At 37.2% G+C, this 57671-nt stretch carries 57 protein-coding genes and 1 tRNA gene (2 of these 58 cut by a window edge); 30 read left to right on the top strand and 28 right to left on the bottom strand.

Annotated elements, in window-relative coordinates; translation table 11 throughout:
- Both BMW39_RS00810 and BMW39_RS00805 read left to right on the top strand, forming a co-directional pair.
- Nucleotides 1-930, top strand: the 3' portion of a protein-coding gene (locus tag BMW39_RS00810) for a hypothetical protein (RefSeq protein WP_034976445.1). The gene continues 150 nt to the left of window position 1, outside the view; 930 of the gene's 1080 nt are visible here — the last part of the coding sequence; its start codon lies beyond the left edge, outside the window; the stop codon is at nt 928-930.
- Entirely contained in the window at nt 914-1510 is a 597-nt protein-coding gene (locus tag BMW39_RS00805) for a hypothetical protein (RefSeq protein ID WP_034976444.1), read from the top strand. Before BMW39_RS00810 ends, BMW39_RS00805 begins: the two co-directional genes overlap by 17 nt.
- A 32-nt stretch (nt 1511-1542) precedes the next feature.
- Here BMW39_RS00805 and BMW39_RS00800 read toward each other — a convergent pair whose 3' ends face one another.
- The 3 genes from BMW39_RS00800 to trhO form a co-directional block, all read right to left on the bottom strand.
- Complete coding sequence (locus BMW39_RS00800; RefSeq protein WP_051879961.1) at nt 1543-1779, bottom strand: hypothetical protein; 237 nt, start codon at nt 1777-1779, stop codon at nt 1543-1545.
- A gap of 167 nt (nt 1780-1946) precedes the next feature.
- Complete coding sequence (locus BMW39_RS00795; RefSeq protein WP_034976442.1) at nt 1947-2516, bottom strand: 5-formyltetrahydrofolate cyclo-ligase; 570 nt, start codon at nt 2514-2516, stop codon at nt 1947-1949.
- 7 nt (nt 2517-2523) lie between these two features.
- Complete coding sequence (trhO, locus tag BMW39_RS00790) at nt 2524-3867, bottom strand: oxygen-dependent tRNA uridine(34) hydroxylase TrhO (protein ID WP_034976441.1); 1344 nt, start codon at nt 3865-3867, stop codon at nt 2524-2526.
- A gap of 344 nt (nt 3868-4211) precedes the next feature.
- On the opposite strand from trhO, the gene BMW39_RS00785 reads away from it, so the two are divergent.
- Nucleotides 4212-6347: a S9 family peptidase gene (locus BMW39_RS00785; protein WP_034976439.1), complete on the top strand. Its 2136-nt coding sequence runs from the start codon at nt 4212-4214 to the stop codon at nt 6345-6347.
- A 74-nt stretch (nt 6348-6421) separates the two neighbouring features.
- On the opposite strand, the gene BMW39_RS00780 is transcribed toward BMW39_RS00785, so the two are convergent.
- Nucleotides 6422-6703 (bottom strand): hypothetical protein, encoded by a 282-nt coding sequence (locus tag BMW39_RS00780; RefSeq protein WP_131474326.1) that lies wholly within the window; start codon nt 6701-6703, stop codon nt 6422-6424.
- On the bottom strand, nt 6700-6957 hold the full coding sequence (locus BMW39_RS00775; protein ID WP_034976436.1) for a DUF2281 domain-containing protein: 258 nt from the start codon (nt 6955-6957) through the stop codon (nt 6700-6702). Before BMW39_RS00775 ends, BMW39_RS00780 begins: the two co-directional genes overlap by 4 nt.
- Before the next feature lie 106 nt (nt 6958-7063).
- Here BMW39_RS00775 and BMW39_RS00770 point away from each other — a divergent pair, with 106 nt between their 5' ends.
- Complete coding sequence (locus BMW39_RS00770) at nt 7064-7774, top strand: hypothetical protein (RefSeq protein WP_034976434.1); 711 nt, start codon at nt 7064-7066, stop codon at nt 7772-7774.
- An 86-nt stretch (nt 7775-7860) separates the two neighbouring features.
- The gene (locus BMW39_RS00765; RefSeq protein WP_034976432.1) at nt 7861-9537 is read left to right on the top strand and encodes a peptide MFS transporter; all 1677 of its coding nucleotides are present in this window, start codon (nt 7861-7863) and stop codon (nt 9535-9537) included.
- A gap of 124 nt (nt 9538-9661) precedes the next feature.
- On the opposite strand, the gene BMW39_RS00760 is transcribed toward BMW39_RS00765, so the two are convergent.
- Nucleotides 9662-10144, bottom strand: coding sequence for a GNAT family N-acetyltransferase (locus tag BMW39_RS00760; protein ID WP_221406042.1), 483 nt, complete (start codon nt 10142-10144; stop codon nt 9662-9664).
- 107 nt (nt 10145-10251) lie between these two features.
- Here BMW39_RS00760 and BMW39_RS00755 point away from each other — a divergent pair, with 107 nt between their 5' ends.
- The 6 genes from BMW39_RS00755 (at nt 10252) to BMW39_RS00730 (ending at nt 17558) form a co-directional block, all read left to right on the top strand.
- Nucleotides 10252-11967: a peptide MFS transporter gene (locus BMW39_RS00755; RefSeq protein ID WP_034976428.1), complete on the top strand. Its 1716-nt coding sequence runs from the start codon at nt 10252-10254 to the stop codon at nt 11965-11967.
- 141 nt (nt 11968-12108) lie between these two features.
- A complete protein-coding gene (locus BMW39_RS00750) occupies nt 12109-13620 on the top strand; it encodes a peptide MFS transporter (protein WP_034976427.1) in 1512 nt (503 codons plus the stop codon).
- A 38-nt stretch (nt 13621-13658) separates the two neighbouring features.
- Complete coding sequence (locus BMW39_RS00745) at nt 13659-14195, top strand: thioredoxin family protein (RefSeq protein WP_034976425.1); 537 nt, start codon at nt 13659-13661, stop codon at nt 14193-14195.
- Between the two features lie 22 nt (nt 14196-14217).
- A complete protein-coding gene (locus BMW39_RS00740) occupies nt 14218-15177 on the top strand; it encodes a tetratricopeptide repeat protein (RefSeq protein WP_034976423.1) in 960 nt (319 codons plus the stop codon).
- Nucleotides 15178-15246: 69 nt separating this feature from the next.
- The gene (recG, locus tag BMW39_RS00735) at nt 15247-17334 is read left to right on the top strand and encodes an ATP-dependent DNA helicase RecG (RefSeq protein ID WP_034976421.1); all 2088 of its coding nucleotides are present in this window, start codon (nt 15247-15249) and stop codon (nt 17332-17334) included.
- Between the two features lie 23 nt (nt 17335-17357).
- Complete coding sequence (locus tag BMW39_RS00730; protein WP_034976419.1) at nt 17358-17558, top strand: Imm27 family immunity protein; 201 nt, start codon at nt 17358-17360, stop codon at nt 17556-17558.
- Between the two features lie 413 nt (nt 17559-17971).
- On the opposite strand, the gene BMW39_RS00725 is transcribed toward BMW39_RS00730, so the two are convergent.
- From BMW39_RS00725 to BMW39_RS00705, 5 genes are all read right to left on the bottom strand, one after another.
- Nucleotides 17972-18466 carry a GNAT family N-acetyltransferase gene (locus BMW39_RS00725; RefSeq protein ID WP_051879960.1) on the bottom strand — a complete coding sequence of 165 codons (495 nt, stop codon included), beginning with the start codon at nt 18464-18466 and terminating at the stop codon, nt 17972-17974.
- Nucleotides 18467-18601: 135 nt separating this feature from the next.
- A complete protein-coding gene (recO, locus tag BMW39_RS00720; RefSeq protein ID WP_034976417.1) occupies nt 18602-19279 on the bottom strand; it encodes a DNA repair protein RecO in 678 nt (225 codons plus the stop codon).
- A 3-nt stretch (nt 19280-19282) separates the two neighbouring features.
- Nucleotides 19283-21529 (bottom strand): type IX secretion system anionic LPS delivery protein PorZ, encoded by a 2247-nt coding sequence (gene porZ, locus BMW39_RS00715; RefSeq protein ID WP_034976415.1) that lies wholly within the window; start codon nt 21527-21529, stop codon nt 19283-19285.
- Between the two features lie 2 nt (nt 21530-21531).
- Complete coding sequence (locus BMW39_RS00710; RefSeq protein ID WP_034976413.1) at nt 21532-22482, bottom strand: bifunctional metallophosphatase/5'-nucleotidase; 951 nt, start codon at nt 22480-22482, stop codon at nt 21532-21534.
- Nucleotides 22482-23243 carry a 5'-nucleotidase C-terminal domain-containing protein gene (locus tag BMW39_RS00705; protein WP_034976411.1) on the bottom strand — a complete coding sequence of 254 codons (762 nt, stop codon included), beginning with the start codon at nt 23241-23243 and terminating at the stop codon, nt 22482-22484. The genes BMW39_RS00710 and BMW39_RS00705 overlap by 1 nt, the downstream gene beginning before the upstream one ends.
- A 193-nt stretch (nt 23244-23436) precedes the next feature.
- Between BMW39_RS00705 and dapA the strand changes: the two genes are divergently transcribed.
- From dapA to BMW39_RS00690, 3 genes are read left to right on the top strand one after another with little or no spacing between them, the layout of a single operon-like run.
- Complete coding sequence (dapA, locus tag BMW39_RS00700) at nt 23437-24309, top strand: 4-hydroxy-tetrahydrodipicolinate synthase (RefSeq protein WP_034976409.1); 873 nt, start codon at nt 23437-23439, stop codon at nt 24307-24309.
- Between the two features lie 31 nt (nt 24310-24340).
- Nucleotides 24341-25303 carry a YjgN family protein gene (locus tag BMW39_RS00695; RefSeq protein WP_034976407.1) on the top strand — a complete coding sequence of 321 codons (963 nt, stop codon included), beginning with the start codon at nt 24341-24343 and terminating at the stop codon, nt 25301-25303.
- On the top strand, nt 25304-26371 hold the full coding sequence (locus BMW39_RS00690; protein WP_034976405.1) for a M48 family metallopeptidase: 1068 nt from the start codon (nt 25304-25306) through the stop codon (nt 26369-26371). It abuts the gene before it with no gap.
- Nucleotides 26372-26410: 39 nt separating this feature from the next.
- Here the strand turns inward: BMW39_RS00690 and BMW39_RS00685 are convergent, their stop codons facing one another.
- Both BMW39_RS00685 and mqo read right to left on the bottom strand, forming a co-directional pair.
- Nucleotides 26411-26806 (bottom strand): hypothetical protein, encoded by a 396-nt coding sequence (locus tag BMW39_RS00685; protein ID WP_034976403.1) that lies wholly within the window; start codon nt 26804-26806, stop codon nt 26411-26413.
- Between the two features lie 9 nt (nt 26807-26815).
- Entirely contained in the window at nt 26816-28297 is a 1482-nt protein-coding gene (gene mqo / locus BMW39_RS00680) for a malate dehydrogenase (quinone) (protein ID WP_034976401.1), read from the bottom strand.
- 177 nt (nt 28298-28474) lie between these two features.
- Between mqo and BMW39_RS00675 the strand changes: the two genes are divergently transcribed.
- Together BMW39_RS00675 and BMW39_RS00670 are read left to right on the top strand one after the other, a co-directional pair.
- Entirely contained in the window at nt 28475-30163 is a 1689-nt protein-coding gene (locus tag BMW39_RS00675) for an ABC transporter ATP-binding protein (RefSeq protein ID WP_034976399.1), read from the top strand.
- A 140-nt stretch (nt 30164-30303) separates the two neighbouring features.
- Nucleotides 30304-30639 (top strand): DUF3276 family protein, encoded by a 336-nt coding sequence (locus BMW39_RS00670; protein ID WP_034976397.1) that lies wholly within the window; start codon nt 30304-30306, stop codon nt 30637-30639.
- A 24-nt stretch (nt 30640-30663) separates the two neighbouring features.
- Here BMW39_RS00670 and BMW39_RS00665 read toward each other — a convergent pair whose 3' ends face one another.
- From BMW39_RS00665 to BMW39_RS00615, 11 genes are all read right to left on the bottom strand, one after another.
- Nucleotides 30664-31842, bottom strand: a complete 1179-nt coding sequence (locus BMW39_RS00665) for a glycosyltransferase family 39 protein (protein WP_165569347.1) — start codon at nt 31840-31842, stop codon at nt 30664-30666.
- A gap of 130 nt (nt 31843-31972) precedes the next feature.
- Nucleotides 31973-32049, bottom strand: a tRNA-His gene (locus tag BMW39_RS00660).
- Between the two features lie 34 nt (nt 32050-32083).
- Nucleotides 32084-32806 (bottom strand): bacillithiol biosynthesis deacetylase BshB1, encoded by a 723-nt coding sequence (gene bshB1, locus BMW39_RS00655; protein ID WP_034976395.1) that lies wholly within the window; start codon nt 32804-32806, stop codon nt 32084-32086.
- A gap of 88 nt (nt 32807-32894) precedes the next feature.
- A complete protein-coding gene (locus tag BMW39_RS00650; protein WP_034977761.1) occupies nt 32895-34538 on the bottom strand; it encodes a tetratricopeptide repeat protein in 1644 nt (547 codons plus the stop codon).
- 114 nt (nt 34539-34652) lie between these two features.
- A complete protein-coding gene (locus BMW39_RS00645) occupies nt 34653-35525 on the bottom strand; it encodes a PstS family phosphate ABC transporter substrate-binding protein (RefSeq protein ID WP_034976394.1) in 873 nt (290 codons plus the stop codon).
- Nucleotide 35526: 1 nt separating this feature from the next.
- Nucleotides 35527-35712, bottom strand: a complete 186-nt coding sequence (locus BMW39_RS00640) for a hypothetical protein (RefSeq protein WP_034976393.1) — start codon at nt 35710-35712, stop codon at nt 35527-35529.
- 72 nt (nt 35713-35784) lie between these two features.
- Entirely contained in the window at nt 35785-36609 is an 825-nt protein-coding gene (locus BMW39_RS00635; protein ID WP_034976391.1) for an energy transducer TonB, read from the bottom strand.
- A gap of 34 nt (nt 36610-36643) precedes the next feature.
- Nucleotides 36644-37183, bottom strand: coding sequence for an ExbD/TolR family protein (locus BMW39_RS00630; RefSeq protein ID WP_034976389.1), 540 nt, complete (start codon nt 37181-37183; stop codon nt 36644-36646).
- 8 nt (nt 37184-37191) lie between these two features.
- Nucleotides 37192-37797, bottom strand: a complete 606-nt coding sequence (locus BMW39_RS00625) for an ExbD/TolR family protein (RefSeq protein WP_034976387.1) — start codon at nt 37795-37797, stop codon at nt 37192-37194.
- Nucleotides 37798-37865: 68 nt separating this feature from the next.
- Nucleotides 37866-38729, bottom strand: coding sequence for a MotA/TolQ/ExbB proton channel family protein (locus BMW39_RS00620; RefSeq protein WP_034976385.1), 864 nt, complete (start codon nt 38727-38729; stop codon nt 37866-37868).
- Nucleotides 38730-39023: 294 nt separating this feature from the next.
- Nucleotides 39024-42008, bottom strand: coding sequence for a leucine--tRNA ligase (locus BMW39_RS00615; RefSeq protein WP_034976383.1), 2985 nt, complete (start codon nt 42006-42008; stop codon nt 39024-39026).
- Between the two features lie 437 nt (nt 42009-42445).
- On the opposite strand from BMW39_RS00615, the gene BMW39_RS00610 reads away from it, so the two are divergent.
- On the top strand, nt 42446-43198 hold the full coding sequence (locus tag BMW39_RS00610; protein ID WP_034976382.1) for a glycosyltransferase family 2 protein: 753 nt from the start codon (nt 42446-42448) through the stop codon (nt 43196-43198).
- Entirely contained in the window at nt 43198-43824 is a 627-nt protein-coding gene (locus BMW39_RS00605) for a hypothetical protein (protein WP_034976380.1), read from the top strand. The genes BMW39_RS00610 and BMW39_RS00605 overlap by 1 nt, the downstream gene beginning before the upstream one ends.
- A gap of 103 nt (nt 43825-43927) precedes the next feature.
- Here BMW39_RS00605 and BMW39_RS00600 read toward each other — a convergent pair whose 3' ends face one another.
- Nucleotides 43928-45187, bottom strand: a complete 1260-nt coding sequence (locus tag BMW39_RS00600; protein WP_034976378.1) for a 3-deoxy-D-manno-octulosonic acid transferase — start codon at nt 45185-45187, stop codon at nt 43928-43930.
- Between the two features lie 425 nt (nt 45188-45612).
- Here BMW39_RS00600 and rpmH point away from each other — a divergent pair, with 425 nt between their 5' ends.
- Nucleotides 45613-45771, top strand: a complete 159-nt coding sequence (gene rpmH / locus BMW39_RS00590; RefSeq protein ID WP_039365072.1) for a 50S ribosomal protein L34 — start codon at nt 45613-45615, stop codon at nt 45769-45771.
- Between the two features lie 165 nt (nt 45772-45936).
- A complete protein-coding gene (locus BMW39_RS00585; protein ID WP_034969772.1) occupies nt 45937-46647 on the top strand; it encodes a cell division ATP-binding protein FtsE in 711 nt (236 codons plus the stop codon).
- Nucleotides 46648-46713: 66 nt separating this feature from the next.
- Here BMW39_RS00585 and BMW39_RS00580 read toward each other — a convergent pair whose 3' ends face one another.
- The 3 genes from BMW39_RS00580 to BMW39_RS00570 are packed head-to-tail and all read right to left on the bottom strand — an operon-like array spanning nt 46714 to nt 49462.
- Nucleotides 46714-47418: a tRNA1(Val) (adenine(37)-N6)-methyltransferase gene (locus tag BMW39_RS00580; protein WP_034976374.1), complete on the bottom strand. Its 705-nt coding sequence runs from the start codon at nt 47416-47418 to the stop codon at nt 46714-46716.
- A gap of 3 nt (nt 47419-47421) precedes the next feature.
- A complete protein-coding gene (locus BMW39_RS00575; RefSeq protein ID WP_034976372.1) occupies nt 47422-48876 on the bottom strand; it encodes a sensor histidine kinase in 1455 nt (484 codons plus the stop codon).
- Entirely contained in the window at nt 48863-49462 is a 600-nt protein-coding gene (locus BMW39_RS00570) for a riboflavin synthase (RefSeq protein WP_034976370.1), read from the bottom strand. The genes BMW39_RS00575 and BMW39_RS00570 overlap by 14 nt, the downstream gene beginning before the upstream one ends.
- Nucleotides 49463-49692: 230 nt before the next feature.
- On the opposite strand from BMW39_RS00570, the gene pdxA reads away from it, so the two are divergent.
- The 10 genes from pdxA to BMW39_RS00520 form a co-directional block, all read left to right on the top strand.
- Entirely contained in the window at nt 49693-50778 is a 1086-nt protein-coding gene (gene pdxA / locus BMW39_RS00565; RefSeq protein WP_034976368.1) for a 4-hydroxythreonine-4-phosphate dehydrogenase PdxA, read from the top strand.
- Nucleotides 50779-50900: 122 nt separating this feature from the next.
- Nucleotides 50901-51428 carry a YceD family protein gene (locus BMW39_RS00560; protein WP_034977757.1) on the top strand — a complete coding sequence of 176 codons (528 nt, stop codon included), beginning with the start codon at nt 50901-50903 and terminating at the stop codon, nt 51426-51428.
- Between the two features lie 46 nt (nt 51429-51474).
- Entirely contained in the window at nt 51475-51678 is a 204-nt protein-coding gene (rpmF, locus tag BMW39_RS00555) for a 50S ribosomal protein L32 (RefSeq protein WP_028121219.1), read from the top strand.
- Nucleotides 51679-51781: 103 nt separating this feature from the next.
- Nucleotides 51782-52258 (top strand): acetyl-CoA carboxylase biotin carboxyl carrier protein, encoded by a 477-nt coding sequence (gene accB / locus BMW39_RS00550; RefSeq protein ID WP_034976366.1) that lies wholly within the window; start codon nt 51782-51784, stop codon nt 52256-52258.
- An 81-nt stretch (nt 52259-52339) separates the two neighbouring features.
- Complete coding sequence (gene accC / locus BMW39_RS00545; RefSeq protein ID WP_034976364.1) at nt 52340-53698, top strand: acetyl-CoA carboxylase biotin carboxylase subunit; 1359 nt, start codon at nt 52340-52342, stop codon at nt 53696-53698.
- Between the two features lie 103 nt (nt 53699-53801).
- Complete coding sequence (rocD, locus tag BMW39_RS00540) at nt 53802-55046, top strand: ornithine--oxo-acid transaminase (protein ID WP_034976362.1); 1245 nt, start codon at nt 53802-53804, stop codon at nt 55044-55046.
- Entirely contained in the window at nt 55046-55795 is a 750-nt protein-coding gene (locus tag BMW39_RS00535; protein WP_245750431.1) for a glycosyltransferase family 2 protein, read from the top strand. The genes rocD and BMW39_RS00535 overlap by 1 nt, the downstream gene beginning before the upstream one ends.
- Complete coding sequence (locus BMW39_RS00530; protein ID WP_034976360.1) at nt 55792-56601, top strand: glycosyltransferase family 2 protein; 810 nt, start codon at nt 55792-55794, stop codon at nt 56599-56601. The genes BMW39_RS00535 and BMW39_RS00530 overlap by 4 nt, the downstream gene beginning before the upstream one ends.
- Complete coding sequence (locus BMW39_RS00525) at nt 56567-57568, top strand: glycosyltransferase family 2 protein (protein WP_083391857.1); 1002 nt, start codon at nt 56567-56569, stop codon at nt 57566-57568. Before BMW39_RS00530 ends, BMW39_RS00525 begins: the two co-directional genes overlap by 35 nt.
- On the top strand, nt 57565-57671 hold the beginning of the coding sequence (locus BMW39_RS00520; protein WP_034976358.1) for a glycosyltransferase family 2 protein. Its footprint extends 958 nt past the window's final position; the window shows 107 of its 1065 coding nt (coding positions 1-107); its start codon is at nt 57565-57567; its stop codon lies beyond the right edge, outside the window. Before BMW39_RS00525 ends, BMW39_RS00520 begins: the two co-directional genes overlap by 4 nt.

Below are 57671 nucleotides of genomic sequence, written 5' to 3'. Positions count from 1 at the left end.
AAAGGAAACATCAGCGAAAAAACATTCTATACCTATTTTAAGAATAACGCTCAGGAAAAAATCCCTAGAATTGACATGCTCAACATCCTTTCTGTGTATGTGGGTTTCAATTCCTGGTCAGAATTCAGAAAGAAAAATCCATTAGCAGAAGACAAACGAACAGTCACTTCGCCAGCACTCAATCCTGAAAATGAACCTGTCACAGTTCCAAAAATAGAATATAAAGAAGATATCAAACCAGCCATACCAGCAGAAAATCAAACTGTTGAGGAAATAAATCAAAATATCACCTTTTCTAACGAAAGCAAACCAAATTTCCTAAAAAGATATCTATGGTTAGGGATTTCTGTACTGTTATTTGCAACGGTCCTGATCTTGGTTTTTTATGATAATCTTTTTTATAAAAAATACACTTACGCCTTTACAGATGCAGACAGAAACTCAGCTATCAAAGGAGAATTGGACGTGAAGATCATCCGAGATAATGAGTCTCCAATCCTTTTCAAAGTAAAGCCAAACTCGCCGTTCGTCTATGAAACCAAGAGTAAGAAACTTAAGATGATCATCTCTTCTCCCTTTTATAAGACAGATGAAGTCACGAGAGACCTTACCAACGCTCCGGAAAAAGAAAATATAGAACTAAAACCGAATGATTATGCCATCCAGCTTTTTTACTATTCAAAATCCATCAAAGATTTTAAGAAAAAAACGGATCAACTCAACCGTCTGATAAGTGACAAAGCGCTTATCTATCAAGTGGTTGACAGTGACATATACGGCATAGAGACTTTGGATAAACAAAAATACATCTCGCTGGTTACACTTCCTACGACCTCTCTTGAGAACTTAGAAGTGATCGACTCTCAAATGGAAAATGGAAAAATCGTCATGATCAAATTCAAAATCACAGAAGATGAAAAAACAAAATAAACGTTATTGGTGGATCTTGTCTCTATCAATGATCATCGTGGGATTGATCTCCTGCAACAAAAAATATGAAGGAGAAGAAAACTCCTTGGAAACCATAAGAAATGCCAACAATAGAGTAACTTACAAGAAATCAAGTTTGGATAGTCTGCAGGCCATCAATCTTATCACCTCGCAAAAAGTGCAGGATCTACTCGATCTTTCAACACTTTACACTTCCGGAAACAAAGACACAGAGATAGATTCTGTGATATACACACAGATGCAGGCACATTTCATGACCAAGGATTCTAACAATCTGAAACCGTTGCTCAAAGAAATGGATAGTTTGAAAGTAAGATTTGCCAAAGTCAACAATCTGACGACGTCAAAAGCGGTGATTGAGAAAGATACTTTGGATTTCGCAAACTTCGATGTCGAGTACTATGATAAGAAAAGAACTTACATCACTACGGTCAATAGAAAGGCCCAATATTTTCTAAAAGCCTCACCGGTGAAGTTCCAGAAAGAATTCAAATTCTATTTCGCCAATTTCTATAAGAAAGAAATAGACAGTATAAAAACAACAAAACCCGCTAATTAGCGGGTTTTGTTTTAATTAAATCTGGGATCTAATTATTTTTTGATAGCATCTTTAGTTGCTTTCTCGTCAGCTTTAACTTCAGCTTTAGCAGAATCAGCAGTAGCTTTTACAGAATCAACAGTTGCAGTAGCAGTAGAGTCGATTGCAGCAACAGTAGAATCAGCAGTAGCGTCAACAGAATCAACAGCAGCAGCTTCTACGTTATCAGTTTTTTTACAAGCTACAAGAGAGATAGCAGCAATAGCAGCTACGAATAATGACTTTTTCATGTTCTTAAAATTTAAATTAATTATTATTATATTATTGTTGTCTTAATTATCGAGTTATAATTACAAGACAAAATTAGCACCGTATGTCAAAAATCATTAAAAAATAGCTTGTAATAACCTTGTAAAAACATTTTACAAATAAATACAACTGAATATCAATAATTTAATTAAAATTTAAATATTTTATCAGGCGCAATCAAAACGTCTAATTGAACATCTTTTTCATAAACATCGCTGATAATTTCATTAGGAGCAAAGAAATTTACTCCGATTTTTTTTTCAATTTTTGAATATTCGGAAAAGAACTGGTCGTAGAAACCTTTTCCGTATCCTACTCTATTTCCAAACTTATCGCAATAAAGCAAAGGTGTCAAAACATAGTCTAGCTCTACGTTTGAAGCAATGTTAGAAATTGGCTCTTTGATTCCCCAACTATTAATTTCAAATTCAGAATCCCGAAAAATCTCAACAGAAATTATTTTTTCGCCTTGGATTTTCGGAACAAAAACTCTGATTTTATTTTCAAAAAAATAATCTATAAAAATCTGAGTATTGACTTCATTAAACTTTTCAATCGACAAAAAAATATTAATTTTCTGATTTTCAGATATATTAAATTGTAAAATAAAGTTTTCAAGCAGTTTTTGGGATAAAAAATTGACCTCATCTTGCGATATGGCCATTCTTTTTGTTTTATAAAGTGTTCTAAGTTCGTTTTTTGTTCGACTTAAATTCATCTTAATTTTATAGGATTTTATATAATTTGTCAGACAATCTAACGCGGAATGAAAGTTCAAAAGTAATTTGGTCTCCAGCTTTTGCAGTTGTAACCGAATTTCCTTCAACAACCATTTCATTGATAACAATCTCTTGTTCACCAGTTGTCGGCCCTGAAATCAAAACTTTATCACCAACAGAAAGTTCATTTGACAGTAAGAACTGAGCAATTTTTGACTTTGTATAATAATGTTCTGCCTTTCCAATCAAGGTTTTCTTCACTTTTATCTTCTGACGAATATCTTTTGCCTTAGCCAAAGGTTTATCTGTTAAATCACCTGAATTTTTAAACTTCAAAGCTTCAGATTTACCTTTTCGGAAAACTTTATTGCCAACTTGAAGTCCTTTTCTCAAGGCCAATTGCTCTTCCACAGGCAAATGAATGATTTCTAAACATTCCGATGAACAAGTATTTTCCATCACCGCTTTACAATCATCACATTGGATAAACAACAAATGACAAGCATCATTCGCACAATTTGTATGATTATCACAGGGTTTTCCGCATTGGTGGCATTGCGCAATGATATCGTCCGTAATTCTTTCGCCCAGTCTGTGGTCGAACACAAAATTCTTCCCAACAAACTTACTTTCAAGACCTTCTTCCTTTACCTGACGCGCATATTCGATAATTCCGCCTTCCAATTGGTAAACATTTTTGAAACCCTGATGTTTAAAGTACGCACTAGCCTTCTCACAACGGATTCCGCCAGTACAGTACATCAAAAGGTTTTTATCTTCCTTGAAATCCTGCAATTGTTCATTGATAATCGGTAAACTTTCCCGGAAATTCTCTACATCAGGCGTAATCGCGCCTTCAAAATGACCGACTTCACTCTCATAATGATTCCTAAAATCCACCACAATCGTATCCGGATTCGCCAGCAAATCATTGAATTCCTGCGCCTTAAGATGAATTCCTTTATTCGTCACATCAAAAGTCTCGTCATTCAAACCATCCGCAACAATTTTGTTTCGAACCTTAATCGTCAATTTTAAAAATGAGTGATTATCCTGCTCCACAGCCACATTCAGACGAATGCCTTTCATAAAATCGTAAGCTTCCAACGTCTCACGGAAAGCCTCAAATTGGTCTGCAGGAACACTCATCTGAGCATTGATTCCTTCGTGCGCCACATAGATTCGGCCAAGCGCATCCAAGGCGTTCCAGGCTATAAAAAGGTCGTCGCGAAATTTCTTAGGATTTTCAATTTTGGCATACGCATAGAAAGACAATGTAAGGCGTTCCTTACCAGCTTCATCAATAAGTCTGGCTCTTTCTTCTGCGCTTAAGGTGTTGTACAGTTGCATGCTATAAACGTTTTAAGTGAGAAAAATAATGGCGCAAAGATACGGAATTTCGTTGATAGTTTTTGGTTGACAGTTGATAGAAAGAATTGATTCCTGATAAAAATTTGCTTTTCAAAAACCATCAACCAAAAACTATCAACCATCAACAATCTTTGGGCGTGACCCTCGCCAACCTTAAGGCCACCGCTCGGGTCGGGCTATCCGTTCCAATCTTTTCCCCTCACCAATTCCCCCGCAAAAAAAGGATTTCCACTACTATCCCTCACGCATTAGCAATTCTCTGTTTCAAGATTACATTCAAAACGATATATCTTTATTATATTTACGTCATTAAAATCTTAAAAATGAAGAAAGTCCTTTTTGCTGTTGTTACGATGACAGCAGTTTTCTCACAAAACACTTATGCTCAAGAAATTACACTCGATAAAATCTATTCTGGCTATTACCGCGGAAAAGGGATTGCAGGAATTGCATCCTTGAATGATGGCGAAAACTACGCTACCATCGAGAAAGACGGCATCGCAAAATACAATTACAAAACGTCTCAGAAATCCGGAAACATCGTGGATGGAACATTCGAATCATATATTTTCTCTGCCGACGAATCCAAAATCTTGTTGCAAAAAGAAAGTGAGTCGATTTACAGACATTCATTTTTGGGAAAATTTGATGTCAAAGATTTGAAATCAAATAAAGTAATGCCTCTTAATAATGGCAATTACATCCAAGAACCAAAATTCTCTCCGGACGGAAGCAAAGTCGCTTTCATCGTGGATAATAACTTATTCTATCAGGATTTGACATCAGGGAAAATAACGCAAATTACAAACGACGGAAAGAAAAATTCTATCATCAACGGCCTTGGCGACTGGGTTTATGAGGAGGAATTCGGTCACGCAGATTATTATCAATGGAACAAAGCCGGAGACGCAATCGTTTTCGTGAAATTCGACGAATCGAAAGTTCCTGAAATCTACATTCCAATCTACGGAAAGTCGCTTTATCCAACCGAAATGAGATACAAATATCCAAAAGCAGGAGAAACCAACTCAACTGTTTCTGCTCAATTATATCAATTAAATTCAGGAAAAACTACCGCTTTGAATATCACAGGTTTCGAAAATCATTATATTCCACAAATCTGGAAAACCAATGATGCAAACGAAATCGTCATCGCCACCAGCAATAGACATCACAGCAAAGTTGATTTGATAAAAGTGGACACAAAATCCGGAAACTTAACCAAACTGTTCTCAGAAACCGATAATGCCTGGATAGAAACCGACAATCTGACTTTGGAATTTTTGGACGACAATTCTTTCCTTTGGGCTTCGGAGCGTGATGGTTACAGACAATTGTATTGGTACGACAAATCCGGGAAACTGAAAAAACAAGTGGCAAAAGGCAATTGGGAAATCACAGATTACTATGGTTACAACCCAAAAACGAAAGAAGCTTACATCCAAACGACAGAAAAAGGAAGTTTGAACAAAGTCGTTTCCAAACTGAACATCAACTCTGGAAAAACCACATTGATTTCGTATCCTGAAGGAAATAACTCGGCAAGTTTCAGCAAGACTTTTAATTATTTCATTAATACAAATTCTACGGCTGGAACACCTTATAAATATGTCTTGAAAGATGCGTCTGGAAAAGAAATCAAGGAACTTCAGAATAATAATGAATTGCTTTCTAAACTTCAGAAAGACAGTTTTGTAACGAAGGAATTTCTAACAATCCCAAATTCTGCAGGCGACCAACTGAACGCTTGGATTATCAAACCAAAAAACTTTGACCCGAACAAAAAATATCCATTATTTATGTTCCAATATTCTGGTCCGGGTTCTCAGCAGGTTTCAAATTCTTGGGATGGCGGAAACGGAATCTGGTTCGAGATGCTGGCTCAAAAAGGTTACGTCGTCGCTTGTGTGGACGGTCGTGGAACAGGTTTCAAAGGTTCGAAATTCAAAAAAGTGATTTACAAACAATTGGGAAAATATGAAATCGAAGACCAGATTTCTTCCGCACAATGGTTTGGAAATCAATCCTATATCGACAAGTCAAGAATCGGAATCTTCGGTTGGAGCTATGGTGGCTATATGAGTTCGTTGGCAATGACAAAAGGTGCAGACGTTTTCAAATTGGGAATCGCAGTGGCGCCGGTGACAAACTGGAGATATTACGACAGTGTTTACACGGAAAAATTCCTGCAAACACCACAAGAAAACCCTGAAGGTTACGACCAAAACTCCCCAACGACCTTTGCGCAATTGTTGAAAGGAAAATTCTTGTTAATCCACGGAACAGCTGATGACAACGTTCATTTCCAGAACTCAATGGAGTTTTCCGAGGCATTGATTCAAAACAAAAAACAATTTGAATTTATGGCTTATCCAGACAAAAACCACGGCATTTACGGTGGACAAACCAGACCTCAGCTTTATGAGAAAATGACGAATTTTATTTTGGAGAATTTGTAAAAGGCTGGAAGTCGGAAGACCGAAGCTGGAAGATAAAAAAATCCGCAGAAGATGTTTCTTTTGCGGATTTTTATTTAATATTGATGAGAGCTTCTATTATCAATCAGAGAAATTAAAAATATTTTCCCATTAATTTCTTGATAAACTAAAGAGTTATTTTTATCAATCAAACATTTTCTAAAGTTCAGAATTTTTGACTTTGGACATATTTCCGAATTGTTCGTTATTCTAACGATTAAATCGTCAAAACTATTTTCGAAATTTTCAATTTCATTGGCTGACCAATTATCAAAAAGATAATCCAAAACTTTGAAATAATTTTTCAAAGTTTCATCAGACCAAACAATTTCCATCATTTTGATTTTTCCAAAAGATAATTTTTGATTCTTTGTTTAGCTTCGTCGTGAGAATAAACTCGCCCGTTTTCAATATCCGAAACACCACTGTCAATTGATTTTTTCTGATAATCAGACAAATTTTCTGACCAATCATCTGAGCTTATATTTTCATATTTAAACTTCAAAAAATCCACAAAATCATTCACCTCATCATACAAATCCTCCGGAAGTGTTTTGATATTTTCTTCTAATTTTTTTATTGTGATTGGCATTTGGACTACTTTTTATCAAAGTTATTAAAATTTTTTTATTCATTTTAAAATTCTATTTTTACGAATCGTTAAAGCAAAAATTAATAACACCGACTCTAAAATTCAAATGAAAAAAATCACGTTCCTCTTTCTAATATTCAATTATTCGTTTTTGACATCACAGATCAAAGCGCTCACAGAAGATGGACGAGAAGTTGTCTTACTGGAAAATAAAACTTGGAGATTTGTTAATGAAACAGATGAAAAAACATTATCTGATATACAAACGAACGAAACGCCTGTAATAAAATCAAGTGCTTCAACTTTTCTGATGAGGAGTAAAAAAGTAGATGCTGGAATTTATATTAATCCTAAAAAGTGGAAAACGATTAAAATGTCGGTTTTGCCAACAGCAGAATATACATTTCAAAGTTTAATAGACCCCAGCACGATGATTTTGGGTAGCTTGATGTCGGAGAATGCGCCAATACAGACTTTAAAAAATCTAAGAGATATATTGCTAGGTTCCATCCAATCAGAGGCTGATTATTTCAAATTGAACAAATCTGAATATCGCACTGTCAATGGAATCAAAGTTTTATTTATTGATTACTCACTCAATACATCAGGTATGGATTTTCATTATATCGGGAATTACTATTTGACCGAAGATGGTTACTGCAATGTGGTTGTGTTTAGCTACGAAAAAGATTTTGAAAAGAATCAATCAGAGATGCTACATCTCATCAATGGCTTAGTAAAAACAGATAAAGCACAGATAAAAGAAGCGATTGAGTATGCACCGCCACCTCCACCGATGGAAACAAAGAAAAAATAATATTGCAACCTTTTAAGTCTTCTTGAAAGGTTTTTTTAGAAATTCATTTTAAAATTCTATTTTTACGACGCAAGAAAATAAACTATATGAAAACTAAACATCCTAAAGGCCTACCCTATCTATTTTTCACAGAAATGTGGGAACGTTTCGGTTATTATTTGATTTTGGGGATTTTTGTCCTTTATGTCATAGAACCGAACGGCGACAAAGGCGGACTTGGATTGCCAGATAAAATGGCGGATGATGTTTTCGGAACCTATATTGCCTTGACTTACCTGACACCTTTTCTTGGTGGATTTTTGGCGGAAAGACTTTTTGGCTACATCAAATCGATTTACCTCGGTGGCGTTTTGATGGCTGCTGGGTATATTGGATTGGGACTCTTCAAAGAGTTGCCATTATTCTATGGTTCATTAGGATTAATTATCATTGGAAATGGTTTTTTCAAACCTACGATTTCTACAATTCTGGGCAATCTCTACTCAGAAGAACCTTATAAAAAGAACAAAGATACAGGCTACAATATTTTCTATATGGGAATCAATATTGGTGCATTCATCTGCAATATTATTGCCGCTTATATGCGGAATAGATTTGGCTGGGGTGAGGCATTCATCGCGGCTGGTGTTGGAATGTTGATAGGCTTGGTGATTTTCAGTTTTGGGTTGAAACATATCCGTCACGCTTGTGAAATGAAAGCTGCGAAAGAAGGCGACAGCAAGATTTCCGACGTTCTCTTGAAAGTATTTTTACCAGCGTTGATTGTTGGCGCCATTGGTTGGATTGTTCCCGGGAACATCTTTGGAAGTGACAGTACGGATGCTTTTATTTTTGCCTGTGTTCCTGTGATTTATTTTTACGTTTCACTTTACTTCAAAGCGCATCAGGATGAGAAAAGGTCGATTGGCGCGTTGCTAATGATATTCTTGGTTTGTATGTTTTTCTGGGCGATTTTCAAACAGAACGGAACAGCCCTGACACGTTGGGCCAATTACTACACAGACCGAAGTATTCCTGAGAAATTGGTGGAACCGATGCGTGGCATTTATATGCTTGACGGAAAAGATGGAACAACCGGAAAATCCTTTGAAGACAAAGAAGTTGCCGTTTACGACGACCAATTCCGTTCGCAAAAAAATGAAGCTGGTGAGACGATGAAAGTTTCCGGAAAAGATGTGTATTTCAAAAATATCAATCCAGAAGAACGCGCTCAGTTAGCCACAAATCCTAAGCAGGAAGTTTACCTTTTCAATACTGAACTCTTTCAATCTGTGAATCCGTTCTGGGTAATTGTCCTCACGCCCGTCATTGTCGGATTCTGGGCAATATTCCGAAAGCGAGGAAAAGAACCGACGACACCAACGAAAATTATGATTGGCCTTTTCATCACCGCTTTGTCCTGTCTTGTGATGGTGGGCGCCGTGTTTGCCGGAAATAATGGCGCTGTGAAAGTGTCTCCACTTTGGCTGGTTGCCAGTTATGGCGTTGTGACGATTGGTGAACTTTGTCTTTCGCCAATGGGATTATCCGTCGTTTCAAAATTGTCGCCTGCGAGGTTGACAGCCTTGATGATGGGTGGATTTTTCCTCGCCAACTCAGTTGGGAACAAGCTTTCCGGGATTCTTGCCAGCACTTGGTACAATTATGAAAATAAGGAATATTACTTCCTTGTGAACTTTGCCTTGTTGATTTTCGCTTTTATCTTAGGAATTTTTATGTTGAAGTTTCTGAATAAGGTGATGAAGGAAAATGGTGTGGATTAATATTTAAATACCGAATTGTCGCAGCCCGACTTGAACGGAGCTCATTTTTTTTGCGGCTGGAAAATGCGATGGCAAAAAATAGCGGGAGTGGAAGGCGGAAATAGCTGCCCAAATTATTATCAGTCTAAATTTTCTGAAACGCCAACCTCGGAGTTCCATCTGAAACATAGATGATTCCGCACTTTTCGTAACCGAGTTTTTCCAAGACTTTTTGCATCGCGATGTTGGTTTCGTGCGTATCGATTCTGATGTTCGGGAATTGGGAAAAACACCATTCGAAGCAAAATCTCGCGACGCCTTTTGCTTTTCCGTTGGATGCCAATCTGTGGATGACACCGTACTTTTCATTATTCAACCAAGTTCCGTTTACGATTTTTGCATAATTTGGGTCATCACCAATAATGAAATCGAAAGTCGCAACGATGTCATCATTTTCGATAATCAAAAAATTAAATCCATTCTTAATACTATCCAACATCAATTCTCTGGAAGGATAACCATTGGTCCACTGGATTAGGTTTCCACTTTCACGCATCAGCTGTCTGGCCGTGTCGATGCAGTTCATTATTTGGTTGATGTCTTCCGGATTTGATTTTCTGACTTCCATAATTTTAAGATTATCGGGTGCAATTTTGTTAATCGTCGCAATTTAGCTTTCCCGTTTATGAAAAAAAACTATATTTGTTACCTTTAAGAAAATTTAACAATTTAAAAATGGATACAATACAGACTAATTCTAGACATCCTAAAGGTCTATGGGTTCTATTCGGAACCGAGATGTGGGAGCGTTTTAACTTTTATGGAATGAGAGCACTATTGACGCTCTTTATGGTAAACTCCTTGTTGATGAAGGAAGGCGATGTTACCATCATCTATGGTGGATTTCTAGCGCTTTGTTATTTGACACCAATGTTGGGAGGTTTCATTGCGGACCGATTTTTAGGAAATAGATATTGTATCATCGTCGGTGGCGCGTTGATGGCCATCGGGCAGTTCCTAATGTTTATGAGTGCTTCTACATTTGGAGCAGACCTAGGCTCAGCACAGATGCTGATGTGGATTGCGCTGGGCGTGATTATCTTCGGAAACGGATTTTTCAAACCGAATATCTCTTCGATGGTTGGAAGTCTATATCCAAAACAGGAAAAATCAAAGTTAGATTCAGCATTTACGATTTTCTATATGGGAATCAATTTGGGTGCATTTCTTGGTCAGTTCATCTGTCCATTCATAGGAGATGTTAAAGATTCTGCTGGCGTACGTGACATCCACGCTTTCAAATGGGGATTCTTGGCCGCTTCTATTGCGATGACAATCGGAACAGTGACTTTCATTATCCTTAAAAATAAATATGTTGTCACGCCGGAAGGAAGACCTATCGGTGGTTTACCAAAAAACAATACAGCGGAAGATTTCGAAGAAGGAGAAGCACAAACGGCCAATTTCTCAGGAAAATCCATTGGTTTTGCAGTGGCTATTTTTATGGCAGCATTCTTTGGATTCCAATATCTATTTGTAGATAAGATTGGTTTTAGTTCCGTTGGGATGGGAGAATTTGTGAAAGCCGTAATTTATCCATTCATCTATTCTATGGGAATTGCTTTGGCATTTTTGATTATGTCTTCTGCGGAAAACAAAGTGGAGAGAGATAGAATTTGGGTAATATATATCGTTTCCTTTTTCATCATTTTCTTCTGGGCAGCTTTTGAGCAGGCAGGTTCATCTTTGACATTCATTGCAGATAACCAAACGGACAGAAATATCTTTGGCTGGAATATGCCACCATCAATGGTTCAGATTTTCAATGGATTATTCATTGTTCTTTTGGCAGTTCCATTCAGTATGCTTTGGGACAAGCTTAGAGCCGCAAAAAAAGAACCGGTTTCCCCATTGAAACAAGCGATTGGACTTGGACTGATTGCTTTAAGTTATTTCATCATTGCTTACAATGTAAAAGATTTGGGAAGTAACGGCTTGTTGGCTGTAAAATGGTTGATTTTACTTTATCTAATCCAGACAATGGGAGAACTTTGTTTGTCACCAATTGGATTATCTTTGGTCGGTAAATTGGCTCCGAAAAGATTTGCATCCTTATTATATGGTGTTTTCTTCATCGCGAATGCCGCAGGTTATGCATTATCCGGAACTTTGGGTGCCATCTTACCAGCAACTGGAGACAAATTCACTAAAGCGAAAGAGTTGGGAATCAACCTTCAGGATGTTTTGGATAAGAAAGTAACCTTGACTACAGAGCAAGTTGCAACTTTTACAAAAGAACAGCTACCAATGTCAAATCCATCATTTGTAGGATTTGAAATCCATAATTTGTTTGAGTTCTTTATGGTATTTGTAATTCTTTGTGGAATTGCAGGTGCTATCTTGGCTTTAATTTCTCCAATTTTGAAGAAAATGATGCACGGCGTCAACTAATAATTAAATTTCATAACCTTATAAAAAACCACCGAATATTCGGTGGTTTTTTGTTAAATTCGTATGGCGAAAATCTGGATTATTGTTGTATTTCATCAACATTTGAATCAATCATCATTTATCATCCATCAATTATAAACAATGAACTTAACACTCGAACAAATACAGGATTTCAAAGGAAAATATCCAAAACAAATCTGGTCTCTTTTTTTCTCCGAAATGTGGGAACGTTTTTGCTTCTACGGAATGCGTGGAATGTTGGTTTTCTTTATGATTTCTCAATTAAAATTTGATGATGAGCAAGCGAATTTACAATATGGCGCAACACAGGCTTTCGTTTATGCATTCACATTTGTGGGTGGACTTTTTGCGGATAAGATTTTAGGATTTAGGAAATCTCTATTTTGGGGAGGATTGTTGATGATTGTCGGAAGTTTGATTCTGGCGACCAATCCACACGATTATTTCTTCCTCGGTATTTCATTTACTGTTGTAGGAACAGGTTTCTTCAAACCGAATATCTCTACAATGGTTGGAAAATTATACAAATCCGGAGATTCCAGAACTGATGCCGGGTTTTCGCTTTTCTATGCTGGAATCAATCTGGGAGCGCTTTTAGGCGGTTATCTTTGTATTGCGATTGGAAAGGGTGAAATGCTTTCTGGACTGATTCCAGAACACAAAAGATGGAATGTGGCTTTCGGTTTGGCAGCCATCGTGATGGTGATTAGTTTGGTTAATTTTATTTTCACTCAAAGACAATTAGGGCCAATCGGACTTCAACCTCAAAGATTAAATGCGGACGGCACTTTCTCAGCCTTAGCAAAATGGAATGAGTACAGCGTCTATATTTTATCATTGATTTTTGTTCCATTAATTATGATAATGGTCTCCGTCCCACAATACACCGATTATTTTATGTGGACAGTCGGTCCTTTGACGCTGATTTATCTGTTTTATGAAATGACCAAAGTAACCTCGTCCGAAAGAAACAAACTTTGGGCAGCCTTAGTTTTCATCATTTTCTCAATCGTTTTCTGGGGAATTTATGAGCAATCTGGAGGTTCATTAAGTATTTTCGCAGCGAACAATCTGAACAAAGATTTATTGGGATTAGACCCGAACGGCGTGAACAATTCCGGAGGTGCATTCTTTATTATTTTTCTGGCACCAATCGTTGGTTTGCTATGGATTTGGCTGAGCAAAAGAAAATTGGAACCGAATACATTAATCAAATTTGGATTGGGATTTATCTTTCTTGGATTGGGATATTACGTTCTTTTTGCAACCAAATTCTTTGCAACTTTACAAGGAATTACTTCACTAAATATTTTTACAATCGCACTGTTGGTCATCACTTTCGGGGAATTGTGCCTCTCTCCCATCGGATTATCAATTATGACAAAACTTTCCACCGAAAAACTACAGGGAATGATGATGGGAATGTGGTTTTTGGCTTCTGCTTACGGGCAATATGTCGCAGGACAAATCGGAGCGGGAATGGCAAAAGTGAAAACCGGTGCCAACAATTACGACGCCCTCATCACTTACACCGATGGATACAAACAATTGGGTTTATACGCCTTAATTGCGGGCGTTGTGCTAATTTTGATATCTCCACTCGTGAAAAAACTAATGCAAGAAGTGAGATAATGATTTAACTAAAGTCCTTTTCAACAATCCAAACACAGATGAAAAAAATATTAATTTTAATGATTCTCTTCGTGATTCCAACTGCTGGAATGGCGCAAGTCCAATGGATGACGATTTCCCAAGCGTTGGAAGCTCAGAAAAAGGCACCGAAAAAAATCCTTATTGATTTCTACGCAGATTGGTGCGAGCCGTGTAAAGAGATGGACAAAAAAACCTACAATCATCCCGAGATTGCAAAAATCATCAGTGAAAATTTCTACGCCGTGAAGTTTGAAAGCGACGGAAATTCCACCGTCAATTTCCTGGGACATAAATTCACGAATCCTGAATACAAGGGCAAAAAAGGAAAATCTACGCTTCATCAGTTCTCAAAATATATGAACATCAATATGATTCCGACAATGGTCTTTCTTGATGAAAAAACAGACCCGATTACCAGTCTTTCCGGATTTCTGAAAGCGAAAGAAGTGGAACCATATTTCTCAATGATTGCTTCTAATGACTACAAGACGATAAAATCCAGACAGGAATGGGAAGGTTATCAGAAGAAGTTTAAGTCGAAGATTAAAGAATAACACGAAACTAATAACCTAAAATATGAAATCATTTTTATCTTTTTTACTTCTATTTTTCAGTCTATTCGCATTTTCACAAATCTCGGAACTACTTCCTTCAGAAAAAGAATTATTAAAAACCTCATCAAATCAAGCCTGTCTTTGTATTGACTCTATTAATATCAATAATAAAACAAGCTTACAGGTTTCCACAGACATTAGCAATTGTATTGAGAAGCAAGCCACAGCTTACCAGATGACAATCAAGATTTTGAAATCACAGAAAGAAGTAGAAAAAACTGGTAACAAAAAGGTTAATATCGAAATCAACACCAATCAAAACTCAAACGAATTCAAGAAATATTACTATGAATTGGAAAGGGAACTGAGAAGTAACTGTGTGAGCCTGAATGACAAAATAAATACCAACGAGAAAAAGTCACATCATTCTGTTTCTGAAAATGACAAAGCATTAGATTTTTATAATTTGGGAATCAAAGAAAATGAATCTAAAAATCACAAAAGGGCTTTAGAATATTTTCAGAAAGCTGTCAAAGAAGACCACGATTTCCCATTTGCTTGGGACAACATTGGATTTACAAACAGAGCGTTAGGAAATTATAATGATGCTTTGAAGGCCTATCAAACTTCGTTACAAATTGACCCTACAGGCAAAATGCCACTTCAGAATATTCCAATAGTTTATATTTATAAAAAGGAATATCAAAAAGCTGTTGACGCTTACTTGGATTTGAAAAAAATATATCTCGACGACCCAGAAGTTGATTATGGAATTGGTGTCATTTATTATGACCATCTAAAGGACAATCAAAAAGCATTAGATTATATGTGTAAAGCATATAATAAGTATACTGAAATGAAGTCTCCATACAGAACTGACGCCGAATCGATTATCCGAAATATCTATCAGATTATGTCAAAAGAAGGAAAGAAAGATGATTTTTTGAAAATATTGAAAAACAACAATATCAATTTTGAATAATTACCTACTGATTGTTCATTGAAAAATCAATAAAATTTCCCGAAATTCGTCGGAACAAATTTTCCTTTCTTGACATTAGAAACTTCCATAGAATTTCTCAAAGGCATCGGTACCGAACGCGCAAAACTCATCAGAAACGTGTTGGGGATTTCGACTGTGGAAGATTTGCTCACCTTTTACCCAATCCGATACATCGATAAAAGCAAAATCCACAAAATTGGAAATATTGCCAAAGATACAGAAGCAGATATTCAATTAAAAGGAAAAATCACCGATATCCAAGAAGTCGTTTATGAAAAAGGAAAACGATTGTCTGCGAAATTCCGTGATGAAACGGGAACGATGGATTTGGTCTGGTTTCGATATACGAATTGGATGAAAGATGCGATTCCATTGAATCAGGAGATTTTCATTTTTGGAAAGGTCAATTTCTTTAATGGAAACTTCTCGATGCCTCATCCGGAAATCGAGGTTGATGAGAAAAAAGCTTTGCAAGGAACACTTCTCCCGGTTTATCCCGGAAGTGAAAAACTGACTAAACGAGGCATTACGAATAAATTATTTCAAACCGTTATTTTCAATCTTCTGAAAGATTTACCTAGTTTGATTCAGGAAAATCTGCCGGATTATTTGATGAAATCGATGAAGTTGATTGGACGATTGAATTCCTATTATTTCATTCATTTCCCCAAAGATTTAAAACAGTTTGATGAAGCCAACAGGCGATTGAAGTTCGAGGAAGCTTTCTTTTTCCAGCTGGGCTATGGCTTGAAGAAACTTCATCAGAAAACAAAATCCTTCGGAAATCCGTTTCCAATCGTCGGCGAATATTTCACCAGTTTTTATGAAAACAATCTTCCGTTTGAACTTACGAATGCGCAAAAACGCGTTCTGAAAGAAATCAGAATCGATATGAAACGGTCGACTCAAATGAACCGATTGCTTCAAGGCGACGTTGGTTCCGGGAAAACGATGGTGGCGTTATTAACGATGCTGATTGCGATGGACAACGGTTTTCAATCCTGTTTGATGGCGCCAACGGAAATCTTGGCGCAACAACATTTTAATTCCATCAAAGAATTACTTCAAAATACGAATATCAACGTCCGACTCTTGACGGGTTCTTCCAAAACGGCGGAACGGAAAATCATTCACGAAGAATTGGAAAATGGGCAACTTTCTATCCTGATTGGAACGCACGCCCTTTTGGAAGACAAAGTGAAATTTCAGAATCTTGGTTTGGCGATTATCGATGAACAACATAGATTTGGAGTTGCTCAGCGTGCTAAACTTTGGGCGAAAAACAACATTCCGCCACACATTTTGGTAATGACTGCAACGCCGATTCCACGGACTTTGGCGATGAGTTTTTATTCCGATTTGGATGTGTCTGTGATTGATGAAATGCCGGTTGGAAGAAAACCAATTATCACAGCTCATCGTAGAGAAAAAGATAGACTTTCGGTTTATAATTTCTGTAGAGAAGAGATTGAAAAAGGCCGACAAATCTACTTCGTTTATCCACTCATCGAGGAATCGGAAACCTTGGATTATAAAAATCTGATGGAAGGTTTGGAAAGCGTAATGAATTTCTTCAAAAGCTATAATGTGACGATGGTTCACGGCCGAATGAAACCTGCAGAAAAAGATGCCAATATGCAATATTTCGCTTCAGGACAAGCGCAAATTATGGTGGCGACAACTGTAATTGAAGTCGGCGTGAACGTTCCAAATGCTTCTGTAATGGTGATAGAAAGTTCGGAGCGATTCGGATTGTCACAGCTTCACCAGTTGCGCGGACGCGTTGGTAGAGGCGCAGAACAAAGTTATTGCATCCTGATGACGGGCGACAAACTGAGCAAGGAAAGCCGGACCAGAATCAAAACGATGGTGGCAACGACGGACGGTTTCAAGATTTCGGAGGTTGATATGGAATTGCGCGGTCCTGGCGATATTCTCGGAACTCAGCAAAGTGGTGTTGTGGATTTCAAAAAACTGAGTTTGATAGAAGATTCTGCCATCATCAAAGCTTCAAAACGGGCTGTTGAAAAGATATTGGAACAAGATGCACTTCTGACGCGTCCCGACAATCAAATGATGAAGCAATATTACATCAAGCAGTATAAAGGGAAGAATAAGTGGTCGCAGATTAGTTAGAGTTAAATCGAAATCATAATATTATGAATACTATTTTAGTTGGAAATGAATTTATTGAAAAACAAAAGCATTTAACTAAAGTTGGCACTAGCGAAGATGGTTGGTTTACATACTATATTGATGAAATTTTGGCAAAGTGGATTTTGGAATATCCCAATTCTGAATATCACGGCGGAGGCTTGCCACAATTAAGATTAATAGAAAAATTCCCTTGGGAAAAATAAAAAGTCCGCTATAAATAACAGACTTCTTAAATTTAAAAAAATAGTATATGAAGAAAAATTACTATCAGGCATTTGCTTGATTTCGTTCTGCGACAAATCTAAAATTATACTTGACATCAAACTTTAATGAATCATTATCCCTTTATTAATAATACTTAAGAATCAGTTCAGGTAAGTTTCAACGAGAATTCACATCTGCATAACGTTACTTTAATTAATCGATTTCGGATATTATTTTTATATCATTAATAAACTAAAAATCAGGATTCAAACAAAGTCAGGAAATGATTAAGTTGAAAAATTAAAATTTGAACTTTCACAGTTGTTCATCATCTATTCATTTTTCGACATTAAATTTGGTAGAAAATCAATCACAAAAAAAGCATCCGCAATGGTTGCAAATGCTTTGAAAGTTATTTAGCGATGTTAAATTCCATCAGATAATCATCCATCACATAACCATTTCCAATATCAAAAATCGCTTCGTCATAGATTTTGAAACCTTGTGATTCGTAGAAACTTTTGGCGTTGTTATTTTTATTGACTGTTAAAGTCAGTCTTTTGTCGCCTGCATTTTCTGTTTCAGTTTTGACAAATTCCAAAGCTTTTTTTCCAAGACCTATTCCCTGCGCTTCTTTCACAAAATAAATCCGATGAAGTTTTGTGGTATTTGGTTTACTATGAAATTCGAAGCCGATAAATCCTAAAAAGACCTCATCTTCTTCAATCAAATAATATTGATAATTTGGATTTTCAAAATGGGTTTGCAAGGTGGATTCAGAGTACATTAAACCTAACATATAATCGATTTGCTCTTGCTCCAAAATGTTGGCATAAGCTGAGTTCCAGGATTCTTTTGCGAGGTTTTGAATGGTCGGAATATCTTTTTGTGTGGCTTTTTTAATCATAAAATATATTTGATGAATGAAAATTTAACGCAAAGTTCGCAAAGTTTTTTTTAAAATTATTGAAAACACTTTAAGATTCGCAAAGACGCTTCGCTCATTAAGGAATGAATTTAATTCTGTAGTTGAAAATTTAACCTAAAAAATCTCTTTGATGATTTCCAATGACCTTGGTTCTCGGAAATCTGTAAAATGATAATGAAAATATACTAAAATCGAATCTAGGAAATTCTGTTTTTCGCTTCGGCTGAGTTTGATGCTATATGGGTCTTGAGACGTGATAAGGTCTTTCCAAATGTCGGAAATCGTTTTGTCAAAAAAGTGATGCATCTCGATATCTTCGAAGTTTCCAGTTTCGGGATTGAGGTAATTTTTATCAGAAAATAAAGGCTGTAAACCTTGTTGTTTCAGAAGTCTGAAAATAAAAATCAAATGCGACTGGAAATTGTCAATCTGTAATTGACTCAGAAAAATCGAAATCTCGGAATAGATTCCAACGTTCTGATTTTCATTCCTCAAAACCTGATTCAGCAAATCGGAAACAAAAAACAGAATCGAATTTTTCCGAATATCCGAACTGAAAAAATCCACATTCTTCTGCTCTATCTTCTGAACATTTTGAATGCTTTTCTTCTTATCGGACGTGTACAGCAATAATTCGTTCAATGGAAAAAGGAAGGCTTTCTTTTTGTTCTTTGGCGCGTAGATCCCTTTGGCAAAGAAACTTTCGAAGCCGTTTTCCCTACAAAAACAATGGAGAACAGCATCGTGATCTCCATATTTTGTATAAGACAGTAAAAAAACTTCTTGTGTCATCTATTAATTTACGACCGCAATTTTAGCCGTTGCTGTATCTGTTCCATCCTCATTGGTCATCAAAACATAATAGATTCCGGAAGCCACTCTCACGCCTCTTTGGTTGGCAAGATTCCATTCGAAATAACCGCCATTTGCGACTGCAGAATGTACAAGATTTCCTGCAGCATCTGTGATTCTGATATTGGTTTTTGCCGCCAAACCTCGGATCCTGACATTGCCTTTGTATTGGGCATAGACCACAGGATTTGGATAGACCAGAACATCTCCAAAGTTTGAATTCACATCTGTAACGTCGCCTTGATAGACCATTACCCCATCTACTGTAGCAAAATAGACCTTTCCGGTTTTGTTGTCCACCTGGATATCTGTCACACTATCATTTGGTAATGATGAGTTGGATTTTGTGAAATGATAAATTGTACGATCTCCGTTTGAGCTCAAGTAGAAAACACCTCCGCCTTCTACAGAGACCCATTTCTGATTACCTGTATCGGAGACGATCTGCAGAATATTGGCATCTCGGAAAAGTTCTTCCGCCAAGCCATTTTCTTCTATGATAATGGCATCTGTCTGTGGATTGTCTTCCAATATCGCAGCTTTTGGATTGGATAGAATCCTTACTCCTTCTCTGGTTCCTACCCAAAGGTCATCATTATTATCGATGGCCAGTGACACAGTTCCATTTACAGGAAGATTGTTGCTCATTTTTAGAACTTTGAAACTATCATCAGAAGTAGAAGTAGGCGTATTGTTGTAATTGTAGATCATCGCACCTCCATCGGAATAGAAGGGAGCTGGTACGTAGACAACACCATCTTTGGCTATTGGTTTCTGCGCACCTCCAATATTAAAGGTTGTAAAAGGATTTGAGGCAAAAGCGTCGTTGGCCTTATTGAAAACATAAAAGCTAGAAATTGGACAACTACTAGGGAAAGGAGGTGGACATGTAAATTGAACAGTACAGAAAAGGTTGTTCTGAGCATCAAAAACAAGACCTACTGGCTTGAAGAAATACTGGCTCTCGTTATTAAAGGCGTATCTCTTGACAAATTCGTTATTATTCATCCTGTAAACGCCTTGGACCGCTGCAGACCAATAGGTGTAATTTGTAAAAAAGACCTCACTCGGATTTGAAGGATTCGGTACGACATCCAAAATATTATAACCAGAAGGATTATCTATAAAGTACTGAGGATAGATCCATTTGGTACCATCGTAGAAGTAGTAACCCAAATTTCTCCCAGAATCAGCATCTTTGTTTCCAGATGCTATCCAGATCTGGCCGTTCAGCAGGGATATCTTGTTCGAAGCATTGTGATAAGGACCATCCGGTTTGAAACTACTTTTTTGTTCGTTGTAAATTCCAGACAATTTGGTTCCTGTAAACAAAGCATTTTGGTAGATGAGCGCTGTATTGATATCTTCTGCAGCATTGAAATTTTTCTGCTGCGCACCACCCGTGCTGTAAACGAAAACCTGTGTTTTATCCGTAACAATGATCTGATTATCTGTAACGCGTACGTCTTTGATATCTGTAAAAGTTCTTGGGAGCTGTGTAAAGCTTGTTCCACTGCCGTAGCTCACTTGTGTACTTGTTGAAAAAGCCATCGTTGTGGAAGCGTCAACTTTTTTGAATGAACCAGCCACTAGATTTGTCCAACTCGTATAGACAGGAAAAGTGGGATTGATCTCGTGAGATTTGAGTCCAGAGTTAGTCGCGACATAGATTGTATTGTCCTTCAACACCGCAGCATTAGCTGCCACATAAACACCACCAGTGGAGAAAAAAGCAGTATCACCAAATTCTCTACGTGCAATATTAAAAACAGAAACGCCGTATCCGGCAGAGATCACCGCTCTGTCCCCATTGATTGAAATATGATTGATCTTTTTGCTCCCGTTATAGCCTGTTGCAAGCGGAATATCGACAATTAGAAAGATTCCATTTGGCGTGATGACATCCATAGAACCATTCTGATATCCGACAATTCCTGTCTGCGTTGCAGCATTATAATCGAAAGCTGAGATTTTGACATCGTGAAGTCCATTTGCCTTAGACAATTTTTTGATCTCGCCTGTGGATGGATAATAATAGAAAATCCCATTTTCCGTAGCAGCAATCAATCTACCATTGTCTTCCCGGATAGCCAGGACGTTGTTATAAGAAAATAAGTCACTCCATTTGCTTGTCTGTGCGTAGGAGTTCAGCGTTACAAAAAACGATATAATTAATAAAATTTTCTTCATTCTTAAACGATTATGTTTTCATCTATTAACTGATTATTCCAAGAAATATTTTTCACATCCTTATTTTTATCAAAATAAAAATCCAATCTACCCAATAAAATACCTGCCCAACCTACTTGATTTACAATGACATTCTTGTGTTCCTTGTTCTGAAAAGTAAGTGGCTCTGGTAAAAACGTGTGTGTATGACCTCCCAGTATCAAATCGATCCCTGAGGTTTTTGCTGCCAAATGTTTATCCGAGATCTTCTCCGGCTCATCCTTGTAATCGAAACCGATATGCGAAAGACAGATCACAAGGTCGCATTTTTTTTCCTTTCTCAAAAAATCGGCATAATGCTGAGCGGTCTCGATAGGATCTTTGTAAATGGTCTCTGCATAATTTTTCTTTCCTACCAAACCATTAAGTTCTATTCCAACTGCGAAGATCCCAACTTTGACCCCATCTTTTACGAATATCTTGTAATCATCGGTCTTCCCGTCGAGAACTGTATTTTTAAAATCATAATTGGAGCAGATGAAAGGAAATTTAGCATTGGGCAAAACTTTTAGAAAACCTTCCAGGCCATTGTCGAAATCATGATTTCCCATTGTGGATGCATCATACTTCATCATACTCATCAGTTTGAACTCCAGCTCACCTCCGAAAAAATTGAAGTACGGTGTGCCTTGGAAAATATCGCCTGAATCCAACAATAAAACATTCTTTTCTTCGCTTCTGATCTTTTGAATTAATGAAGCTCTCCTCGCAAAACCGCCTTGGTTGGGATTTTTGGTATAAGAAGCATCAAAAGGTTCTATTCTGCTGTGTTGGTCGTTGGTGTGCAGAATCGTCAATTTGTGCGTCGATTCTTTATTGATGAGTTCGACTTGTTCTGCTAGCAATAGACTTGGAGCCAATGTCAAAGCAAGACTTCCACCACCGGCATATTTTAAGAATTCCTTTCTTTTCATTAGTTCTTTTCTTTTTTGTCTTTGAAAATCAATCTTACATCTTCTGGTGTAGCCACTTCTGGGTTTTGCTGGAATTTCTCCAAGAATAGGTCTCTCATCTTAATTCCGGTTGATATCATTTCCCCTTTTCCAAAGAAGAACATATTATCACCACCTAAAGCCAGATAATCCGATGTGGCGATGTAATAGGTTTTATTGTGATCGATCGCTTGCCCATTGATCATCTTTTTTGAAATGATGCCGTTCTCCGTTTCAATAAAAATATGTGAAACGGGATTGTTTTTCTGGGTCTTCAAATAATAATCGAACAAACCTTCTACCTCTTTTCCATTAATTTTAATAATGACGATCTCATTTTCAAATGGCATCACTTCATAGATCTGCTTTGTAAGGATATCACCTTTCGGGATGATCGTACGAATGCCGCCGATATTGATGACCGCAGCATCCATCGGTGGAATATTATTTTTTTTAGCCCATTCGTCTGCACCTTGGAAAGTGTAATCTGCAAGGAGATTTCCCAAGTTGCTATTGTCTCCGGACTTTGTCAGTTCTATGTTGGTATGGGAGATCTTGGTATTCATCTTACCTTCCAGCTCGTGTTTGTAAGGCTGGATGATGGCATCCATCGCTTGATCTTCCGGCAATTGCTCGGTAATGTATATGTTTTTCTCTGTGTGGATGCTTGCGATATTCAGTGGTGTTTTACAGCCAACTAGCAGTAGCCCAATGATTCCGAATCCAAAAAACTTGTTTTTCATTAAAAGAAAATATGGATACAAATCTAATGATTTTAGCGTTTTAAAACTAAACTTATTCACAATTAGATCATTCAAAAAAAGGGATGGATTTTTCGTTTAGCACAAATATATCCATCACAAACAAAGGCAAACATAATCTTTGTGCTTTCATTAAAAATAAATTAAATTTGGGCAAATTAAATTTAATATAAAAATGGGTCAGTTAAAAGGCGTAGGTGTGGCTTTGGTAACACCTTTCAATGAAGATCTTTCCATAGATTTTGATTCTCTTACCAAATTAATAGATTACAATATAGACAACGGCACCAACTTTCTGGTGGTCTTGGGAACGACAGCTGAGGCTGCAACGCTTTCCAAGGAGGAAAAGGACAAGGTGATCGCGCACATCACAAAGATCAACAACAACAGATTGCCATTGGTTTTAGGAATTGGCGGAAACAATACAGCGGAAGTAAAACAACAGATTTTGGATACCGATCTTTCGGACTTCGAAGCTGTGTTGTCGGTTTCTCCTTACTACAACAAACCAAATCAGGAAGGACTTTATCAGCATTACAAAGCTTTGGCAGAAACTGGAGCCAAGATCATCATCTACAATGTTCCAGGAAGAACAGGACAAAACGTAGAAGCTTCTACAACCTTGCGTTTGGCCAATGAGTTCCCCAATCTATTCATGGTGAAAGAAGCAGCACCAAACATTTTACAATATTTCGATATCCTGAGACAAAAACCGGAGAACTTCTCTCTAATGTCTGGCGATGATGAATATACTTTGCCAGTAACTTTGGCAGGTGGAGACGGCGTGATTTCCGTAATTGGTCAGGCCTATCCGAAAGAATTTTCCACAATGGTAAAATTTGCGCTAAGTCGTGAAGTGGACGAAGCTTACAAGATCCACAATTCTTTGGTGGAAATCACAAGATTGATCTTTGCTGAAGGTAATCCTTGTGGCGTGAAAACGATCCTTGCCGAAAAAGGACTTATCAAAAATTACCTGAGATTACCTCTGGTAGCAGCTTCTGAAGGTCTGCAGGAAAAGATCAGACAAGAAATGGAAAAGATCTAATTCCACAAAAACTAATAACCTAAAAACATATATGGAAACCAACAACATGAAACGTTATGCCTTTTCTTTCCAAGGAAAAGGGGAAGAATACTTTGGAGTCGTGGTGCTGAATTGGCTGTTAACAGTCATCACGCTAGGACTTTATTATCCTTGGGCAAAGGAAAGGACTTTGAAATATCTCTACTCGCACACCAATTTGGAAGGCGATAATTTTCAATTCACAGGAACAGGAAAAGAAATGTTCGTCGGCTTCATAAAAGTTTTTGTAGCTTTTGTCGGGTTGTATGCCGGTATTTTCATCGCTGCAAGAATGCAAAATTTAACATTGACTTTGATTTTCGGCTTGCTGTTTTATGCTTTGTTGATTGGTATCATTCCATTTGCAATTCACGGTTTTTATAAATACAGAATGTCCAGAACCACTTGGCGCGGCGTGAGATTTGGGTACAGAGGTGACAGAGGAACTTTGGTGAAGATCTATTTCAAGGACTTGTTGCTCTCAATTATCACTTTGGGACTTTATGGTTTTTGGATGACGATCGACCTTAGAAATTACACTTTGAGCAATATCAAATTCGGGAATGCAGAATTCAAACACGATGCAAAAGGCTCAGAATATTTTTTTCTTAATCTGAAAGGCATCTTTCTGACGTACATCACATTAGGAATTTATAGTTTCTGGTTTCAAAGAGATATCCTGAGATTTTACATGGACCACTTGACACTAAACAATGGTGATGAAAGGGTAAAATTCCAATCCAAGTTAACGCCTGGTGATATTTTTGAATTGATGATCGTGAATATGCTGATCATCATCTTCACACTCGGAATTGGCTATGCATTCGTAGAAGTGAGAACCTTGACCAAACTTTTCAGCAATATAGAAATTGTCGGAAATATCGATCTCGATGCTTTGAAACAAACTGAAGCCGAGTACAAGAACGCCTTTGGTGATGAAGCTTTGGACGCGATGGACCTTTCTGGCATCATCTAAATGAAACTTTCTATACCAGCAAAATATTTTGATGGCAAAACTTCCAGACCCTATCTTTTGGATCTGGAAGTTTTTCTTGGTGAGCAGATCTCTTTTTATTTTGAGAACAAAAGAGCCGTTTGGAAATTCCACGAAATCAAATTTGAAAAGATTGGTGATCATCTCATCATCACTCGAAAAGACAATCTATCAGAAAGCTTGAAGATCGAGGATTCCGAAATCGCCAACAACATTTACAGATCTGCAAAACAGTCCAAAAACGTTTCTTGGTACCACACGCTTCTCGACCTTGGCCCGAAATTCTACCTTACAGCAACTGTTGCGACATTTACCTTCATCGCTTGTTTTTACATCTTCATTATTCCTTGGATAGGTGAAAAAGTGACGGATCTGATGCCTCTTAGTTTTGATGAAGAAATCGGGAACACTAGTTTTCAGCGGATCAGATCTTTTTCTGATATTGATGAAAAACGTTCTGCCAAACTTCAAAACTTTGCGGATCACATTGATTTTGCAACCCATCGGAAACTTAACTTCAAAGTGATCGCTGATAAGGAGATCAATGCTTTTGCCTTACCCAATGGAACCATCGTTGTCTACACCGGTCTTCTTTCAAAAATTGAGAATTACGAAGAACTGACCGCACTTCTCGGACATGAAGTGACACACGTCAAGGAAAGACACAGCACAAAAACATTGGCAAGAAGTCTCGCAGGCTATCTTGTAGTTTCGGTGGTGGTTGGTGATGTGAACGGTGTGATGACCAGTCTCGCGGACAATGCCAATCAGTTGAATAATCTGTCGTTCTCCAGAGCATTTGAATCGTCTTCCGACCTTGGATCCTATGAGATTTTAAAAAGAAACAAAATCGACCCAAATGGTATGTATCAACTTTTTAAAACACTCAAAACAAGTCATGATGCTGGTATTCCCGAACTTTTATCAAGCCATCCTTTGACGGAAGATAGGATCAAATTTTCAAAATCGCTTTTAGACAAAAAAGAATACACGTTTGAGAAAAATCCGGAATTGGAAGATGCTTTTAAAAAGCTGAAAGAAAATCCTTAAGAAAACAAAAAAGGTTCAGAAATCTCTGAACCTTTAATTTTACATATCTAGTTTGATCTTATAAACATCCGAACCATTTCTCACAATGCCTTCTTCAAAAAAACCGTTGTTCTGAGGGATCAGTTCTATAAAATCAAAAACTTTACAATCCTTTGGCAATCCTGCAAAGACGAGCGTAAACCAATATTCTTTCCCATGTGGCACGTCGGTCCAAGTAGGGAACAAGCTGATATTCTCAAAATGGATGAGCTTAGAAATATGGTCCGAGTTTCTGTCGATCAAATAAGTAGATGACCAGATTCTGATTTTCTCCTCCAGAAAAAACTCAGACTTGTAACAGCAATGCAAGATCACCTGCTTCTCCTCTATCGTTTCCGATTGAAGTTGACGTAGGATCTCTTCATCAATCTTTGGTTTTACGATTGTTTCGCTCATCAATTATCATTAATATTCCAGCTCCAATTTCTCTTTAGAATAATCTCTTATTTCGTTGATCAATTCTGGATGTTCTGCCAGCTTTTTACCATAACTAGGAACCATTTCTACCAATTTATCTTTCCAGTCGGTCTTCAGTTTATCAGCAAAACAATTCTCCAAAACCATGATCATCGCAAATGCAGAAGTACTTGCTCCTGGAGATGCGCCCAAAAGTGAGGCAATATTTTTGTCCTTGTTCACCACCACTTCTGTCCCGAATTCCAATCTTCCACCTTCGAAACGGTCTCTTTTGATGATTTGAACTCTTTGTCCAGCTTGCATCAATTCCCAATCCTTTTCCTGAGCATCGGTCACGAAATCTCTTAAATGCGACATTCTCTGAGATTTGTTCATCGTAACCTGTTGGATCAGATATCTGGTCAGCGGCATATTGTGCCACCAAACCCCGAATAATGAACGTATATTTTTGAAGTTGACACTTTCCGGAAGGTCCAAATAACTTCCTTCTCTCAAAAACTTGGTCGAGAATCCTGCAAAAGGACCAAACAGCAATGCTTTTTCCCCATCGATGATCCTAAGGTCCAAGTGAGGTACAGACATTGGTGGTGCGCCAACAGTCGCTTGCGTGTAAACCTTCGCCTGATGTTTTTCCACCAGTTCCGGATTTCTGCTGACTAGCCATTGCCCACTAATCGGGAATCCGCCGTAGCCTTTGCTTTCTTGGATTCCAGAACTATCCAAAAGTGGCAAGGCGTAACCTCCAGCGCCAATGAATACGAAATCTGCATTCACGGTTTGTTTGTGAAGATTCTTTCGGTCGTTCACTTTTAGATTCCAGCTTCCTTTTCCGTCTGCATCGATATCTTTGACTTCGTGGTACGTGAAAACCTCTACCGACTCGGTTTTGTTGAGATGTTCAATAAGCTTGACCGTCAATTTTCCAAAATCGACATCGGTTCCCAGGTCCATTTTGGTCGCTGCCAGTTGGTCAGTTGCCATTCTTTTTTGCATCATGAGTGGGATCCATTCTGTCAGTTTTTCATGATCGTCAGAATATTCCATCCCTTGGAAAAGTGGTGATCTGGTAAGAGCTTCATGTCTTCTTTTAAGGTAATTGACATCCTTCTCTCCAAAAACGAAACTCATATGCGGGCAGGAATTGATGAATTCCTTTGGTTGATCGATGATGCCTTTGTTGATCAAATAAGACCAAAATTGTTTGGAAACTTCAAATTGTTCTGCAATGTATTCTGCTTTTTTGATATCGATTTTGCCGTCTTTTTCTGGTGTATAATTCAGTTCGCAGAAAGCGGAATGTCCCGTTCCAGCATTGTTCCATGCAGATGAACTTTCTTTGGCAACGGTTTCCAGTCTTTCGAAGATTGCAATTTCCAGTTTTGGGTCAAACTCGTGGAGCATTGTTGCCAATGTTGCACTCATTATCCCGCCACCGACCAGTACAACATCGTATTTAGGTTTCGGATTCATTTTTATTAATTAAATTTTTCGACTACAAAAATACTGAATATAGTTATTTTTTAAGCCCTTTCTGAATGATAAATCGACTTACCATTTGTTAAGAAATCTCAATTTCGGCTTTAAAATCTTTTCTGAAATTTTAAATCATTAATTTTGCATCGCTTTTGGAAAATCAAAGCAAAAAGAATGAAAGCTTTAAAGACACTTAACCCATATTTCTGGAAACATCGCGTGCTATTGTTTTGGGGATTTTTATTCATAATTCTGAGTAACTTCTTTGCAATCTACAAGATTCAATATATCGGACAAACGATCAATATCATCGAAAAAAATTATTCCACGCTCAAACTATCCGACGAAGCGGGACTGATCGAGAATGTGAAAAACAATTGGGCATATTTCAGGATCATCTTCATCAATTCTGGAATTCTAATTGTCTGTTCTTTGCTGTCAGGATTTTTCACCTTTATGATGAGACAAACCATCATTGTGGCGTCCAGAAGAATCGAGTACGAACTGAAAAATAAGATCTACACACATTATCAGGAATTGTCTGTCACCGATTACAAAAAGACTACGATTGGCGACTTGATGAATCGATTGAGTGAAGATGTGGTTGCCATCCGGATGTACCTGGGACCTGGCGTGATGTACGTTGTCAATCTCATTATTCTGTTGATCATCACGAGTGTTTACATGTTCATGACCGATGTTCAGATGACGCTTTGGACCTTGGTTCCACTGCCAATTCTCTCTTTTGGGATTTATAAAGTGAGTGATATCATCAACAAGAAATCGAAGGTGATGCAAAAGAGCCAATCTGGCATTTCGACTTTTGTTCAGGATAGTTTTTCCGGAATCCGTGTGGTGAAATTCTTTAGCAAGGAAAAATATATCGAGAAAAATTATGGCATCAAGGTCAAAGATTATCAAGACAAAGCACTTGATCTAGCAAGGACCGAAGCGTACTTTTTCACAATCATTCTTTTCGTGGTTGGACTTTTGAATGTCGCTATTCTTTACATCGGTGGACAAAAATATATTGCTGGCGAAATGAGTGTAGGAACGATTGCCGACTTTTTCATGTACATCAACATGTTGATCTTCCCTTTCTCAATGCTGGGTTGGGTGACATCTGTCAATCAAAGGGCGGAAGCGAGTATGCAACGTGTGAACGAATTTATGGATGTAAGATCTGATATCATCAATACAAACTCCGAAACCTATCCAATTAACGGCGAAATTGAGTTCCGAAACGTTAGCTACACTTACCCGAATACGGGAATCAAAGCCGTTGATAATCTTAGTTTCAAAGTTGATGCAGGAAAATCGCTTGCTATCATGGGTAAAACCGGAAGTGGAAAATCGACCATCGCACAACTGATCTGCAGATTGATCGATCCTGATGAAGGTGAAATTCTCATTGATGGAAAAAATCTGAAAACGCACAATTTGAAGCTTTATAGAGATCAGCTGGGCTACACGCCACAGGAAAGTTACCTTTTCTCTGATACGATCGAGAACAATATCGGGTTTGCGATCGATCAGCCAAATCGTAGCTTGGTGGTAGAAATGGCGAAAAAAGCGGACGTTCACAAAAACATCGAAGAGTTTAAAGAAAAGTACGAAACGATGGTGGGCGAACGTGGCGTAATGCTGTCTGGTGGGCAGAAACAGAGGATTTGCATCGCTCGGGCAATGATCAAACAACCAAATATCCTAATCTTCGACGATTGCCTTTCCGCTTTGGATACAGAGACCGAAGAGAATATTCTTCAAAACATTGATAAAGACCTTAAAACGACGACTTCCATTATCATAACTCATAGAGAATCAAGTGCAAAGCGAGCTGACGAAATCTTATATTTAAATTAAAATCGCCATCAAATCGTTAACATTATTGCTGAAATTTTAAGAAATCCTCTCAATTTGAAGGTTTTTTTAACAAAACATTTTGAATTTCGGAGAATTCTGTTATATTTGTTAATACACATTTCTAAAAAAATTATATAACGATGAGTGAATTTAAGGAAAGACATGAGAATGAGATTTTCACTAAGGTGTTGAAAGCAGGCAGAAGAACGTATTTCTTTGATGTGCGAGAAACCAAAGCAGGTGATTATTATTTGACCATTACAGAAAGTAAAAAGAATTTCGGGGAAAACGGAGAAGCTACTTTTGAAAAGCACAAAATCTATCTTTACAAAGAGGATTTCAAAAGTTTCCAAGAGCTCTTCGAAGAATCTACGGATTTCATCATCCAACAAAAAGGTGAAGATGTAATCTCTGAAAGACATGATAAAGACTTCAAATCAAAATCGTTTACGATAGAATCTGACGACGAAGTTTAAAAAAAAGTATAAAACGCATTTAACTTAAATGCGTTTTTTTTGTTTATAATATCCAGCGAATTCTAATATTAATAAGGCAATCAGAATAAACTGATACCATTCAAAATCCAACTTGAATCTCATGTTTGCAGCATGTCCAATCATGTAAGGAAAAGAAAAATTGGCAAAGAATAATAGTGAAAACCAAAATAGTAACTTTGATCTTCTGTACAGGAAAACCAATGAGACCAGCGTAAAAATATTAAGCAAAACAACATAGATCTTCCGTCCGAACAAGACTGACAAACTATTATCATCAAAGTATTTGGGAGGAACAAACCACAAGCAAAAGAAATTGCTAGCTGCTTTTTTTACGAAATAGTGAGGCTCATTTTTTGTGGCTTTTACGATTTCATCTTCGTAGATCTTTTCCATCACTAATTCATTGATCTCATCTCTGGTTTGATACAATTGGTGGTCTTTTTCCTTGGAAATCAGTTTGAGATCGTCCATCAATTGTCCATTTTCCGTGAAGCCGTAATAGATATTTTGCCAAGCGGGCGTTTTGGATAATACAATCTTATCGAAAATAATATAATTTCTGATGACCCAAGGCGAATACAAAAGGGCTGTGACAATAACTATAAATGAAAACTGTCTGAAATTTATTTTCTTAAAAATCAGAAGCGCTAAAATCATAATACAAGCCAGCGGAACTACCACGACTTGCGTAAGGAATAATAAGGCTGAAACAATGCCTAAAATTATAAATTCGTTATTGCTGTTGTTTACCGAAAACCAAATCTTAAAATAGAGATAAAACCAAAGCAAAAGAATGCTGATAAAAACATTGGAAGCCTCTATGATTCCGGGATAAAGAAAATAGGAAGGCGAAAAAATAAAGAAGAATCCAGCAATAATTCCAACTTTCTCAAAACCAAACAATTTTGTGATTCTGAATAATAATATGGGTGTAAAAAAACTTAGTAGAGCTTGAAAAATTGCTATTCCCAACAAAGCATTATCGCCGAAGATTTCCAAGAAGAAACTTATAAAAAACGGATATACTGGCAATTTAAAAGCAGTTCCTCCCTGATCGATGAACTCTGAATACTGGTGATACTTGACAATGTTTTTAGCGATTGTAAAATCCTCCAACGTCACAAATTCTTTTTGGATCAGTATGATATAGAGAATCTTCACAATGACAATGAAAAGATTCATTATCAGTAAATTCTTGTACGTCAAAAGAGTTTTCAGCTTTGCAAACATCGGAAAATTTTAAAAATGTAATTTAAAAATTATTTTCTGAATAAATGAAAAAGCGCATCCTAAAAAGAATGCGCTTTTAACTTGGGGTGAATGAGGGGTCTCGAACCCCCGACCTCCGGAACCACAATCCGGCGCTCTAACCAACTGAGCTACAATCACCGTTTTTGCGTGTGCAAATATAGTACTTTATCGTTTAATTGCAAATAATTCCTTCAAAATTTTTGAGTGCAATTAATTTTTCCGTCGTAAAACCTTCTGCAAACTCAACGCCGGAAAGTCTTCCAAGATCTTGAGCTCTGTAAGTCAAGCTCTCCAGGAAATCCTTTGTGGCAATCGGTGTCACTGGCTCTTTCGAATCTGGATTGTAAAACTGAGTTTTGTACGCAAGGCACGCTTCTATCTTCTTATCCAAAAATCCTGTAATGTCAATCACAAACTCCGGAACCACATTTTTCCATTGGATGTAATGAAAGATATGTTTGGGCCTCCAAACGTCCTGTAACTCGTTATTATCATAAGTTTCGATTTTCTTAAGACCAGCTAGGAAGCAAGCATCAGAAACCAATTTCGCAGCCTTTGCGTGATCAGGATGACGATCATCTATCGCATTGGCTAAGACAACTTCTGGTCTGTACTTTCTGATTTTTTCTACAATCTTCAATTGATATTCTTCAGAGTTAGTAAGAAAACCATCTTTAAGTTTTAGGTTTTCCCTTGCAGTAATCCCTAAGATCTTAGCTGCATCACTGGCTTCCTGGGCACGGGTTTCGGCTGTACCTCGGGTTCCTAATTCACCTTCGGTCAAATCAATAATACTGACTGATTTGCCCTCTGAGATCAATTTAATGATTGTTCCACCACAGCCTAATTCTACGTCATCCGGATGTGCTCCTATAGCTAGAAAATCACATTTCATTTTCAAAATATTTATTGTGCAAAATTAATAAAAACAAAACTTCCCAATCTTATGAATTGGGAAGTTTATATGTTGGTTCACTTAAAGATTATTGTCCAAGTGCTTTTTGAAGCGCCAATGCATCTGCATAAGTTGGATTCAATGCCAATGATTTTGCAATATTAGCTTTTGCTTTTTCTTTATCACTGTCTTTTGCGATAAAAGCGATTGCAAAGTAAGCATAAGACATAGTCTCTTTGTTAGCTTCCTGATCAGCTGCTGGTTTTGCCATCAACGTATCAATATATTTTTGGTACGCAGCAGATGCCAATTCCTGGCTTCCTGCCTGCTGATAAGCATAACCTTGGCTGTAATAAGCTGGCTCCCAAGTTGGAAGAAGCGCTATCATTTTTTGCCAAGTCAAGATCGCACCATTCCAGTTTTTGATATCCTGGTAAGCTTGTGCCAATTTATAAAGGGCATCTGTATCTTGTGCATTAGCGGCCACTTTAGCCTTCAAAGCGTCGATCTCTGGAGATGTTCCGCCTGCATCAGCAGTAATACCTACCAATCCGCCTTTGATCTTCGCTAATTCCTCATCCCACTTCAAAGTTTCGTCTTTTGCATTCTTAGCAATAGCAATCTTTTGTTGAACTGTAGCTTCTAGCTGTGCTTTTTTAGCCGCATCTTTCTCATCTTTTGCCAATCCTGCAGCGATCAAACCTTGTAGACCTTCGTCTGAAGCTTGGACTCTGGATTTATCAGCCTGAGATAGGAAAGTACTGATGCTTTGCTGAGCTTCTGCATATTTCCCTTCACCATAAAGAATGTAAGCTCTCAATTTATGCTTGATCGGATCATTCACTTTATCGAAAACAGAATCCAAAGTTGTCTTAGCATTCGCGTAATCCTCATTCGTAAAATAAAGTTTAGCAATCTCCAACTGTGTATATGGATCCTCATCCGCATACTTTGTATAGTTGATCAAATTCTGAGTTGCCTCAGCATTTTTCTGATATTTGATATTAAAACCTGCTAATGCTTTGTAAGCCGGAGCGTAAGTTGGATCTACAGCAATCGCTTTATCGATGTTTGTTTTTGCTTGTTGCCATTGTTGTGCAGCAATCCAAAGTGTACCTTTTCTAGTGTAAACCGAAGCTTTGTTCTTTGCTACAGCTTCTGCCTTATCATAAGCCGTCATCGCGTTACCTGGATCTTTTTTGATTCTGTAAGCATCACCTAGCGCGTAATAATAATTTGCAGGAACGCCAGCTTTCCCAGCTCTTTCCACCGCTTTGTTCAAGAAGCCGATCGCTAGATCAGGTGAACTGTTTTTTTCGAATAATGTCAAAGCCTCACCTGCACGGAAAAGTACTTCTGCATCTTTCTCTCTAGAATCTTTTACGATTTGTTGGATCTCTGCAACTGCAGATTTATCGCCTTTACCAAGTTTTACCGAAGCCAAACCTAATTTGTTCAAATTACTTTTTGGGTCGGCTGCCAAACCTTTGTTAAAGCTTTCTTGAGCTAAATCAAAATTAGGGTCGAACTGAGTTAAATATGTGTTACCTAAATAAAAGTAATTGCTTGCTTCTTTAGGATTTTGGTTGATAAGGTCTGTGTAATTTTGTTTTGCCTTCGCATATTTTTGGCTATCTACAAAGTTGATCCCGTCTTGTACAGATTGTGCAAAACTAAAACTTGTAAAAAAGCCTACTGCCGCTGTAACAACAATTTTTTTTGATAAATTCATTCTATTCTCTTTTTTCATTTTTCTTAACTGTAAATTTTTGTTTTGATCACAATATTTAGACCAAAATATAAATTAAACTTTAAAACCTCTGTTAAATAAATATTAAAAATTCAATTATTTCATTCTCACTTCTCTCTTGAAGATATTGTAAGGTTGAAGTCCCTCTTTTTCAACAACAATTTGACCTAGTTGTTGGCAAGAGAACCTGATGAAACCGTTTCCAAGACCGTAATACGCTTCATTCGAAACGAAATATAGTACTCTGGTAAAAGGATAGGTCATATTTTTAAGGTTATCACCAGTCACATCATAAGCCTGGTTTTCTTTGACCACTTTCAGGATCTTCAAATCATTTCTTAGCCTTTGAGCTTCCTCGCCGAACGGTCGGCTTATTGTATTGTAGCTGATCACTCCAATTTTATCCGGATAGTTTTTCAATTGTTCAGCTACATTTTCATTACCATTGATGATAGAAAATTTGAGCTGAGAAGGATCTTTCTTAAATTTTTGTGCGATGAAATTCAAGTTACTGGAGTTGGTTCCATCGAAGATCAAACGCTTTTTATCGGACTTCAATTCTGCATAGATGTCATCCATCGAAATAGATTCTAATGGCGAATCTTTAGGAACGACGAAAAGAACTGCGTCTGCAGCAAATTTTCCTGGAAGCCAAGGCAAATCGATCTTTGTATCGTAAGCCTCTTTTTCCTTTTGAGAAAGTTCTCTGGACATCACTGCGATGCGAACTTTCCTATCCAAAAGATCTAACAATCCCAGGTCTTCCTTCTTGATAACGACATTGATCTTTGTTTGAGGATTCAAAGCCATGTATCTTTCTGCCAAAGCTTCAATCACACTTTTGAAAGACTCGTCTGTCTCAACTGTGATCTCACCTTTATTTGGTGTGTCGATTTCCTTTGGTTTCTCTTTGGAACATGCAAAAACAATAGCAGCAATTGCTATGAAGAGAAAAAATATTTTTTTCATATTAATTATCACTTTTAATTCTGAGAATAGCTCGTACAATTCGGAAAACCCCGTAAGCTATAAGAAGTCCGCCTAGTGGATAGGCCACATTAGGTTCTAGAATAACGATAAAGAATTTATATACGATAACAACGATTCCTAAAACGATGTAGAAAAGTCCTGTTATCAAAGAAAGCCAATTAAACATATCACAAATTTAATAAAAAAAAGAGAAGTTGTAACAACTTCTCTTTTATATAATACGTTACAAATTAAATCCCTATTGGAAATTCATTGTAACTGGGAATCTAAATCTAGATCTTACCGGTTGCCCGTTAACTTTACCAGGAGTCCATTTTGTTTTCAAACCTTTAACGGTCGCTTCCGCTTCCTTGTTAAAGTCAGAATTTGATCCAGAGGCTTTTACTTGCGTAAGAGATCCATCTTTTTCAACAACGAATGTCACTTCTGTTTTCAAAGTACCTTCACCTTCCAAACTTCCTGAATCAAAATTATTCTGGAATTTATTTCTGAATGAATTGATACCTCCAGGATATTCTGCTGCCTGATCTACTGATTCGTAAACCTCATTAGTCACTGGCTTCACCTCTGCTGTCACTACTTTACCAGTTCCTGGGGGCGGGGGCGGTGGCGTGTAAGTTGGTGTTTTCACACCCTCTTGATTGTTAAGACCAGTCGTCGTTTCCAACTGTTTTGTAATTGGAGGCGGTGGAGTCTCGATCTTAGGAGCTTTCTTAGGTTCCGGAACTACGTTCTGAATTACCTCCTGTTTCTCTTCCTCTTTTGGTGGAGGTGGTGGAGGTGGTTCTTCTTCCTTAGGTTGTTCTAAAATGGGTTGTTCTTCCAAAATATTAACCAAGTTTGCATCCACTTCTACTTTATCTTTAGCATTCATCTGTTGAATCTTAAGATAGATCAAAGGAGATACAGCAAGAAGGATAAAGAAAGCGGTCCCAATTAAGAATGATTTTGTAAGCACATTGGGATATCTTGTCCTAAGGTCATATGCTCCGTATTCTTTATTTCTATTTTCAAATACAATCTCATCAAGAGAAAGATCGTACTTCAAATTTTCGTCTGCCATTTTAATATTATTAAATATGATACTTGTAGTGGAACTATTCTCCTACTTTCTTTTTGTAAATAGCTTCTTCCCACGGTTTGATATCGGTAACCCCATATCTTTCGTTTTTGGTAATAGCCATTTCATCTAGAATGTCTACAAAGTTTTTATATACTGCATCGTCCGTTGGCTTGATAATTACTGTGAACTTTTCTTTATCAGATGCTCCGGCTTTTGCTCTCTCTATTACTTTCGTAATACCTTCTCTATCAAAATTGGTTTCAACAAGAGTTTGCTCATTAAGACCTGCTTGATCCAACTGATGGTAAAATATCTTGTTATCTTTCCCTATAATGATAGAAATTGAATTATTCAATTTGATTTCTGTTTCAGGCTGTTGTTTAGGATCCTTAGGTTTTGCCGGAAGACCAAGGTCCATTACATTTGGTTTACTAAATGTTGTGGTGAACATAAAGAACATCAACATCAAGAAATTCAAATCAACCATCGGTGTCATATCTACACGTGGATTCTGCTTTTTCGAGCGGACCTTACCGCCTTTCCCGGAATCCTCTTTTACTTGTACTTCTGCCATTTCTCGAATTAATTTGTTTTAGCTTCTTGTGATGTGATCAACCAGAATTTAAGAAAATCAATATCTCTTAAACCTTCAAATAAACCTTTCACTTTTGGGTATTTTGTAGTTACATCACCTTTGATCGCTAACTTGTAGTTAGGATTAACTGCTAAACTTTGCTGTACCCAATCAATCAATTGTTTATTTGTACTATCCATCGGAACTCCTTCCGTCGCTTTGTAAGCTTTTTGTTTTTCTGCAGGCAGATTCAAAAAACTTTTCAGCTGCCCCATTGGCACTCCTACTGATTCTAATTTTGCAAACGCAACTTTTTCTGGGTTTGTGAAAGTCATATTATACTTTGCTCCCATTTTGTCCAAAAGCTGTAATTTTTCTGTACCGTTATCTACGGGTTGAAAATAAAACACACCGTTTGGATCAACATTTACTGTCATTAGACTTGCATCAGGAAGTATTTTCTCTGATATAGAAGAAGGCGGTTTTATCTGTGCCACATCGGGCTTTTTGAACTGGGTAGTCATAATGAAGAATGTAAGAAGTAAAAATGTCACATCACACATTGCTGTCATATCCAGAGCTACACCATGTCTTTTTGGTTTAATTCTCGCCATTGTTTTGTCTATTTAACTATTTGATGAAATTTAAAATGTAAAATACATTTTATAAGACGCTCAATTTCTTAATGAAATTCAGCAAAAGATTGTTGGATGCTCATAGAGATTTCGTCAATCTTGTAAGTCAAACCATCAATTTTAGATGTGAAATAGTTATAAAGAATAATCGCGATTGCAGAAGTACCAATACCTAAAGCTGTATTCATCAATGCTTCAGAGATACCAATTGATAGTGCAGCAGCATCTGGTGTTCCACCTGCTTCTCCTAACGCCTGGAATGAACGGATCATACCTAGTACTGTTCCCAACAATGCTACCAATGTTGCAACTGTTCCTAGTGTAGAAAGAATGTTCATATTTTTCTCCAACATTGGCATTTCAAGAGTTGTAGCTTCTTCAATCGCTTTGTTAAGACCAGCCATTTTCTGTTCTTTATCAAGAGTTGTGTCGTGAGCCAAAGCTTTGTAAGTCGTAAGACCTTCTTTCACAACGTTTCCGATAGAACCTTGCTGTCTGTCGCACTCTTCAAGAGCCTCGTCAACTTTGTTGTTGTTTAATAAACTTCTGATTTTCAAAACGAAATTATCAACATTTCCGTTTCCTGAAGCTTTGCTTAAAACGATTGCTCTCTCGATAGAGAAAACGATCACGATGATCATAAAAGTAATCAAAACAGGAACAAGAACTCCTCCCATATAGATAACTCCTAATCCGTGTGGATGTAACTCCGTCCCTTTGATATCAGCAAAAGCTACTGAAGCTGTACCGGCAGTACGCGCATCCTCCTGAAAGTTAGATGGGTTACCTAATACAAATAAAAAGATTGCAATACCAATAGCGAATAAAATTGGTATAATTACCGCAGGATTAAGACCTCCCTTTTTTCTAGCAACTACTTGCTCGTCTGTGTTTGAAACATTCATTTCCATATTAAAACTAAATTATAATTGTTAAATTTTATTCTGTAAAATAAAGTCAAATTATTTAAAAATGCAAACTAAATAATGTTACTTTTTGTTTTTTTTGTCAATGCAATCGAGACCGCATTCGTATATTATTAAAATTAAACTTATTTTTTATCAATTTATTATCAATCTTTCCAAACATTATAAAATATAACCAAAAATTGTGAATTATTTTTATGTTTTCCGATTCAATAATTACATTTATAATATATAATAAATTTTTGTTAAATTTTAAAAACGCCCCATTTCATTGCTTACTTATGAGACAATATTAATGATTTTCTTGGGAACAAAGATGAAATTTTTCACCGTTTTGCCTTCCAAGTATCTTTTTGCATCCTGATTCTCCAAAATTATTTTTTCAACTTCGTCCTTTTGTAAATCAGAAGCCAATTTAATTTTGAATTTCATTTTTCCGTTAAAACTTACTGGGTAATCTATCTCATCTTCTACTAGATAAGCTTCATCGAGAATTGGAAACTTCTCGAACTCTATAGACGAATTATTTCCCAGCAAATTCCATACCTCTTCGCAGATGTGTGGCGCATAAGGTGAGATTATTATTGCCAATGGCTCCAGAATCGCTCTCTTATTACATTTCAATTTCTGTAACTCATTGACTGCTATCATAAATGACGACACTGAGGTATTGAAAGAAAAATTCTCGATATCAAAAAGCACTTTCTTGATTAAAGTATGAAGAATCTTGAATTCCGCTTTTGTCGGCTCTTCATCTGAAACTTCAAACGTATCACCATTGAAATACAAGTTCCAGAATTTCTTCAAGAAACCATAGACTCCGCTAAGACCTTGCGTGTTCCAAGGCTTTGATTGTTCCAATGGACCAAGGAACATTTCATACAATCTTAAACCGTCTGCTCCATATTCATTACAAATATCATCAGGGTTGACGACATTGTATTTTGATTTGGACATTTTTCCTTGTTCACTATCTGTAAAAAATTTAATGTCATCAATATTCTTCACTGAACCGTCCCAGTTATAAAACTTCTTTTCAGAAAATTTATAGAATCCATCAACAGTTATAAAGACAGGATTTTTAAAAGTTTGCCAATCAATGTAATCTAAAATCCCTTGCTCATTTAAGTAAGCTTCCTTTTCATTATTATTATAATCTTTAACAAATTCTATCGGAACTGAAAGTTTTTGCAACCAATCTCCAGTTACTTGAATATTGAATCCTTCTTTGATTGCTTTTTTATCAAATATTAAATCTCCTAGTTCTTCACTATCATTAAAAACTCGATAAATGTTTTTCCCTTGATAAATATGATTTGATTTATGTTGGCTTTTATATGAACTTTCAATAATTCCCAAAATCATCCCTTGATTAATCAACTTTTGGAAAGGCTCATTTTGTTCAATACAACCTCTGTCTTTCAAAAACATATTCCAAAAACGAGAATATAATAAATGTCCGGTTGCGTGCTCGCTTCCTCCGATGTACAAATCAACTTGTCCCCAATAATCGGTCAATTCTTTTTTAGCAAAAACTTCGTCATCATTCGGGTCCATATATCTTAGGAAATACCACGAACTTCCTGCCCAACCTGGCATTGTGGATAATTCTAATGGGAAAACGGTTTTATCATCAATCAAATCCGTATCAACCACTTTCTGATTTGCTTCGTCCCACGCAAATGTTTTTGCATTTCCTAATGGCGGGTCGCCGTCTTCTGTTGGTAGATATTTTTCGACTTCAGGAAGTTCCAAAGGCAAAGCGGAATTTGGTAAAGTGTACGGCATTCCATCCTTATAATAGATAGGAACCGGCTCGCCCCAATATCTTTGTCTGGAGAAAATCGCATCACGCTGTCTGTAATTAGTTGTTCCGTGACCAATTCCTCGGTTTTCGATTTCAGCAATTATTTTGGATTTTGCATCCTTATAATTAAGGCCATTCAGCAAATCAGAATTCACACAAACCGAATCTTTAGAATCGTAAGCTTCTTCCTGAACATCCACATCAGACTCTACAACCTTGATGATTTCCAGATTAAATTTCTTAGCAAATCTATGGTCACGTTCGTCGTGCGCAGGGACAGCCATTACAGCACCAGTTCCGTAACCCATCAACACATAATCCGAAATATAAACTGGAATATTCTTCCCAGTAAATGGATTGATGCCATAACTTCCCGTGAAAGCACCACTCACGTTTTTCACGTCAGCCATTCTATCACGTTCTGTTTTTTTGGAAGTTTCTTCTATATAATTATTAACTTCAACTTTTTGCTCACTTGTTGTTAAATTTTGAACCAAAGGATTTTCCGGTGCCAAAACCATAAAGGTTGCTCCGAAAATCGTGTCGGGACGGGTTGTAAAAACTTCAATCGTTTCTCCGTTTTCAGTTGAGAATCTTACCTGCGCACCTTGAGATTTTCCAATCCAATATTCCTGAGCATCTTTCAAAGGTTGAGGCCAGTCCAAAGTTTTCAAACCTTGTAACAATCTTTCCGAGTATGCAGAAATCCTCATACTCCACTGCATCATTTTCTTTTGGAAAACAGGATAACCGCCTCGTTCGGATTTTCCATCCTTGATTTCGTCGTTCGCCAAAACGGTTCCCAATGCTGGACACCAGTTCACAGTTGTTTCTGCACGGAAAGCCAGACGATAATTTAATAATATTTCTTCTTTTCTAATATCAGAACTATTTTTCCATTCATCTGAAGTGAAATTTAATTCCTCATTTTGATTGGCATTCAAACCTTCTGTTCCTTTTTCATCAAAATGTTTGATCAAAGTTTCGATAGATTCAGCCTTGTCTGTATCTGTATTGTACCAAGAGTGAAACAATTGAATGAAAATCCATTGCGTCCATTTATAATAAGAAGCGTCCGAAGTTCTCACTTCCCTGCTCCAGTCAAATGAAAAACCGATTTTTCTTAATTGCTCCTCGTATCTCGTGATATTTTGTTCAGTCGTAATTGCAGGATGCGTTCCGGTTTGTATCGCATATTGCTCAGCAGGAAGTCCAAAACTGTCATAACCAACAGGATGCAACACGTTGAAACCCTGATGTCTTTTGAATCTCGCATAGATATCCGATGCGATGTATCCCAGCGGATGACCCACGTGAAGTCCCGCTCCGGAAGGATATGGAAACATATCGAGGACGTAGAATTTCGGTTTATCGGTTGAGTCGGAAGTCTTGTAAGTTTGGTTGTCTTCCCAGTATTTCTGCCACTTTTTTTCTATCTGCTGATGGTCGTAAAACATTCTATAAAGTAAGAATTAGTAATGAATAATTTTTTTAAGATTCACAAAGTTAAGATTTTGAAATAAATAGACAATTTTAAATTTTCGGATTCACTTTTCCACAATAATAATTATTTGGGCACCTTTTTCCGCCTTCCGTTCCCAATCTTTTTTGCAGACGTTTTCAGTTTCAATAGAACTTGAAGTCAAAGCAAAAAAGGATTTCCACTCAAGTCGGGGCGCAGATTCCAGCTTCGAATCAACATTTGTCATTCAAAAAGAAGTGAAGCATATAAAAGATAAAGTCTTTGACTCCGCTCACACTGACAACTTCAAAAACCCGTTAGTATTAGAGATGTCACACTGAGCGGAGTCAAAGTGTTTTCATTACCAAAAGTCTATTATCTGCAAAATCATTATCTTAAAGTCTATATCTTTATCTTTGTAAAAAATCGAAAGTGCCGGAAATTTCTATCATCACACCGAGTTACAATTCTTCAAAATATTTGGATGAAACCATCAATTCTGTCCTCAATCAAACTTTCAAAGATTGGGAATGGCTGATTACTGATGATTGTTCCACAGACAATTCCGTAGAGATTCTGGAAGAACAAAATGACCCAAGAATCAAAGTTTTCAAAGCGAAGAAAAATGGCGGCGCAGGACACGCAAGAAATATTTCTTTGGAAAATGCTACCGGAAGATTTATCACATTTCTGGATGCCGATGATTTTTGGGAATCGAATTTCCTCGAAGAAATGGTCAACTTTATGAAATCCGAGAATGCAGAACTGGCCTACTCCACTTATTCCCGTTGCGATGAAAATCTGAATCCGGTTTTAGGCGATTTTGAAGCAGACACGATTGTCAATTTTAATAATCTTTTGAAAACCTGCAGATTATCTCTTTTAGCTTCGATGTACGATTCCAAAAGAGTGGGAAAATTCTATTTTCCAGAAGGCACAAAACGCGAAGACCACGTGATGTGGCTGGAACTTTTGAAGAAAATCCCGCAAGGAAAACCTTTAAAAAAAACCTTATCAAAATACAGAATGTTGCCAAACAGCGTTTCCCGAAACAAATCAAACATTATGAAAGACCAATATTTGGTTTACAAAGATTATATGAAATTCTCGACTGTAAAATCGTTGTATTACACAGCGAATTGGGCGTTTAACGGTTTTATCAAATATTCAAAAATCTTCAATTAATGGAATATTCAAAAGAATTCAAGCAGGCTTTGAGCGAATTTTCGCCGGCCGAAAAAGACAAATTGATTTTCCGATTGTTGAAGAAAGACAAATTGCTTTCCAAGAAACTCTATTTCGAATTGATTGACCTTGAAACCGTTGATGACAAGCGAGATGCAATGGAAGAAATCATTCATGAAAAAGTTTCGTTAGCTTCAAAATATATTGCAAATCAAAAATATTTCCTCGTTCTTGTCAGAAAAATAAGTGCAGAAATCACGGAACACGTGAAAATCACAACTGATAAATTTGGTGACGTTTCTTTGAATTTATTTTTAATCAATGAAATCTTAGAATACAACGAAAAACTTGGAACACAAAGATTTGACAACGTCTACAAACTCTATATTTATCTCATCAACAAAATCTTCAAAGCGTTGACCTTGACCAAAAAACTGGATGAAGATTATTGGATGGAAATCGATGAATTTTTGGAAAACCTCAATGAAAAAATCGATGGTAATATTTATTTCCAAAAACTTTGCATTAATAATGGTTTAGATTTCAACTGGCGGAAATGCGAAAACATTCCCGACCATTTTGAATTGATTGTGAAGGGAATTAAGAGTGAGGGATTTTTGAGGTAATATTTTAATCACAAAGACACCAAGCTCTTCACAAAGAACACAATTAAGCTTTTGAGGAAATGAAAATAGCAAACCTTGTGTAAAAACTTTGTGAACCTTGTGTTTAAATCAATATTTTCTTCAAAATAATCTCCGTAGAATTTGGCTGAGACTCTACAAAATCGCCAGCATTTTTCGACATTTCTTTCAGGTAAGAAACTTCACCTTCTTCGGTAGTCAAATCTTTTTTCATCACTTCCTCGATGAAAGCAGCTGCGGTCACAAAATCGTCAAAGTGTTTTCCGCCTTTGGCTGCAACCAAATTATCTGCTTCCGGATTTTTCTTGTATTGATTTCCAAAAATTACCGGAACCGAATAAACCGCCGCTTCCAGAATATTGTGCAATCCTGCCGAATGAAATCCGCCGCCAACAACCGCCAAATCAGCATAAGAATACAATTTGGAAAGCTTTCCAATACTGTCGATGATGAGAATTTGATAATTCGAAGTTTGAAGCGTTGGAGAATTCGAAAGTGAACTGTAAAGAATGGCGTTCGGAAATAATTTTAACAAATGCGGAATGCGATGCAAATCGTGAGGTGCGATGGCAAATTTGGTTTCAGGAAGTTTTTTGACCAAAAGTTGGGCGATATCTTCCTCAGTTTGCCAAGAACTTCCGAACACAATCAATTTCTGACTGCCTTTAAACTCTTCAATAAAATCGAGATGATTGTCTCTTTCCAAAAACTGTTTCACGCGGTCAAACCTTGTATCGCCGGAAACGGAGGAATTGACCAATCCGATATTTTTTGCCAAAGCGGAAGACTTGATGGTCTGATGAAAAAACCAATCGATATTATGTTTCAGTTGTTTTGCGAACCATTTGCCATAGTTTTCAAAGAATATCTGATGTTCGTAAAACAATGCGGAGATCACATAGATTTTTGTTCCTCCGTTTTTCAGTTCGCTCAGTAGATTATACCAATAATCATATTTCACTGTGAAGAAAATCTGACAATCAAAGCTGGAAACAAATTCCTGAATTTCTTTATTTTTATCAAAAGGCAAATAACAAATTGCGTCCGCCATATGTTTTTTCTTCTTCACATTTTCATAACCGGAAGGTGAAAAGAACGTGATTAACACTTTATAATCCGGAAAATATTCCTTCAGTTTCTCGAGAACCGGTAAACCCTGTTCGTATTCACCTAAGCTGGAAGCATGCATCCACAGGACTTTATCTTCGCGGGAAAAAGCATTTCTTACAATTTCCAAAGACTGTTTTCTGCCTCGGATTCCTTTTTTGGTTTTGCCATCGATGAGTGCAAAGACCTTCATCCCGAAAATCATCAAGCGGACGAAAAGATTGTATAGAGATTTCATCTTTTATTTTTCTGTCGCAAATCTAAGGATTAGAAAATTATTAAACCGTAATTTTGTCATTTTGAAAGAATCAAAACTATTGGGATTCTTTCAGAATGACAAAAGATGTATTTATATGACAAATGTTGATTCGAAGCTGGAATCTGCAGCCCGACTTGAACGGAGCTCATTTTTTGTGACTGAAAAAGCGGTGGCAAAAATAGCGGGAGTGGAAGGCGGAAATAGCTGCCATAAAAAATAACAACTAGCTATTCGACGAATGTCAAAAGCTGCCCAAATCATTATTCCTGTAAATTCAAATCTGTCAAATTATAAGTTGTTGAAAATTATTGTAAAAAAGTTTTCAAATACTTGCGACGCAAAATAAAAGCTGTATATTTGCAATCTGAAAATTTAATAGTAATTACGAACTAAATATATTAGTGATGAGTAAAAGAACATTCCAACCATCTGAGAGAAAAAGAAGAAACAAACACGGTTTCCGTGAAAGAATGTCTACACCAAACGGAAGACGGGTGTTGGCAGCTAGAAGAGCGAAAGGCAGAAAGAGCTTAACTGTTAGTGCTGCGCGCGCTAAGAGATAATTTCTTCAAAAATTATCATATACAAAAAGTGTCTGGACATTGTTTCAGACATTTTTTGTTGTTAAAATTTCCCAAAAATAGAAGCATTACAAGATGTTTTTATTATTTTTGAATTGATGATTTGTTTAATCATTTATCAATTATAACTTATCAATTATTGCAATTATGCCGCACAGAAACGACCCGGGAGTAGATATTATAGATTTGAGCAACGCTAAGATTGTTCAGAAAAACTTCACAGTCTTGAATGATGTCGACCTTCATATCAAGAAAGGTAAATTCTGCTACCTAATCGGAAAAACTGGCTCTGGAAAGAGTTCTCTTTTGAAAGTGCTTTACGGACAATTACCTCTACAAGGTGGAAGCGGACAGGTTGCAGGTTTTGATTTGAAGAAATTGAAGCAATCTGAAGTTCCAAATTTGAGAAGAAAATTGGGAATCGTTTTCCAGGATTTTCAGCTTTTACCAGACAGAAACATTGAGAAAAACCTTCTTTTTGTTTTACAGGCGACTGGCTGGAAAGACAAATTGAAAATGGAAGCGAGAATTGACGAAGTTCTGTCCAGTGTTGGGATGAAAACCAAAAAGCACAAAATGCCGCATCAACTTTCCGGAGGTGAGCAACAGCGTGCTGCAATTGCGAGAGCTTTGTTAAACCATCCAGAATTAATCCTTGCAGATGAGCCGACTGGGAATCTTGACCCGGAAACTTCAAACGATATTATGACGCTGCTAAAGAATCTTGCGGAAGAAAACCATTGCGCAGTGGTGATGGCGACGCACGATTACCATATGATCCAGAATTATCCTGGAGAAGCGATCCGTTGCGAGAATGGACAGGTTTCTGTTTTGGATACAGCGGAACTTTTTGAATAATTATAGAAGTTAGAGATTAGAATTTAGATTCTAATGTTTTTAAAATATAGAACCTTTCTGAAAATTTCAGAGAGGTTTTTTTGTGAATTGATGGAAGTCTTTTGTCAGTTCAAGATATTCGTCGGAATAAATTCTTGGCGCTTTTTCTATGACGAAGTTTTCTATTTTAGCTTCTGAATTTTTAAATGAATATTCTAAAACTAAACGTTTCGGTTCCGAGGTTTTTATGCCTTTAATAATGACTTTTCTTTGGAGAAATAAATTATTGTTAGAACAAATTTGATTGAATTCCTTTTCAGAATCGATTGGAATAATGATTGAAAATAAACCATTTTCGGAAAGCAATTGACTTGATTTTTTAATTAAATCAGAAAAATTCAATTCCAATCTTTGTCTTGCCAAAATATCTTTCTCGGAATTATTGATTTCAAAATAAGGCGGATTTGAAATAATGACATCAAACTTTTCTTCAGTTTCAAAGTTTTTCAAATCGTGAAGTTGACTTTTGAGTCGTTCAGAAAAAGGAGAATTTATGAAATTGGTTTGAGAAATATTGACCGCTTCGGAATTAATATCGATGGCTAAAATCTGCGCTTCTGGATTTCTTTGAGCTATCATTAATGAAATAATTCCGGTTCCTGTACCTATTTCCAAAACTTTCTTCGCTTCGGAAACATTAGCTAAAGCGCCGAGCAAAACTGCATCTGTCCCCACTCGGAAAACGTCAGCGTTTTGTTGAATATCAAATTGTTGAAATCGGAAAGGTTTCATTAATTATAAATTGGAAGGCATAGAAATCGTGAAAGTCGCGCCTTTGTCAACTTCGGAAACGACTGTGATTGTGCCGTTATAATCTTCCACCATTCGTTTTACCATCGTCAGTCCAATTCCCATTCCGCTATTTTTGGAAGTGAAATTCGGGTCAAAAATTCTATCGAGTTTATCAGTCGGAATCCCAACTCCATTATCCTGAACGGTAATTTTGATTCGCTTTTCGATTTTCTCGAGGTCAACGTTGATGACGGATTTTCTATCATCGGACTTTGCCTGACTGGCGTTGGTAACAAGATTGGTGATGATCCTGGTCAGATAATCTTTATCGATTTTCATCCGGATATCATCGTGATTGGCGTGGACAAAAATATTTTCGTCACTGAAAATCGTGAGTGAATTCCGAACTTCCTTATTCAAAGAAATCTCCTCATCCGTTTTCTCCGGCAACTGTGCAAATTGAGAAAACGCACTCGCTACTCTGCTGATAACATCGATTTGACCGATGACAATCTCACTTAGATTCTTAACTTTATTGGTAATATTCGGGTCGTTCGGATCAAACTTTCTCTCGAAGTTTTGCATCATCAACTTCATCGGTGTCAACGGATTTTTGACTTCGTGAGCAACCTGCTTAGCCATTTCCTGCCAGGCGGATTGCTTTTCGATGTAGCTTAATCGTTCGCGCTGGTCGGCAATTTCGGCAATCATTTTATTATAAGCTTTCACCAAGGCATTCAGCTCATCATTTTTATAATATTTGATGGGTTGCAGATTTTTATCAAACAAATTAATCCTGCTAATCATCGATGTAAACCTGACAATAGCTTCCGTCAAATTGTTGGAAATAATCCAACTGAGCCAAATACTGAAAATGATAATCAAAATATTAACGCCAATAATATAAGCAAAGTAATGCTTGAAAACTTCCATATAAGCGCTCTCGTTGTGATAATACGGAAAATAGATATAGCCAATATCTTCCAGCATATTGTTTTTCAGAACCATATAAGAAGAGACGATACTCGCGTCCAATTTCTCGTCATAGGATTTGTCGTCGTATTGTTTTCCGTTTTTGCGTATTTCATTCAGGACATTGGCAGGCATTTTCTTTTGCTCCACAAGATTTGGGTCTTTGTTGGAGAGGAGATAATTTCCTTTCAGGTCATAAATGATAATATCGTGCTTGTTGATATCCGCAATCTCGTAGATTTCGTTCTCCAAAACCTTCGGAATATCATAGGTCTGAACCTGAGAATGACTAAGCGCATAATCCAAAGATGCCATCAGCGCCTGAGATTTATTCTGCATATCGGTCTTGCTCACCATCTTCGCATTGTCCCGAAGAATTACGAAAGACAAAGCCGCCGAAGTGACAACACTCAAGATACAAATTGTGAGAAAGCCGATGAAAACCCTGTTTCTTAATCGGTAACCTTTATAATCACTTAATGGCATTCTGTTTTTTCAATAGTTTGGCAACGTACTTTCCGATAATATCGAATTCCAGATTTACCACATCGTCTTTCTGCAGGTTTTTCATATTCGTGAACTCCCAGGTGTACGGAATTATCGCCACAGAAAACTTCCCGTCTCCGCTCTCAGCAACAGTCAAGCTGATTCCATTCACCGTAATCGAGCCTTGCGGAACAGTTGTATATTCCGCAGATTCGTCGTAATTGATGGTAATGAAATAACTTCCGTCCTGATTTTCGATGCTTTCCACAGTTCCCGTTTTGTCCACGTGACCTTGCACGATGTGTCCGTCCAGTCTTCCTTCGAAGCGCAAACAACGTTCCAAATTGACTTCCGTGCCCACATTCCAAAAATTAAGATTGGTTTTCTCCAGCGTTTCGTTGATGGCTGTCACTTTATAAGTATTCTCCGTAATTTCAACAACTGTCAAACAACAGCCGTTATGAGCCAGACTTTGGTCGATTTTCAGCTCCTGAGTGAAAGGTCCGCTCAGCGTAAAATCTATATTACTTTCGTTTCTGTCAATTTTTTCTACTTTTCCCGTAGCTTCAATGATTCCTGTAAACATTCTTTCTTAATATTTTTAAATTTTTAGGAGCTTAATCCCGCTTTCCACTATATCTTTTTCGCCATCGCTTTTTTCAAGCCACCGCAGAAAAAGGATGCCGTTGCAATCGGGGCTATGGGCTTTGTCATCCGTAGAAACTTTAGCCATTTAAATTAACATCCGTTTCATAAGAAAAACTACCTAAAAAATTGTAATTTTGTAAATTCTTTATAAATATCAAAGATAAACAAATGAGCTCCAAACACCATAAAATCAGAGTAGGAATTTCAATCGGCGATTTCAACGGAATCGGTCCGGAAATCATCCTCAAATCTCTGAAAGATAAATCCATCACAGACTTTTTTACGCCCGTCATCTTTGGTTCAGGAAAATTGTTCACTTATCAGAAAAATGTTTTTAAACTTCAGACCAATTTCAATTACATCAACGAAGCGAAAGAAGCTCAGGCGGGGAAGATCAATATGGTGAATCTGACCAAGGAGAACAGCAATATAGAATTTGGTGTCCCGACGGAAGAATCCACAAAAATGGCCATCGACTCATTGAACTCAGCAACAGAAGCGCTATTAAACAAAGACATCGACGTTCTTGTAACAGCGCCAATCAACAAAGACGAAATGATGAAATATGGTTTTGCTCACGCAGGCCACACCGGATACTTCGAGGAAAAAGCAGGCAAAAAAGCCGTAATGTTTATGGTCAGCGAAGGTTTGAAAGTTGCTGTTTCCACGCATCACATTCCGGTTTCGGACATTGTAAATCACATAACGAAAGACAATATCAAAAAACAAGTGAAACAATTGGTTGCTACATTGAAAGAAGATTTCTGCGTAGAAAAACCAAAAATCGCCGTTCTCGGACTCAATCCTCATGCTGGCGACGGTGGCGTTATCGGTAAAGAAGAAATAGAAATCATTCAGCCTGCGATTCAGGATTTATTTAACGAAGGCATTATGGCTTTCGGTCCTTATCCGGCAGACAGTTTCTTCCAACCAGAGAAATATAAAGCATTCGACGCTGTTTTGGCAATGTATCACGACCAAGGTTTGGCGCCGTTCAAAACGATTGCTTACGAAGAAGGCGTGAACTACACTGCTGGCTTGCCTTTTATCAGAACTTCGCCGGACCACGGCGTTGCCTATGATATTGCGGGGAAAAATATCGCAGATGAGACTTCATTTTCCGAAGCAATTTTTACAGCCATCGATATTTTCAAAAGCCGAGACGAATATCAGGAATTGAGAGCGCATCGCCTCCGCCCGAAAGCTACACACGCAAACCACGGAGTAGACGAAGATTTACCAAAAGAAAGCTAAAACTTTCTTCAAAATTGAGACATTAAAATAAGTTTTTGGAGGACTAATTTTTTGCAATTCAAGTATTTCCAAAAAATATTTTGTTATTTGAAAAAATTAAATTATTTTTGCAAACCATTTTTATGGACAGATTTAGAAACTACGACATTGCTTTTGTAGGCTTAAAAGCTGGAAAGCACGATTTCAATTACGAGATCAATCAGGAGTTCTTTGATTTATTTGAGACTGAACAAGAGTTTTTCAACCCGGAAATCAGTGTAAATGTTCTTTTGGACAAGCATACTACATTTTTGGAATTCATATTCAAAGTTTCAGGAACGGTTCAATTGATTTGCGACATTAGCAATGATGAATTTTCCGAAAACATAGAAAATGACTTGAAAGTTCTTGTGAAATTTGGAGAAGAATACGATGACAGCAACGAGGATGTGATTACCATCAACAGAAAAGACAGCGATTTCAACATTGCAAACCTTATCTACGAAACAGTGGTTTTATCAATTCCAATGAAGAAAGTAGCACCTTCTGTAAAAGACAATGATGAATATCAGAATCTTTTAGATAAATACAGTCCAAAAATAATCGAGGAAGAAGATGAACAAGTTGACCCACGATGGGCAGCTTTGAAGAAATTAAAAGATAACAATTAAGAAATAACAATATAATTCGAAAGAATTTTTTAAAAAGTACTAACAAATGGCACATCCTAAAAGAAGACAGTCGTCTACAAGAAGAGATAAAAGAAGAACACACTACAAAGCTGTAGTTCCTCAATTGGCTAAAGACGCAACGTCTGGCGAAATGCACCTATACCACAGAGCGCACTGGCACGAAGGAAAACTTTATTACAGAGGAAAAGTTGTAGTAGAGAAAACTGTAGAAACTATAGAAGAAAACTAAGAATTATCTTTGATAATCTTATACTTAGCATAAAAAACCACTCGGATTTTATTAATTTGGGTGGTTTTTTATTATATTTGGCGTTCAAAACATTTAAAATTTTATGGATATAAAAGACATTCAGAATCTTGTAAGATTTGTAGCAAAAGCAGGAGTTTCCGAAGTGAAATATAAAAATAAAGACTTCGAAATCTACATCAAAACACCACTTGGAGGCGAGCCTGTAAGCTATGTAACACCACAAGTTTCTTATCAAACTCCTTTTTCTGCACCGGCTGCAAGTCCAGTTTCTGCTTCTAACGATAATTCTGAAGCAGCAAATGCTGCCGATGACAGCAAATATATTACTATCAAATCTCCGATGATCGGGACTTTCTATAGAAAACCATCTCCAGACAAAGAGGTTTTTGCAAACGTAGGCGATTCTGTAACAGAAGGAAAAGTAGTTTGTGTGATCGAAGCGATGAAGCTTTTCAACCAGATCGAATCAGAAGTTAGCGGAAAAATCGTGAAAATCTTGGTAGAAGATGCTTCTCCTGTAGAATATGATCAACCATTATTTTTAGTAGACCCTTCTTAATATAATTGATAGATGATGATTGATAAGTGATGATTTTCACTTTATCTCAATTTTTAATTCTTAATTTTTAATTATAAAAAGATGTTCAAAAAAATATTGATCGCAAACCGTGGCGAGATCGCAATGCGAATTTTGCGTACGGCCAAAGAAATGGGCATAAAAACAGTAGCTGTTTATTCAACTGCTGACAAAGACAGTCTTCACGTTCGTTTTGCGGACGAGGCTGTTTGTATTGGTCCGCCAATGAGCAAAGATTCTTATCTTAAAATACCAAATATCATTGCTGCTGCAGAAATTACAAATGCAGACGCGATCCATCCAGGTTACGGTTTCTTATCAGAGAATGCAAATTTCTCAAGGATCTGTGCTAAGAATGGCATCAAATTCATTGGAGCAAGTCCTGAGCAAATCGAAAAAATGGGAGACAAAGCTACGGCCAAAGCAACCATGAAAGCAGCTGGAATCCCTTGTGTTCCAGGTTCTGAAGGTTTGATCGATTCTTACGAAGATGCTAAGAAAACTGCCTTAGTTGTTGGTTATCCTGTGATGATCAAAGCAACTGCCGGTGGTGGTGGAAAAGGAATGAGAGCTGTTTGGAAAGAAGAAGATTTGAAAGAACATTGGGATTCTGCAATCCAAGAAGCTGTAGCGGCTTTTGGAAACGGCGGAATGTACATGGAAAAACTGATCGAGGAGCCAAGACACATCGAGATCCAAGTTGCTGGAGATCAATTTGGTAAAGCTTGTCACCTTTCCGAAAGAGACTGCTCTATCCAAAGAAGAAATCAAAAACTAATTGAGGAAACGCCTTCTCCTTTTATGACGGATGAACTTCGTGAAAAAATGGGAGCTGCGGCTGTAAAAGCAGCAGAATATATTTCTTACGAAGGTGTTGGAACAATAGAATTTTTGGTGGACAAACACAGAAATTTCTATTTCATGGAAATGAATACGAGAATCCAGGTTGAGCATCCAATTACGGAACAAGTTGTTGATTTTGACTTGATCCGTGAGCAAATTCTTCTAGCTGCCGGAACGCCAATCAGTGGAAAAAATTATTATCCGAAAAGACATTCTATCGAGTGTAGAATCAATGCGGAAGATCCTTATGCTGATTTCCGACCATCTCCGGGAAAAATCACTGAACTTAATATTCCTGGTGGAAATGGTGTAAGAGTTGACACTCACGTTTATTCTGGATACACAATCCCATCCAACTACGATTCTATGATCGCTAAATTGATTGTTACTGCTCAAACCAGAGAAGAATCGATCGCGAAAATGAAACGTGCTCTGGAAGAGTTCTATATTGAAGGAGTGAAAACTACGATCCCTTTCCACAGACAATTATTGGAGAACGAAGATTTCCTTGCTGGAAACTACACGACCAAGTTTATGGAAGACTTCGTGATGGACAGAAGTTTCGATAATCATATCTAGAAATTATCATTAATAAAGATATAAATGCCTGACTTTAAAAGTTGGGCATTTTTATTACCGTCTATTGAATTCAAATTTATTATTTTTACAAAAATTAAAAGTTATGTCAACAGCAGTTCAGGAAAAAAACTCACAATACTTCATCGACCTCGAAAACCAATATGGCGCGCACAATTACCATCCACTTCCAGTGGTTTTGGACAAAGGTGAAGGTGTTTTTGTTTGGGATGTAGAAGGTAAGAAATATTATGATTTCCTATCCGCCTACTCTGCTGTCAATCAAGGACATTCTCATCCAAAAATTGTGGAAGCATTGGTCAATCAAGCTAAAAAATTGGCTTTGACATCAAGAGCTTTTTACAATTCAAATCTTGGAGAATACGAGAAAAAGATCACAACGCTTTTCGGATTTGATAAAGTCCTTCCGATGAATTCTGGTGCTGAAGCTGTAGAAACCGCTGTAAAATTAGCCAGAAAATGGAGTTATGAAGTCAAAGGAATCTCTGAAAACGCTGCAAAAATTGTAGTTTGCGAAAACAACTTTCACGGAAGAACAACAACAATCGTTTCTTTTTCTAACGATCCAGATGCCAACCAGAATTACGGACCTTTCACGCCAGGATTTGTAAAAATCCCTTACAATGATTTGAATGCATTAGAAGAAACGTTTAAAAATGATGCTCAAAATATTGCTGCATTTTTAGTTGAACCAATTCAAGGTGAAGCTGGCGTTTACGTTCCAGACGAAAATTACCTCAAAAATGCTTCAGAACTTTGTAAAAAATACAACGTACTTTTCATCGCAGACGAAGTTCAAACCGGGATTGCAAGAACTGGTAAATTGATAGCTTGTCATCACGAAAATGTTCAGCCAGATATTTTAATTTTAGGAAAAGCACTTTCCGGCGGAATGTATCCTGTTTCTGCAGTCTTAGCCAATGACGAGATCATGAATGTCATCAAACCAGGACAACACGGTTCAACTTTCGGTGGAAATCCGATTGCTTGCGCTGTTGCAGTTGCAGCTTTGGATGTTGTGGCAGATGAAAATTTATCCGAGAGATCCGAAGAATTAGGGAAACTCTTCCGTTCTGAAATCGAAAAACTAATCGAGAAAACCGACTTGATTAACAAAGTTCGTGGAAAAGGTTTGCTGAATGCCATTTTGATCAATGACACGCCAGACAGCAAAACAGCTTGGAATCTTTGTGTAAAACTAAAAGAAAATGGACTTCTCGCAAAGCCGACGCACGGCAATATCATCAGACTTGCACCGCCTTTGGTAATTACAGAAGAGCAACTTTTGGATTGTGTGAAAATCATTGAGAAAACGGTTTTGGAATATTAATGATGAATATTTCCGTAGTAATCAACACACTTAATGCTGAGAAACATCTCGACGAAGTATTGGATTCTGTAAAAGAATTTGATGAGATCCTAATTTGCGATATGCACAGTGAAGATGCGACTTTGGCAATTGCGGAAAAGTACAATGCAAAGATCATCTTTCATGAGAAAACAGGTTTTGTGGAACCTGCCCGAAATTTTGCCATTTCGCAAGCCAAGAACGAATGGGTCTTGCTTTTGGACGCAGACGAAACAGTCAATAACGATTTGAAAAACTATCTACAAAAAATCGCTGCCGAAAAACCTGAAATAGCTTGTTTTGCGATTCCGAGGAAGAATTACTTTTTAGGTAGATTTATGCATTCGGCTTATCCCGATTATGTTTATCGTTTTTTTAAAAAATCGAAGATCCATTGGCCGGAGTACATCCACTCGATTCCAAATATTGAAGGTGAAGTTTTTAAGATCAATTCAAAAAATAAATCTTTGGCCATAGAGCATTTGGCGAACGACACTATTTCGCATACTCAACATAAAAACAACCTCTACTCTACCGCAGAGATCCCAAAAAGACAACACCAAAAAGTTGGCTTTTTTAAATTATTGACATCACCATTTTTTTGGTTTTTCAAGTATTACTTTGTAAAACAGGGCTTTCGCGACGGGAAAGAAGGCTTCATTTTTGCTTGTTTAAAGTCTCAATACAAATTTTTGACTCTATCCAAATTGATAGAATATAAAAAAAAATGAAGATTTCACTGATCATTTCAACTTACAACTGGCCGGAAGCACTACAGCTGTGTCTCAAAAGTGTGATGAGACAATCGCTAATGCCCGAAGAGATCATCATTGCCGATGATGGATCCACCGCTTCCACCAAAGAGATCATTGACCGTTTTCGGAAAACCTACAAGTGGAAAATAAAACACATCTGGCACGAAGACAACGGTTTCAAACTTGCAGAAATTAGAAACAAAGCCGTTGCACAGGCATCAGGAGATTACATTGTACAGATTGACGGTGATGTGATCCTGCATCGGGATTTCATTAGAGACCATAAAAGTTTTGCTCAGGAAAACTCCTTTGTAAAAGGCAGAAGACTGATGATCGGCAGAACAAAAAGTGCGACCCTATTAAAAAACAAATCTACGTCCGTTTCTTTTCTAAGTACCGATGTGAAGATGAGAGAACATGGTATTCGTATTCCTTTTTTCAATCTGATATTCACGAGTAAAAAGGAAAAATCGGCAGATGGCGTTTTGGGAAGCAACATGGCATTTTCACGGGAAGATTTTGTGAAAGTCAATGGTTATAATAATTCATTGAAAGGTTGGGGCGCAGAAGACAAAGAGCTCGCACAACGTTTTGTAAACTTTGGTCTTGTAAAAAGAAAAGTGAAATACGGCGCAATACAATACCACATTTATCATCCACAATCTGATAATTGCAAACACGACGAACAGATGAGAGAAATTGAACATCTGAAAATCTCCAAAAACACACGTTGCGAAAATGGATTAGATGAAATTCGAAAAGATTACATGGTCTATGAATAGTTTTGAATTGGTAAGTCTCATCATTCCTTGTTACAATGCAGAATCCACCATTGAAAAATGTCTAGAATCTGTGATTTCACAAACCTATCGCAATCTGGAAATCATTATCATCAATGATGGTTCTACGGACAGATCGTCTGTGATCATCAAACAATTCCAGGAGAGAGATCCGAGAATCATTCTTATAGACCAGATCAATTCCGGGGTTTCCAAAGCACGGAATCAAGGGATAAAACAGGCTTCCGGAACTTACATTTGTTTTGTAGATTCTGACGATTGGGCCGAGGAGAATTATTGTTCCGTTCTACATCGAGCGATTGTGGAAAACCAGGCAGACATCAGCATTGCTGAAGCTTTTTTTGAGGATAAAAATGGAGATCAAGTTGGAAAACATCAAATTTCTACAGATCCAATTGCAATCTACGACAAGCACACGGCGCTCAAGCTTTTGCTGGAAGACAAGATCATCCAGAGTCATCCTTGGGCAAAATTGTACAGGGCAGAACTTTTGAAGACCATCACTTTCCCGGAAAATCTGGAAGCTTTTGAAGATTATTTTACGATGTTCAAGATTTTCAATAATGCAAAAAAAGTGGTGAAGATCAGTGATCCGATCTACCATTATGTTCAATTTGAAAATAGCCTATCGCACAATCTGACACCAAAACGCGCTTACCATTTCTTTTTGGCGTTGATGGAAGCCTACACTTTTTTGAAAGCCCAAAACTTTGAGTCCAAATTTCACACATCGATCATTCGGAATATTTTGAAGAAATCCTTTATGGTTTTGAAGCGCGTCATTCGCAACACAAAAGCAGACGAAATGCTTTCTGAAAAACAAAATATGAGAAATGGACTAAAATGCTTTTTGCTTTATCCAGCTTTGAAAGTCGGTCTGGAAAATTATCTCTATCTTCGGTTTTTCGTATATTATCCTGAAAAATATTCCCGATTTATAAAAAAATGAATCTCTCCGAAAAACCTTTAATTTCCATTATCATTCCGTGTTATAATGCGGAAAAATATATTCATTCCTGTATTGGATCTGTCATCGATCAGCCTTACAAAAA

Origin of the sequence: Epilithonimonas lactis, from assembly GCF_900110605.1 — a bacterium.
Taxonomy (GTDB): Bacteria; Bacteroidota; Bacteroidia; order Flavobacteriales; family Weeksellaceae; genus Epilithonimonas; species Epilithonimonas lactis.
This window is presented reverse-complemented; position numbering and strand designations above follow the sequence as displayed.

Bases quoted from the DNA above. Each gene is read 5' to 3' on its own strand.
- BMW39_RS00575 (WP_034976372.1), bottom strand. From the start codon at position 48,876: ATGCCATTAAGTGATTATAAAGGTTACCGATTAAGAAACAGGGTTTTC.
- BMW39_RS00585 (WP_034969772.1), top strand. From the start codon at position 45,937: ATGCCGCACAGAAACGACCCGGGAGTAGATATTATAGATTTGAGCAAC.
- BMW39_RS00795 (WP_034976442.1), bottom strand. From the start codon at position 2,516: ATGAATTTAAGTCGAACAAAAAACGAACTTAGAACACTTTATAAAACA.
- BMW39_RS00640 (WP_034976393.1), bottom strand. From the start codon at position 35,712: ATGTTTAATTGGCTTTCTTTGATAACAGGACTTTTCTACATCGTTTTA.
- BMW39_RS00525 (WP_083391857.1), top strand. From the start codon at position 56,567: ATGAAATTCGAAAAGATTACATGGTCTATGAATAGTTTTGAATTGGTA.
- BMW39_RS00775 (WP_034976436.1), bottom strand. From the start codon at position 6,957: ATGCCAATCACAATAAAAAAATTAGAAGAAAATATCAAAACACTTCCG.
- BMW39_RS00745 (WP_034976425.1), top strand. From the start codon at position 13,659: ATGAAAAAAATATTAATTTTAATGATTCTCTTCGTGATTCCAACTGCT.
- BMW39_RS00600 (WP_034976378.1), bottom strand. From the start codon at position 45,187: ATGAAATCTCTATACAATCTTTTCGTCCGCTTGATGATTTTCGGGATG.
- BMW39_RS00570 (WP_034976370.1), bottom strand. From the start codon at position 49,462: ATGTTTACAGGAATCATTGAAGCTACGGGAAAAGTAGAAAAAATTGAC.
- BMW39_RS00760 (WP_221406042.1), bottom strand. From the start codon at position 10,144: ATGGAAGTCAGAAAATCAAATCCGGAAGACATCAACCAAATAATGAAC.
- BMW39_RS00725 (WP_051879960.1), bottom strand. From the start codon at position 18,466: ATGATTAAAAAAGCCACACAAAAAGATATTCCGACCATTCAAAACCTC.
- BMW39_RS00730 (WP_034976419.1), top strand. From the start codon at position 17,358: ATGAATACTATTTTAGTTGGAAATGAATTTATTGAAAAACAAAAGCAT.
- BMW39_RS00685 (WP_034976403.1), bottom strand. From the start codon at position 26,806: ATGAGCGAAACAATCGTAAAACCAAAGATTGATGAAGAGATCCTACGT.
- BMW39_RS00625 (WP_034976387.1), bottom strand. From the start codon at position 37,797: ATGGCGAGAATTAAACCAAAAAGACATGGTGTAGCTCTGGATATGACA.
- rocD (WP_034976362.1), top strand. From the start codon at position 53,802: ATGTCAACAGCAGTTCAGGAAAAAAACTCACAATACTTCATCGACCTC.
- accB (WP_034976366.1), top strand. From the start codon at position 51,782: ATGGATATAAAAGACATTCAGAATCTTGTAAGATTTGTAGCAAAAGCA.
- BMW39_RS00710 (WP_034976413.1), bottom strand. From the start codon at position 22,482: ATGAAAAGAAAGGAATTCTTAAAATATGCCGGTGGTGGAAGTCTTGCT.
- BMW39_RS00705 (WP_034976411.1), bottom strand. From the start codon at position 23,243: ATGAAAAACAAGTTTTTTGGATTCGGAATCATTGGGCTACTGCTAGTT.
- BMW39_RS00535 (WP_245750431.1), top strand. From the start codon at position 55,046: ATGATGAATATTTCCGTAGTAATCAACACACTTAATGCTGAGAAACAT.
- trhO (WP_034976441.1), bottom strand. From the start codon at position 3,867: ATGCAACTGTACAACACCTTAAGCGCAGAAGAAAGAGCCAGACTTATT.
- bshB1 (WP_034976395.1), bottom strand. From the start codon at position 32,806: ATGAAATGTGATTTTCTAGCTATAGGAGCACATCCGGATGACGTAGAA.
- BMW39_RS00620 (WP_034976385.1), bottom strand. From the start codon at position 38,729: ATGGAAATGAATGTTTCAAACACAGACGAGCAAGTAGTTGCTAGAAAA.
- BMW39_RS00800 (WP_051879961.1), bottom strand. From the start codon at position 1,779: ATGAAAAAGTCATTATTCGTAGCTGCTATTGCTGCTATCTCTCTTGTA.
- rpmH (WP_039365072.1), top strand. From the start codon at position 45,613: ATGAGTAAAAGAACATTCCAACCATCTGAGAGAAAAAGAAGAAACAAA.
- porZ (WP_034976415.1), bottom strand. From the start codon at position 21,529: ATGAAGAAAATTTTATTAATTATATCGTTTTTTGTAACGCTGAACTCC.
- BMW39_RS00695 (WP_034976407.1), top strand. From the start codon at position 24,341: ATGGAAACCAACAACATGAAACGTTATGCCTTTTCTTTCCAAGGAAAA.
- BMW39_RS00750 (WP_034976427.1), top strand. From the start codon at position 12,109: ATGAACTTAACACTCGAACAAATACAGGATTTCAAAGGAAAATATCCA.
- BMW39_RS00805 (WP_034976444.1), top strand. From the start codon at position 914: ATGAAAAAACAAAATAAACGTTATTGGTGGATCTTGTCTCTATCAATG.
- BMW39_RS00785 (WP_034976439.1), top strand. From the start codon at position 4,212: ATGAAGAAAGTCCTTTTTGCTGTTGTTACGATGACAGCAGTTTTCTCA.
- BMW39_RS00675 (WP_034976399.1), top strand. From the start codon at position 28,475: ATGAAAGCTTTAAAGACACTTAACCCATATTTCTGGAAACATCGCGTG.
- BMW39_RS00780 (WP_131474326.1), bottom strand. From the start codon at position 6,703: ATGATGGAAATTGTTTGGTCTGATGAAACTTTGAAAAATTATTTCAAA.
- mqo (WP_034976401.1), bottom strand. From the start codon at position 28,297: ATGAATCCGAAACCTAAATACGATGTTGTACTGGTCGGTGGCGGGATA.
- BMW39_RS00605 (WP_034976380.1), top strand. From the start codon at position 43,198: ATGGAATATTCAAAAGAATTCAAGCAGGCTTTGAGCGAATTTTCGCCG.
- dapA (WP_034976409.1), top strand. From the start codon at position 23,437: ATGGGTCAGTTAAAAGGCGTAGGTGTGGCTTTGGTAACACCTTTCAAT.
- BMW39_RS00755 (WP_034976428.1), top strand. From the start codon at position 10,252: ATGGATACAATACAGACTAATTCTAGACATCCTAAAGGTCTATGGGTT.
- BMW39_RS00615 (WP_034976383.1), bottom strand. From the start codon at position 42,008: ATGTTTTACGACCATCAGCAGATAGAAAAAAAGTGGCAGAAATACTGG.
- accC (WP_034976364.1), top strand. From the start codon at position 52,340: ATGTTCAAAAAAATATTGATCGCAAACCGTGGCGAGATCGCAATGCGA.
- BMW39_RS00645 (WP_034976394.1), bottom strand. From the start codon at position 35,525: ATGAAAAAAATATTTTTTCTCTTCATAGCAATTGCTGCTATTGTTTTT.
- BMW39_RS00665 (WP_165569347.1), bottom strand. From the start codon at position 31,842: ATGAATCTTTTCATTGTCATTGTGAAGATTCTCTATATCATACTGATC.
- rpmF (WP_028121219.1), top strand. From the start codon at position 51,475: ATGGCACATCCTAAAAGAAGACAGTCGTCTACAAGAAGAGATAAAAGA.
- pdxA (WP_034976368.1), top strand. From the start codon at position 49,693: ATGAGCTCCAAACACCATAAAATCAGAGTAGGAATTTCAATCGGCGAT.
- BMW39_RS00580 (WP_034976374.1), bottom strand. From the start codon at position 47,418: ATGAAACCTTTCCGATTTCAACAATTTGATATTCAACAAAACGCTGAC.
- BMW39_RS00690 (WP_034976405.1), top strand. From the start codon at position 25,304: ATGAAACTTTCTATACCAGCAAAATATTTTGATGGCAAAACTTCCAGA.
- recO (WP_034976417.1), bottom strand. From the start codon at position 19,279: ATGACACAAGAAGTTTTTTTACTGTCTTATACAAAATATGGAGATCAC.
- BMW39_RS00635 (WP_034976391.1), bottom strand. From the start codon at position 36,609: ATGGCAGACGAAAATTTGAAGTACGATCTTTCTCTTGATGAGATTGTA.
- BMW39_RS00670 (WP_034976397.1), top strand. From the start codon at position 30,304: ATGAGTGAATTTAAGGAAAGACATGAGAATGAGATTTTCACTAAGGTG.
- BMW39_RS00740 (WP_034976423.1), top strand. From the start codon at position 14,218: ATGAAATCATTTTTATCTTTTTTACTTCTATTTTTCAGTCTATTCGCA.
- BMW39_RS00765 (WP_034976432.1), top strand. From the start codon at position 7,861: ATGAAAACTAAACATCCTAAAGGCCTACCCTATCTATTTTTCACAGAA.
- BMW39_RS00630 (WP_034976389.1), bottom strand. From the start codon at position 37,183: ATGGCAGAAGTACAAGTAAAAGAGGATTCCGGGAAAGGCGGTAAGGTC.
- BMW39_RS00770 (WP_034976434.1), top strand. From the start codon at position 7,064: ATGAAAAAAATCACGTTCCTCTTTCTAATATTCAATTATTCGTTTTTG.
- BMW39_RS00560 (WP_034977757.1), top strand. From the start codon at position 50,901: ATGGACAGATTTAGAAACTACGACATTGCTTTTGTAGGCTTAAAAGCT.
- BMW39_RS00650 (WP_034977761.1), bottom strand. From the start codon at position 34,538: ATGAATTTATCAAAAAAAATTGTTGTTACAGCGGCAGTAGGCTTTTTT.
- BMW39_RS00530 (WP_034976360.1), top strand. From the start codon at position 55,792: ATGAAGATTTCACTGATCATTTCAACTTACAACTGGCCGGAAGCACTA.